This is a genomic window from Bradyrhizobium viridifuturi, assembly GCF_001238275.1.
Lineage (GTDB): Bacteria > Pseudomonadota > Alphaproteobacteria > Rhizobiales > Xanthobacteraceae > Bradyrhizobium > Bradyrhizobium viridifuturi.
The window spans coordinates 1-55660 of sequence record NZ_LGTB01000046.1 but is presented as its reverse complement, the minus strand read 5'-3'; the positions used below and the strand labels follow the sequence as shown (position 1 = coordinate 55660).

General features: G+C 65.0%; 56 protein-coding genes and 3 pseudogenes (1 of these 59 cut by a window edge). 31 read left to right on the top strand and 28 right to left on the bottom strand.

All coding sequences use genetic code 11. From position 1 onward, the window contains the following. The 5 genes from ALC15_RS33650 to ALC15_RS33630 all read left to right on the top strand — a co-directional run. Positions 1-643, top strand: the 3' portion of a protein-coding gene (locus tag ALC15_RS33650) for an MBL fold metallo-hydrolase (protein ID WP_050631027.1). The gene continues 173 nt to the left of window position 1, outside the view; only the last 643 of its 816 coding nucleotides appear in the window; the start codon falls outside the window, past its left edge; the stop codon is at positions 641-643. Between the two features lie 146 nt (positions 644-789). Further along, complete coding sequence (locus ALC15_RS33645) at positions 790-1230, top strand: MerR family transcriptional regulator (RefSeq protein WP_050631026.1); 441 nt, start codon at positions 790-792, stop codon at positions 1228-1230. Between the two features lie 90 nt (positions 1231-1320). Then, positions 1321-2640, top strand: a complete 1320-nt coding sequence (locus ALC15_RS33640) for an MFS transporter (protein ID WP_210168614.1) — start codon at positions 1321-1323, stop codon at positions 2638-2640. Positions 2641-2758: 118 nt separating this feature from the next. Next, positions 2759-3808: an amidohydrolase family protein gene (locus tag ALC15_RS33635; RefSeq protein WP_050631000.1), complete on the top strand. Its 1050-nt coding sequence runs from the start codon at positions 2759-2761 to the stop codon at positions 3806-3808. An 11-nt stretch (positions 3809-3819) separates the two neighbouring features. After that, positions 3820-4752: a GNAT family N-acetyltransferase gene (locus ALC15_RS33630; RefSeq protein ID WP_050630999.1), complete on the top strand. Its 933-nt coding sequence runs from the start codon at positions 3820-3822 to the stop codon at positions 4750-4752. Positions 4753-4759: 7 nt separating this feature from the next. Here the strand turns inward: ALC15_RS33630 and ALC15_RS33625 are convergent, their stop codons facing one another. The 3 genes from ALC15_RS33625 to ALC15_RS46685 form a co-directional block, all read right to left on the bottom strand. Next, a complete protein-coding gene (locus tag ALC15_RS33625) occupies positions 4760-6016 on the bottom strand; it encodes an aminopeptidase (protein ID WP_050630998.1) in 1257 nt (418 codons plus the stop codon). A 119-nt stretch (positions 6017-6135) separates the two neighbouring features. Continuing rightward, positions 6136-7425, bottom strand: a complete 1290-nt coding sequence (locus ALC15_RS33620) for a class-II fumarase/aspartase family protein (protein ID WP_244486368.1) — start codon at positions 7423-7425, stop codon at positions 6136-6138. Next, a complete protein-coding gene (locus ALC15_RS46685; RefSeq protein ID WP_094194273.1) occupies positions 7335-7946 on the bottom strand; it encodes a carboxymuconolactone decarboxylase family protein in 612 nt (203 codons plus the stop codon). Before ALC15_RS46685 ends, ALC15_RS33620 begins: the two co-directional genes overlap by 91 nt. A gap of 138 nt (positions 7947-8084) precedes the next feature. Between ALC15_RS46685 and ALC15_RS33610 the strand changes: the two genes are divergently transcribed. Genes ALC15_RS33610 through ALC15_RS33595 form a run of 4 tightly spaced genes read left to right on the top strand, consistent with a single transcriptional unit; the run spans position 8085 to position 11690 of the window. After that, positions 8085-9044, top strand: coding sequence for a Bug family tripartite tricarboxylate transporter substrate binding protein (locus ALC15_RS33610; RefSeq protein ID WP_050630995.1), 960 nt, complete (start codon positions 8085-8087; stop codon positions 9042-9044). 19 nt (positions 9045-9063) lie between these two features. Further along, on the top strand, positions 9064-9951 hold the full coding sequence (locus ALC15_RS33605; protein WP_094194272.1) for an NAD(P)-dependent oxidoreductase: 888 nt from the start codon (positions 9064-9066) through the stop codon (positions 9949-9951). Next, positions 9948-10928 carry a Gfo/Idh/MocA family protein gene (locus ALC15_RS33600; RefSeq protein WP_050630993.1) on the top strand — a complete coding sequence of 327 codons (981 nt, stop codon included), beginning with the start codon at positions 9948-9950 and terminating at the stop codon, positions 10926-10928. Before ALC15_RS33605 ends, ALC15_RS33600 begins: the two co-directional genes overlap by 4 nt. 6 nt (positions 10929-10934) lie before the next feature. Continuing rightward, positions 10935-11690, top strand: coding sequence for a GntR family transcriptional regulator (locus ALC15_RS33595; protein WP_050630992.1), 756 nt, complete (start codon positions 10935-10937; stop codon positions 11688-11690). Positions 11691-11707: 17 nt separating this feature from the next. Here ALC15_RS33595 and ALC15_RS47350 read toward each other — a convergent pair whose 3' ends face one another. Then, a complete protein-coding gene (locus tag ALC15_RS47350; protein ID WP_283806327.1) occupies positions 11708-11836 on the bottom strand; it encodes a hypothetical protein in 129 nt (42 codons plus the stop codon). 106 nt (positions 11837-11942) lie between these two features. Here ALC15_RS47350 and ALC15_RS45595 point away from each other — a divergent pair, with 106 nt between their 5' ends. Beyond that, positions 11943-12179, top strand: a complete 237-nt coding sequence (locus tag ALC15_RS45595; protein ID WP_128089655.1) for a hypothetical protein — start codon at positions 11943-11945, stop codon at positions 12177-12179. A gap of 24 nt (positions 12180-12203) precedes the next feature. Then, positions 12204-12380, top strand: coding sequence for a hypothetical protein (locus ALC15_RS44975; protein WP_167350188.1), 177 nt, complete (start codon positions 12204-12206; stop codon positions 12378-12380). A 124-nt stretch (positions 12381-12504) separates the two neighbouring features. Here ALC15_RS44975 and ALC15_RS33585 read toward each other — a convergent pair whose 3' ends face one another. The 3 genes from ALC15_RS33585 to ALC15_RS33575 form a co-directional block, all read right to left on the bottom strand. Then, entirely contained in the window at positions 12505-13275 is a 771-nt protein-coding gene (locus ALC15_RS33585; RefSeq protein ID WP_050630990.1) for an SDR family NAD(P)-dependent oxidoreductase, read from the bottom strand. A gap of 20 nt (positions 13276-13295) precedes the next feature. After that, on the bottom strand, positions 13296-14960 hold the full coding sequence (locus tag ALC15_RS33580; protein WP_094194271.1) for a thiamine pyrophosphate-binding protein: 1665 nt from the start codon (positions 14958-14960) through the stop codon (positions 13296-13298). A gap of 203 nt (positions 14961-15163) precedes the next feature. Continuing rightward, on the bottom strand, positions 15164-16183 hold the full coding sequence (locus ALC15_RS33575; protein WP_050631024.1) for a L,D-transpeptidase family protein: 1020 nt from the start codon (positions 16181-16183) through the stop codon (positions 15164-15166). 258 nt (positions 16184-16441) lie between these two features. Between ALC15_RS33575 and ALC15_RS33570 the strand changes: the two genes are divergently transcribed. Then, a complete protein-coding gene (locus ALC15_RS33570; RefSeq protein WP_050631023.1) occupies positions 16442-17059 on the top strand; it encodes a Crp/Fnr family transcriptional regulator in 618 nt (205 codons plus the stop codon). A 435-nt stretch (positions 17060-17494) separates the two neighbouring features. Beyond that, a complete protein-coding gene (locus tag ALC15_RS33565) occupies positions 17495-17716 on the top strand; it encodes a hypothetical protein (protein WP_244486364.1) in 222 nt (73 codons plus the stop codon). A 25-nt stretch (positions 17717-17741) separates the two neighbouring features. Here the strand turns inward: ALC15_RS33565 and ALC15_RS33560 are convergent, their stop codons facing one another. Both ALC15_RS33560 and ALC15_RS33555 read right to left on the bottom strand, forming a co-directional pair. After that, positions 17742-18776, bottom strand: coding sequence for a D-alanine--D-alanine ligase family protein (locus ALC15_RS33560; RefSeq protein WP_050630988.1), 1035 nt, complete (start codon positions 18774-18776; stop codon positions 17742-17744). Beyond that, positions 18773-19801 carry a putative zinc-binding metallopeptidase gene (locus ALC15_RS33555; protein WP_050630987.1) on the bottom strand — a complete coding sequence of 343 codons (1029 nt, stop codon included), beginning with the start codon at positions 19799-19801 and terminating at the stop codon, positions 18773-18775. The genes ALC15_RS33560 and ALC15_RS33555 overlap by 4 nt, the downstream gene beginning before the upstream one ends. Positions 19802-20062: 261 nt before the next feature. Here ALC15_RS33555 and ALC15_RS33550 point away from each other — a divergent pair, with 261 nt between their 5' ends. Further along, positions 20063-20500 carry a styrene oxide isomerase gene (locus tag ALC15_RS33550; RefSeq protein ID WP_050630986.1) on the top strand — a complete coding sequence of 146 codons (438 nt, stop codon included), beginning with the start codon at positions 20063-20065 and terminating at the stop codon, positions 20498-20500. Here the strand turns inward: ALC15_RS33550 and ALC15_RS33545 are convergent. From ALC15_RS33545 to ALC15_RS33510, 8 genes are all read right to left on the bottom strand, one after another. Beyond that, the gene (locus ALC15_RS33545; protein WP_050630985.1) at positions 20490-20867 is read right to left on the bottom strand and encodes a hypothetical protein; all 378 of its coding nucleotides are present in this window, start codon (positions 20865-20867) and stop codon (positions 20490-20492) included. The two genes, ALC15_RS33550 and ALC15_RS33545, sit on opposite strands and share 11 nt — an antisense overlap. 69 nt (positions 20868-20936) lie before the next feature. Continuing rightward, positions 20937-22220, bottom strand: a complete 1284-nt coding sequence (locus ALC15_RS33540; protein WP_050630984.1) for an RNA polymerase sigma factor — start codon at positions 22218-22220, stop codon at positions 20937-20939. Positions 22221-22300: 80 nt separating this feature from the next. Next, positions 22301-22702, bottom strand: coding sequence for a YciI family protein (locus ALC15_RS33535; protein WP_050630983.1), 402 nt, complete (start codon positions 22700-22702; stop codon positions 22301-22303). 364 nt (positions 22703-23066) lie between these two features. Further along, positions 23067-23762 carry an AprI/Inh family metalloprotease inhibitor gene (locus tag ALC15_RS33530; protein ID WP_050630982.1) on the bottom strand — a complete coding sequence of 232 codons (696 nt, stop codon included), beginning with the start codon at positions 23760-23762 and terminating at the stop codon, positions 23067-23069. Continuing rightward, complete coding sequence (locus ALC15_RS33525; protein WP_050630981.1) at positions 23762-24745, bottom strand: 2-hydroxyacid dehydrogenase; 984 nt, start codon at positions 24743-24745, stop codon at positions 23762-23764. The genes ALC15_RS33530 and ALC15_RS33525 overlap by 1 nt, the downstream gene beginning before the upstream one ends. Further along, complete coding sequence (locus ALC15_RS33520; RefSeq protein WP_050630980.1) at positions 24745-25533, bottom strand: ABC transporter permease; 789 nt, start codon at positions 25531-25533, stop codon at positions 24745-24747. The genes ALC15_RS33525 and ALC15_RS33520 overlap by 1 nt, the downstream gene beginning before the upstream one ends. Continuing rightward, complete coding sequence (locus ALC15_RS33515) at positions 25530-26333, bottom strand: ABC transporter ATP-binding protein (RefSeq protein ID WP_050630979.1); 804 nt, start codon at positions 26331-26333, stop codon at positions 25530-25532. Before ALC15_RS33515 ends, ALC15_RS33520 begins: the two co-directional genes overlap by 4 nt. Positions 26334-26348: 15 nt before the next feature. Continuing rightward, positions 26349-27386: an ABC transporter substrate-binding protein gene (locus tag ALC15_RS33510; RefSeq protein WP_050630978.1), complete on the bottom strand. Its 1038-nt coding sequence runs from the start codon at positions 27384-27386 to the stop codon at positions 26349-26351. Between the two features lie 145 nt (positions 27387-27531). On the opposite strand from ALC15_RS33510, the pseudogene ALC15_RS33505 reads away from it, so the two are divergent. Continuing rightward, positions 27532-28337: pseudogene (locus tag ALC15_RS33505) on the top strand (creatininase family protein). 147 nt (positions 28338-28484) lie between these two features. Beyond that, a complete protein-coding gene (locus ALC15_RS33500; protein ID WP_050630977.1) occupies positions 28485-28748 on the top strand; it encodes a hypothetical protein in 264 nt (87 codons plus the stop codon). Positions 28749-28881: 133 nt separating this feature from the next. Here the strand turns inward: ALC15_RS33500 and ALC15_RS33495 are convergent, their stop codons facing one another. After that, positions 28882-29151: a metal-sensing transcriptional repressor gene (locus ALC15_RS33495; protein ID WP_050630976.1), complete on the bottom strand. Its 270-nt coding sequence runs from the start codon at positions 29149-29151 to the stop codon at positions 28882-28884. A 334-nt stretch (positions 29152-29485) separates the two neighbouring features. On the opposite strand from ALC15_RS33495, the gene ALC15_RS43660 reads away from it, so the two are divergent. From ALC15_RS43660 to ALC15_RS33470, 5 genes are all read left to right on the top strand, one after another. Next, on the top strand, positions 29486-29785 hold the full coding sequence (locus ALC15_RS43660; protein WP_128089654.1) for a hypothetical protein: 300 nt from the start codon (positions 29486-29488) through the stop codon (positions 29783-29785). Between the two features lie 88 nt (positions 29786-29873). Beyond that, the gene (locus tag ALC15_RS44315) at positions 29874-30254 is read left to right on the top strand and encodes a hypothetical protein (protein ID WP_050630975.1); all 381 of its coding nucleotides are present in this window, start codon (positions 29874-29876) and stop codon (positions 30252-30254) included. Positions 30255-30291: 37 nt separating this feature from the next. Continuing rightward, positions 30292-31953: an NRAMP family divalent metal transporter gene (locus ALC15_RS33485; RefSeq protein ID WP_050631021.1), complete on the top strand. Its 1662-nt coding sequence runs from the start codon at positions 30292-30294 to the stop codon at positions 31951-31953. Between the two features lie 546 nt (positions 31954-32499). Next, positions 32500-34494, top strand: a complete 1995-nt coding sequence (locus tag ALC15_RS33475) for a carbohydrate porin (RefSeq protein ID WP_050630973.1) — start codon at positions 32500-32502, stop codon at positions 34492-34494. A 259-nt stretch (positions 34495-34753) separates the two neighbouring features. Then, on the top strand, positions 34754-36220 hold the full coding sequence (locus ALC15_RS33470; protein WP_050630972.1) for an FAD-dependent monooxygenase: 1467 nt from the start codon (positions 34754-34756) through the stop codon (positions 36218-36220). A gap of 175 nt (positions 36221-36395) precedes the next feature. Here the strand turns inward: ALC15_RS33470 and ALC15_RS33465 are convergent, their stop codons facing one another. From ALC15_RS33465 to ALC15_RS33455, 3 genes are all read right to left on the bottom strand, one after another. Then, positions 36396-38021 (bottom strand): FMN-binding glutamate synthase family protein, encoded by a 1626-nt coding sequence (locus ALC15_RS33465; protein ID WP_050630971.1) that lies wholly within the window; start codon positions 38019-38021, stop codon positions 36396-36398. Positions 38022-38213: 192 nt separating this feature from the next. Continuing rightward, the gene (locus ALC15_RS33460) at positions 38214-39083 is read right to left on the bottom strand and encodes a patatin-like phospholipase family protein (protein ID WP_094194269.1); all 870 of its coding nucleotides are present in this window, start codon (positions 39081-39083) and stop codon (positions 38214-38216) included. Between the two features lie 228 nt (positions 39084-39311). Next, positions 39312-40085 (bottom strand): ferredoxin--NADP reductase, encoded by a 774-nt coding sequence (locus ALC15_RS33455; protein ID WP_050630970.1) that lies wholly within the window; start codon positions 40083-40085, stop codon positions 39312-39314. A gap of 297 nt (positions 40086-40382) precedes the next feature. On the opposite strand from ALC15_RS33455, the gene ALC15_RS46680 reads away from it, so the two are divergent. Together ALC15_RS46680 and ALC15_RS46675 are read left to right on the top strand one after the other, a co-directional pair. Then, positions 40383-40892, top strand: a complete 510-nt coding sequence (locus tag ALC15_RS46680) for an ATP-grasp domain-containing protein (RefSeq protein WP_244486363.1) — start codon at positions 40383-40385, stop codon at positions 40890-40892. A 164-nt stretch (positions 40893-41056) separates the two neighbouring features. Beyond that, positions 41057-41317: pseudogene (locus tag ALC15_RS46675) on the top strand (ATP-grasp domain-containing protein); the annotation flags it as partial. Between the two features lie 32 nt (positions 41318-41349). Here the strand turns inward: ALC15_RS46675 and ALC15_RS33445 are convergent. The 3 genes from ALC15_RS33445 to ALC15_RS42375 form a co-directional block, all read right to left on the bottom strand. Continuing rightward, a complete protein-coding gene (locus ALC15_RS33445) occupies positions 41350-41550 on the bottom strand; it encodes a hypothetical protein (protein WP_050630969.1) in 201 nt (66 codons plus the stop codon). Positions 41551-41575: 25 nt separating this feature from the next. Further along, complete coding sequence (locus tag ALC15_RS33440) at positions 41576-41932, bottom strand: response regulator (RefSeq protein WP_050631019.1); 357 nt, start codon at positions 41930-41932, stop codon at positions 41576-41578. Between the two features lie 77 nt (positions 41933-42009). Then, on the bottom strand, positions 42010-42375 hold the full coding sequence (locus tag ALC15_RS42375; RefSeq protein ID WP_094194267.1) for a hypothetical protein: 366 nt from the start codon (positions 42373-42375) through the stop codon (positions 42010-42012). A gap of 122 nt (positions 42376-42497) precedes the next feature. Between ALC15_RS42375 and ALC15_RS44310 the strand changes: the two genes are divergently transcribed. After that, entirely contained in the window at positions 42498-42644 is a 147-nt protein-coding gene (locus ALC15_RS44310; RefSeq protein WP_157860960.1) for a hypothetical protein, read from the top strand. Positions 42645-42715: 71 nt separating this feature from the next. Then, on the top strand, positions 42716-42943 hold the full coding sequence (locus ALC15_RS33430) for a hypothetical protein (protein ID WP_050630968.1): 228 nt from the start codon (positions 42716-42718) through the stop codon (positions 42941-42943). 57 nt (positions 42944-43000) lie between these two features. On the opposite strand, the gene ALC15_RS33425 is transcribed toward ALC15_RS33430, so the two are convergent. After that, the gene (locus tag ALC15_RS33425; protein WP_050630967.1) at positions 43001-43942 is read right to left on the bottom strand and encodes an amino acid ABC transporter substrate-binding protein; all 942 of its coding nucleotides are present in this window, start codon (positions 43940-43942) and stop codon (positions 43001-43003) included. 12 nt (positions 43943-43954) lie between these two features. Next, positions 43955-45259, bottom strand: coding sequence for a dicarboxylate/amino acid:cation symporter (locus ALC15_RS33420; RefSeq protein ID WP_050630966.1), 1305 nt, complete (start codon positions 45257-45259; stop codon positions 43955-43957). A gap of 217 nt (positions 45260-45476) precedes the next feature. On the opposite strand from ALC15_RS33420, the gene ALC15_RS33415 reads away from it, so the two are divergent. Beyond that, a complete protein-coding gene (locus ALC15_RS33415) occupies positions 45477-46478 on the top strand; it encodes an NADP-dependent oxidoreductase (protein ID WP_050630965.1) in 1002 nt (333 codons plus the stop codon). A gap of 187 nt (positions 46479-46665) precedes the next feature. Here the strand turns inward: ALC15_RS33415 and ALC15_RS33410 are convergent, their stop codons facing one another. Continuing rightward, positions 46666-49836, bottom strand: coding sequence for an efflux RND transporter permease subunit (locus ALC15_RS33410; RefSeq protein ID WP_050630964.1), 3171 nt, complete (start codon positions 49834-49836; stop codon positions 46666-46668). Positions 49837-49846: 10 nt separating this feature from the next. Beyond that, positions 49847-51004, bottom strand: coding sequence for an efflux RND transporter periplasmic adaptor subunit (locus tag ALC15_RS33405; protein ID WP_050631018.1), 1158 nt, complete (start codon positions 51002-51004; stop codon positions 49847-49849). A gap of 247 nt (positions 51005-51251) precedes the next feature. On the opposite strand from ALC15_RS33405, the gene ALC15_RS33400 reads away from it, so the two are divergent. The 5 genes and pseudogenes from ALC15_RS33400 to ALC15_RS33380 all read left to right on the top strand — a co-directional run bounded on the left by ALC15_RS33400 (position 51252) and on the right by ALC15_RS33380 (position 55475). Beyond that, positions 51252-52040, top strand: coding sequence for a cysteine rich repeat-containing protein (locus tag ALC15_RS33400; RefSeq protein ID WP_050630963.1), 789 nt, complete (start codon positions 51252-51254; stop codon positions 52038-52040). A 39-nt stretch (positions 52041-52079) separates the two neighbouring features. Then, entirely contained in the window at positions 52080-52301 is a 222-nt protein-coding gene (locus ALC15_RS33395) for a cysteine rich repeat-containing protein (RefSeq protein WP_021080229.1), read from the top strand. Positions 52302-52410: 109 nt separating this feature from the next. Next, the gene (locus tag ALC15_RS33390; RefSeq protein WP_050630962.1) at positions 52411-52623 is read left to right on the top strand and encodes a hypothetical protein; all 213 of its coding nucleotides are present in this window, start codon (positions 52411-52413) and stop codon (positions 52621-52623) included. A 115-nt stretch (positions 52624-52738) separates the two neighbouring features. Then, entirely contained in the window at positions 52739-53869 is a 1131-nt protein-coding gene (locus ALC15_RS33385; protein WP_050630961.1) for an FAD-dependent monooxygenase, read from the top strand. Further along, positions 53866-55475: pseudogene (locus ALC15_RS33380) on the top strand (benzoate-CoA ligase family protein). Before ALC15_RS33385 ends, ALC15_RS33380 begins: the two are co-directional and overlap by 4 nt. Positions 55476-55660: the final 185 nt, after the last annotated feature.

The following is a 55660-nucleotide window of genomic DNA, read 5'->3' as shown; positions in this document are numbered from 1 at the left end:
CGGCCACTCGACCTACTACATCGACACGCCCGGCGGCATCCGGATCGCGACCGACTACAATGGCGTCTATCAGACCGGACGGCTACCCGACGTCGCGACCATGAACCGGGCCCATGCGACGCATTACACGCTGTTCCCCGACCCTAAAATTGCCCATGTGCTGCACGGCTGGGGCGAGAACGGCCAGGCCGCGCACTACTCGGAGCGGATCGGCGACGTCTATATCCGCAACGTCACCACCGACATCCGCCGCTATTGGGGCGAAGACGCCGGCGGCGCGATGATCAAGGACGGCAATTCGATCTTCATCTTCGAGGTCGCCGGCCTCTGCATCGGCCATCTCGGCCACCTCCACGTCAAGGTCGACGACAGCCAGTTCGCCGCGATCGGCCGGCTCGACATCGTGATGGTGCCGATCGACGGCACCTATACGATGTCGCTCGACGGCGTCTCCGAGATCACGAAGCGGCTGCGCGCCTCGGTGGTGCTGCCGATGCACCGCTTCGCGACCCCGCTCGACGAGTTCATGCGCCTGATCGGCCAACAGTTCGAGATCGACCGCCGCGGCGGCGAGCGGACTTTGAGGATTTCGCGCGACACACTGCCGGCGACGCCGACGGTGATCATCCTCGACGGGGTGTGAGGCAGCCCGCCCCTGACACGATTTCGTCAACCGGCGATTTTCGCGCTTGACCTAGAGTGTGCTCCAGCTTGTTCACTCGGAAGCGTCTGGCGGATCAGCCGCACGTCGCATGATCCCGCCGGCGCCATGAAGGCGGTCTTACCATGATGGATGCCCGAACAACCCAGGCGCCCAGCGCGCTCCACATCGGTGAGATCGCGCGCCGCTCCGGCCGCAGCGTCCACACGATCCGCTGGTATGAGATGCAGGGCTTGATGCCGGGCGTCGTCAGGGACCGCGGTCGCCGCCGCGTCTACAGCGATTACCATATCGGCTGGCTCGACCTGATGGAACGGTTGCGCCTGACCGGCATGTCGATCCGGCAACTCCGCGAATACACCACGCTGGTGAAGCAGGGCAGCGCCAGCCTGCCCAAGCGCCGCGCCCTGCTCGCCGCCCATCAGCTCCGTGTGCATGCGATGATCGCCAAATGGACCGAGGCACTGACGCTGGTCGACGCCAAGGTCGAATTCTACGACGAATGGATGGCGGGCGCCGCCGGCCAACGATTTCGCCGCAACAGCGGGCGCGCGCCAGGCGCTCGGTGAGCAAAGCCTGAACAAGGCCTGAGCGCCTCTTCCGACCTCCTCAGAACAGGATACGCGATGGACGATATGCTTCGGCGTAAACCCTTTGCCATGCGCGCATCGCAGCGACTGACGCTGCTGACGCTGTGCCTCGCCGTCACGATCGCGCACATCGACACATTCATCGTCAATCTCGGTGCGCGTGCGATCGGTGATCATTTCGGCGCCGGTGTCGACCAGTTGCAGTGGATCGTGGACAGCTACAATCTGGTCTACGCCGTCTCGCTGCTGCCCGGCGGGATGCTTGCGGACAAATACGGCCGGCGCCGGATCCTGATCTGCGGCGCCCTGATCTTCAGCTTCGCATCGCTGCTGTGCGCGGCCGCGCCGTCCGCACAGGTGCTGATCGGCGGACGTGCCCTCACGGGTGCCGGAGGCGCGCTGATGATTCCGGCCTCGCTGGCGATCATCCGCGTAGTTTGGGACCAGCCGGACGAGCGCGCCCGCGCACTCGGCATCTGGGCCGCCTGCAACGGCGTCGCCATGACGCTGGGACCGAGCCTTGGCGGGCTGCTGATCCCATGGCTCGGCTGGCGCAGCATCTTCCTGGTGATCGTGCCGCTCGGCCTGCTGGTCGCTGTGATGGCCGGATCGACGGTCCCGGAATCAGCGAACCCGCAGCGGCGCGCGTTTGACGCTCCGGCCCAGTTCTGCGGCGCGCTGGCGCTTGGAAGCCTGACCTATGCCGCCATCGGCGCACGGTCGACGCCGGGCGCGACGATCGCCATGCTGGCCGTCGCCGTGCTTTCGACATTCCTGCTGATCGCGATCGAGCGGAAAAAGGGTTCCGAGGCGCTGCTGTCGCCCGAGATACTCAGCGCCCGTCAGTTCCGCGCCGCGATGATCACCACCACAGGCATGACCTTCGGCGGCTATGGCATGGTCTTCGTCTTGCCGCTGGCCTGGCAGTCGAGCGGGCGGTTCGATGCCCCGGCAAGCGCCGCCGCGTTACTGCCGATGTCGCTGGTGTTCGTGTTGGTCTCGCCGCTCTCCGGCACGCTCTCTGACAAATTTGGACTGCGCGCGACAACATCGGGCGGCGTGACGCTGATGAGCGCCGGCCTCCTGATGATCGGCCTTGGCGGCCTGCAACCAAACATCGCCCTAGCCGAGTTCGGACTGGCCATCACCGGCCTCGGGCTCGGCCTCGCGGCAGGACCGCTCTCGGCGATGGCCGTCGGCGACGTCGCGGCTGCGCGGGCCGGTACGGCTGCGGCGCTGATCAACGTGGCGCGGATCAGCGGTGCAACGATAGGGGTCGCGGTGCTCGGCGGATTGTATGCGGCGACCCGTGGCGGCCGCCAAGGCCTGCTGGTTGCGATGCTCGCCGGAAGCCTCGTTCAGCTCGCCGCGCCGGCGCCGCATGGATGATGGCGCAGCGGAATGCGCCGGGGCTGCGCATTTGACCAGTTCGCGCGCGGCTCGTTATCCTTCGCACAGCCGACATCGGATCGGCGGCCGACAAGAGCAAGAACAGGGAGCATCATCCATGGCCAGCACTCTGCCCGCCTCTGCGAGCGGGCTCTATGCCAATCCGCGCGAAGACTGGCTCGCCCAATACACCGAGGAGATCATCGATCCCGGCCGGCCGATCGTCGACCCGCATCATCACCTCTGGGATCGCGGCGGACTGCGCTATCTGATCGAGGAGATGCGCGACGACATCGGCTCCGGCCACAACATCGTGGCGACGGTCTATGTCGACTGCCGGTCAATGTATCGCGCCGACGGGCCGGAGGCGTTCCGTCCGGTCGGCGAGGTCGAGTTCGCCAACGGCGTCGCGGCGATGGCGGCAAGCGGCGGCTATGGCAAGACGGCGATCTGCGCCGGCATCGTCAGCCACGTTAACCTTCTGATCGGCGACCAGGCCAAGGCGGTGCTGGAGGCGGAGATTGCCGCCGGCAACGGCCGGTTCCGCGGCATCCGCCACTCCTCGGCCTGGGACGAGGACCCCAACGTCGCCCACATGTATGCGAACCGGCCGAAGGGCATCCTGCTCGACCCCACCTTTCGTAGGGGGTTCGCGTGCCTGGCGCCGCTCGGCCTCAGCTTCGACGCCTGGTTGTTCCACCCGCAGATCGGCGAGCTCACCGACCTCGCCCGCGCCTTTCCCGACACCAAAATCGTGCTCGATCATTGCGGCGGCCCGGTCGGCACCGGCCGCTTCGCCGGCAAGCGCGAGGAGACCTTTCCGGTCTGGAAGGCCTCGATCCAGGAGATCGCCAAATGCCAAAACGTCGTGGTCAAGCTCGGCGGGCTGGCGATGTGCCTGCTCGGCTACGACTTCCACCTGCGTCCGAGGCCACCCTCGTCGGAGGAACTCGCCGCCGCCTGGCGGCCCTATGTGGAGACCTGCATCGAGGCGTTCGGGCCGAACCGTTGCATGTTCGAAAGCAACTTCCCACCTGACAAGGGACAGTGCAGCTATCAGGTGATCTTCAACACCTTTAAACGGCTTGCATCACAATATAGCGAAGTTGAGAAGACGGCGTTGTTCTTGAAGACGGCAAAGGATGTCTATCGGCTCGATATCGGGTAAACTTCCGACTCATGGATGACGGCATCACCATCCGGCCGCTTCGAGAGGCTGATGCAGAAGCGGTGGTCGAGCTTTACGCAAAGGCAGCTGCGGTGGAACCGCGGCTGGGCCCTGTCACGCTGCCGCAATGGGACCAGTTCCTGAAGCTGCCGCAGAACCGTGGCGGACGCGACTTTCGTGTCGCCGAGCGGCACGGCCGGCTGGTCGGCCTAGCCGAATCCTCGTTGCGCGACCAGGGCACGCATCACAGCCGGTTCCTCAAGATCGTCGTGACGCCCGAGATGCGGCGTCGCCGCATCGGCCTCGCGCTGTTCGATGACATCATTGCGCTCGACAGCGACGCGGATCTCACCGTGCAGACGCTGGTGAGCAGCGACTGGCCGGCCGGTATGGCCTTCGTGGCCGCCTTCGGCTTTGTTCATCTCGAGTCCGAAATCGGGATGAAGTGCGTCGAGCCGTTGCAACCGGCGCGTACGCTTGCCGCCGCGCGCGCCACCATCGAGCAGGTCAGCGACGTGACAGCCTGCGCGGCCGAGGTCGCGCGCATTCACAACGCCGCCTATGCCTCGGACGCAGCCTTCCGCCTGTATTCTCCGGAGGAGATGGCGCAGGTCCTGACCGAGACCGAAGTCTGGATCGCGTCGGAAGATGGACAGGTGTCGGGCTTCTGCCTGACCGAGCCCGAGCGGAACTCGATGTGGATCGAGTCGGTTGCGGTCGACCCGGCACGGCAGGGACGTGGACTCGGTCAGCTTCTGGTCTACCGCGTGCTCAGCGCGCACGACGTGTCGGTCGAGCATCCCTGCTGGCTCAACGTCTCGAGCCGCAACGCGCCCGCGCTGAAGATCTATCGCCGACTCGGCTTCAGGCCGCAGCACGAGACCTGCCGCTTCAGCGCCACGCGAGGCGACCTGCTCGCCGCGCGGCAGCGGAGTTTTCGTTAGCGGGCCGCTATGCCCACTCGCCCTTGCGGAACACCGGCACGCTGCGGCCGTCGGCATGGATGCCGTCGATGTCGGTATGCGCGGAGCCGATCATCCAGTCGATGTGGATCAGGCTCTTGTTGCCGCCCTGCTCGGCGATCTGCTGCGGCGTCAGCTTGTCGCCGTTGATGAAGCATTTCGAATAGCACTGGCCGAGCGCGATGTGCGAGGCGGCGTTCTCGTCGAACAGCGTGTTGAAGAACAACAGCCCGCTCTTCGAGATCGGCGAGGAGTGCGGCACCAGCGCCACTTCGCCGAGCCGGCGCGCGCCCTCGTCGGTGTCGAGCACCTTCTTCAGCACTTCCTCGCCGCGCGACGCCTTGGCCTCGACGATGCGGCCTTCCTCGAACCGGACCGAGATATTGTCGATCAGCGTGCCCTGGTAGGATAGCGGCTTGGAGGAGACGACATGGCCGCTGACGCGGCGGCAGTGCGGCGTGGTGAAGACTTCCTCGGTCGGGATATTGGCATTGCAGACAATGCCATTCTTGGCGGTCGAGGCGCCGCCCTCCCACTCGTGGCCGTCGGCGAGGCCGATGGTGAGGTCCATCCCGGGACCGGAATATTTCAACGCGTGGAAGCGCTGGCCGTTCAGCCATTCGGTGCGCTCGCGCAGCTTCGCGTTGTGCCGTTCCCAGTTGGCGACGGCGCCATCCTGATCGACCCGCGACGCGGAGAAGATCGCGTCCGCAAGCTTGGCCACCGCGACGTCCTCGGCATCATCGGGGAATACCTGTTTGGCCCAGGACGTGCTCGGATAGGCGATGATGTTCCAGTTGGTGTCGAAATTGACGATCTTCTCCAGCGCCGGCTGGTAAGCGATCGAATTGGCCTTGCTGGCGCGCGCGACCTTGGCCGGGTCTTCACCCGACAGCAGCATCGGATTGTCGCCAACGATCGCAAGCCGCGCGGTGTTGGCGCCGAACGCCTTGGCCATGCCCTCGTAGAGCCAGCCGGCGGCACGATCGAAGCTCGCGTCATTGGCGTAGCGGTAGCGCGCCAGCGTCAGCTCCTCGTCCGAGAAGAACGGGGTCACGAGACCCGCGCCGGCCTTGTAGGCATGCTCCACCACCCGCCGCACCAGCGGCATCGCTGCGGCAGGCGCCGTCAGCAGCAGGTCCTGTCCCGGCTGCAGCTGCAGGCCGACCTTGATCGCGACTTCGGCGAGCCGATCGAGCTTCACGGGATCGATCGAGGCGGAAAGGTTGCGTTGATGTGCGGTCATGGAGCGTCCGGCCGTGTCGTTCGAGGGATTTTCAGGATTCGTAGTCCAATTCGATCCGCATTCGCAAGGTTCCCGCCCGCCGCAGCCGATCACGCGACAGCGAGCGATTGCCGCGAATTTTACCGCTTCGCCGAGGCCAGGACCCGGTCGACCATCTCGGGCGCCAGGCCGAGGTAGTTTTTCGGCGCGGTGAGACGGTCGATCGTCGCCCGGTCAATCCGGCTGGCGACGCGCTGATCGGCGGCCAGCGCCTCGGCCAGGGTCAGGCCCTTGTCGTTGGCGACACGGCAGGCGTCGTAGACCACGTCATGCGCCTCCTGCCGTCCGATCGCGGGCGCGAGACCCATCATCACGGCCTCAGCCACAATGAGCCCGCGGCTGATGTCGAGATTGTCGGCCATCCGCTTCTCGTCGACGATCAGGCCGCCGAGCGCGAACCTGGCCTGGTTCAGCGCGCCGGCGGTGAGCACAAAACTTTCCGGGATCGCCATCCACTCGGCGTGCCACGGGCCGGTCGCTCGCTCGAAATCCTGCACCATCGCATCGAGCATCAGGCCGGCATGCTGGCGCACCGCCTTGGCGGCGGCGAGCATCAGCTCCGACGAGATCGGATTGCGCTTCTGCGGCATGGTCGAGGACGCGCCGCGTCCCTTCACGAAGGGCTCATAGACCTCGGCGAACTCGGTCGACGCCATGATCATGATGTCGAGCGCGATCTTGCCGAGCGTGCCCGTGACCAGCGCCAGGAAATTCACAGCCTCCGCCAACCCGTCGCGCGCGACGTGCCAGGTCGAGACGGGAACGCCGAGGCCGAGCTCCTCGCACAATGCCTTCTGGACCTCGAACCCCTTGTCGCCCAATGAGGCCAGCGTGCCGGCGGCGCCGGCGAACTGGCCGACCAGCACGCGCGGCCTCAGCTCCGCCAGCCGCGCGGCGTGGCGATCGAAGGCGGCAAGCCAGATCGCGGTCTTGTAGCCGAAGGTCACCGGCAACGCCTGCTGCAGGTGGGTGCGGCCGGCCATCGGCGTGTCTCGGTATTTTTTTGAGAGTTCGGCGAGGATGCCCCGCAGCGCGCTGATATCGTCCTCGATGATCTCAAGGCCGTCGCGGAGTTGCAGCACCACGGCGGTGTCCATGATGTCCTGCGTGGTCGCGCCCCAATGGACGTAGCGGCCGGCCTCGCCGCACTGCTTCGCCATTTGATGCACCAGCGGCAGGATCGGGTAGCCGACCACGTCGGCCTCCTGCCGCAGCAGATCGAAATCGAGCGCGGCGACGTCGGTCCGCTTTGCGATCTGCTCGGCAGCTTCCGGCGGGATCACGCCGCAGCGCGCTTCGGCCTTTGCCAGCGCGACTTCGACCTCGGCGTACCGCGCAACCAGCCGCAGGTCGGAAAACACCTCGCGCATCTCGCGCGTGCCAAAGGCGTCGCGGAACAGCACGGAATCGAGCACGGTGGTGGAAGTCGGGAAGGCGGACATGGGCGCATCCTGTTGCCGGTCGCAGTCGGCAACGTCCCTATCACGCCGCCGGCCGCTGCCCTAACCCTCAGGCGGCGCCTCGCCGAACACCTCGGCTGCGATCTTGCTGGTCTCGATTGCAGCGGGATGCCGCAATACATCGCGACCAGCAGCAGCACGTCCTGTACCTGCGCGGCGGTGCAGCCATTGGCCAGCGCGCCCTTGGCATGAACGCGGAACTCGGCGGGCTTGCTGCTCGCCGCGGTGATGCCGAGCATCACGAGGCTGCGGATCTGGTCGGACAGCCCGCTGCGCTCCCAGACGTCGCCATAGACGTAAGCATTGATGATGTTTTGCAGCGGCGTGCCAAAATCGCCCGCGGCCGCCATCCGCTTGGCGACATCGACCTCGCCGAACATCTTCTGGCGCCGCCGCAGCCCGCGCGCATGGAGATCGCTGATATCCACCATCGTCGTCTGGCTCCCCTGTACGGGCTATTTATACGGATAAATATGTCGTACCTCAATATTCCGATGGGCTGTCGGCTTGCATTTCTGACTTATTTGTCCGTATAAATTTGGCAAAAGCAGATACGGGAGGGGACCAGGATGAAGTTACGGCTGGGGCTGCTCGTCGTCCTCTTCGCTGCGCTTCGGGTCCTGCCGGCCGTGGCCGCAGACGATTTCCCGCAACGTCCCCTCAAGATCATCGTGCCGTTCCCGGCCGGCGCCGGCCCCGACAATGTTGCGCGGCTGATCGGCCAGCATCTGCAGGACGCGTTCGGCCAGACGGTGCTGATCGAGAACCGCGCCGGCGCGCTCGGCAGCATCGGCGCCCAGGAAGTCGCCCGTAGCGCACCCGACGGCTACACGCTGCTGATGGGCACCAACACCACCCATGCCAGCAATGTCGCGACGCTGAAGAGCCTGCCCTATGATCCGGTTAAGGATTTCGCGCCGGTCATCCGCACCACCACGACGGCGATGGTGCTGCTGGTCAACCCGAAGCTTGCAGCCAGGGACCTGTCGCAGTTCCTGAGCTACGCCAAGGCCAACCCCAATCTGACCGCGGGCTACGGCTCCGGCGCATCGCAGATCTCGATCGCGCAGCTGCAATCCCGCGGCGGCCTGTCGCTGGTCGCGGCCTCCTATCGCGGCGTGCCGCAGGCGATGACCGACGTGATGGCCGGGGTGATCGATCTGACCTTCGGCGATTTCTCGGTCGCGATTCCGCAGATGCAGGGCGGCACCCTGCGCGGGATCGGCGTGACGTCGGCGACCCGTAACGAGCTCACGCCCGGCCTGCCCGCGCTGTCGGAAGCGATGCCCGGCTTCGAGGCGACGATCTGGTACGGGCTGTTCGCACCGGCCGGCACGCCGGAGCCGGTGGTCAACAAGATCTATGCCGAGTGCGCGAAGTACCTCGCGATGCCGGAGACCAGGAAGAAGCTCGCCGATGTCGGCGTGATGGTGGCGCCGCTGGCGCCGGCCGAGTTCGGCGCCTTCGTCAAGAGCGAGGTCGTGCGCTGGTCGGCCGAGGTCAAGGCGGCCGGCATCCAGCCGCAGTAGCGCGAAGCGGCGCCGCATCATGGCTCGCGAGACACCTGTCGGCATGATCGGCCTGGGCCTGATGGGCTCGGCACTCTCCGCGCGGCTGATCGACGCCGGCGTCGGGGTGATCGGCTTCGACGTCGATCCGGCGAAGACCGACGGGCTGAGAACCAGCGGCGCCGAGTTCGCGGCCTTCGCCGCTGACGTCGCGGCGCGCTGCCGGGTCATCGTCATCGCGGTATACGACGCCGCCCAGGTCAAGGGCCTGCTGCCGGACCTCGCCAACGCGACGCTGCCACCGCTCGTCATCTGCACCACCACTTGTGCGCCGGGCGAAATCACGGTCATCGCCGAATTCGCGGCGCGCTCACACCTTCCCTTCATCGAAGCGCCGATCTCGGGCACCAGCGCTGAGGTCCGCGCCGGCACCGCCACTGCGCTGGTCGCCGGCGACACCGACGTCACCGCCGCCGCCGCAGCGACGCTCGACATCCTCTGCCCGCGGCGGATCAATGTCGGCGCGATCGGCAACGCCAGCCGCGCCAAGCTCGCCATCAACCTGATCCTGCAGAACAACCGCGCCGCTTTGGCCGAGGGCCTCGCCTTTGCCGAGGCGCTCGGTCTCGACGGCGCGGCGTTCCTTGCGACCGCGCGGCAATCGGCGGCATATTCCGCGGTGATGGACAGCAAGGGACCGAAGATGCTGGCGCGGGATTTCTCGCCGCAATCGCATATCGCGCAGACCTTGAAGGACGCCGAACTGATCCTGCAGGAGGCTGCCCGGCACGGCCTGCCGTTGCCGCTCACTTCGGTGCAGGCCGAACTGCTGCGCAGAGCGATTGCGCTTCTAGGCCCGGACAGCGACAGCGCCGCTGTCATCGAGGCGATCCGCGCCGGACGCGGCCGGGATGGGGAACATTCATGATCAATTGTGCGATCGCGGGCCTCGGCCGCTGGGGCCGCGCCCTGGTCGAGGCTGCGCAAAGCGAGCCGCGGCTCAGGATCACAAGCGCGGTGGAACCCGATGTCGACGGCGCCGCAGGCTTTTGCGCGGCACATGGCCTCTCCCTCGCGGCGAGCCTGGACGATGTGCTCGCCGATCCCGGCATTGATGCCGTGCTGCTGGCCACACCGCATTCGCTGCACAAGCGCCAGGTGATCGCGGCAGCCGGAGCCGGTAAGCAGGTGTTTTGCGAGAAGCCGCTGGCGCTGCGGCGTGGCGATGCGGCCGAGATGTTCGCGGCCTGCCGCAGCGCCGGTGTGCTGCTCGCGGTCGGGCATAACCGAAGGTTTTGGCCGTCGATGCAGGCACTCCGCGCGATCGCAGCCTGTGGCGAGCTCGGCACGATCCTGCATGTCGAGGGCCACAACAGCAACGAGAACTCGCAGGCCGTCACGCAGGGCTGGCGGTTGTCGCCCGAGGAGTCGCCGGGCGGCGGGCTGACCGGCGCCGGCCTGCACGTGCTCGACGGCTTCGTCAGCCTGCTGGGTCCTGCCCGACAGGTTTATGCCCGGTTGAATGAACGCGCGGCGGGACCGCCGCCGCTCGACACTGCAACTTTAGCGATTGAATTTGTGAATGGCGTGAGTGCAACCCTTGCTACGGTCCGCGCAACACCGTTCTATTGGCGCGTGCATGTGTTCGGGACGAAGGGATCCGCAGAGGTGCTCGACGAGAGGACGATGGTGCTACGGAAATCCGGCGAGGCGCCTGCTACGACGCATTATCCGGCGATCAACACGCTCACTGCGGAACTTGCCGCCTTTGCCGACGCGGTCGAACGCAAGCAGCTGTTCCCGGTGCCGGAATCCGATGTGCTGGCGACGCTCGCAGCATTCGAGGCCGCGCTGCAATCGATGCAGTCGGGGCATCCGGTCGCCTGCCATATGGCATACCAGTGACCTGCCATGTCTGAACAACCGGACAGGGCGAGATCGTCCCGCTATCGCGACATCGCCACCGGACTGCAGAAGGACATCCGTCTCGGCACCTACGCGGTCGGCAATCTGCTGCCGACCGAAACCGAGCTGATGGCGAGCTATCAGGCGAGCCGCCAGACCGTGCGCGAGGCGCTGCGCATCCTGATCGACCAGGGCCTGATCGTGCGCCGCGCCGGCCTCGGTTCGGTGGTGATCGCCTCCGAGCCGCCGGTGCTGTTCACCCACAGCGTCAAGTCGCTCGGCGAATGGCTGCGCTATTCCAACGAGACCTACCGCGACGTGGTTGCCAGCAGCGACATCGTCGCTGACCGCAAGCTGGCCGCGCAGTTGAAATGCGAGCCCGGCAAGAGCTGGTTCCTGATCGAGGCGGTGCGCCGATCCGACCAGTTCGCCGCCCCGCTCGGCTGGACCGAGATCTACGTGTTGCGCCGGTTCGCCGACGTCGTGACCCGCAGCGACCACGGCCGCACCCCGGTGCATGAGCAGATCGCCAAGATGTATGGCCAGGTCACCGAGCGCGCGCAGATGGAGATCTTCGTGCGCGGGATGCCGGCACCGATCGCCAAGGCGCTCGGCGTCAAGACCGGCTCGCCGGCGCTCACCGTGGTCCGCCGCTACTACGGGCAGCGAGAGGAACTGTTCGAGGTCACCATCACCACGCACCCCGAAGGGCGCTACACCTACACGATGGATATGCAGCGCTCGCCGCGGCCGAAGCTCTAGCCGGAGCCCTCGAGGCTTTAGCGGGCCCGCGCCAGATGCGTGGGGGCAGAGGTATGTGCCATCTGCGGGGTGCCGCTCACGCCCCAGATCGCAACCGCGATCAACGCGGCCGCCCAGACATATGGCACAGCATTCGGCTTCTTCATTTCCGAGATCATCCCCAACACCACAGGAGGACTGACGAATCTCACGACCTCGATCGCTAGCGTCTCACCAGGCACCCGTTCTTCACAACGCTACTAAGGTTAGACCTTGTCGGTTTCAGGACGTCTTCGTGCGATTCCGGAAATGATTTCGCGGGAACCGGGCTCTCTCATCCGAATTGATGAGGCCGCCGACCTCGCCGGCTTCGGCTCTGTGCGAGACAGGGCAGAGGAGAATTTCCTGCTTAAATTTGAGTCAGATGCACAACAAACATTCCAAAGCACGCCCGCTGAATTCTTTTTGATTGTCCGCTCGACTCCAGCCGTGGCATGCCTGCAGCTGTGACACTGCGATGACAAGGGTTCTCCCGTGACTGCCCAACCGGCCAAACCGCAAGGCGGCTCCCGCCGCCATTCCCAGCAAACCCAGGACGAGGTTGCGCGGTCGCTGGAACGGGAGCTGAGATTCTTGACCGAAGAGCGCCAGGAGCGCGCGGTCCGGCTCGGGCTCGACTTTCCGACCAAGACGCCGAAGACCGACCACTAGAGCCTGCTACCGATTCGACTGCCAGCCGCCCGCTCGGCGACATCACCCGCGCATCTGTTAGTCAAAAATCCGCGGTCACGCCCCACGGCTCCTGTCGTCCCTCGCGTCAGCGTTCTTCAGACGATCAGGCGGCGCTGTAGCCGCCGTCCACCACGTGCGACGCGCCCGTCATGAAGGACGCCTTGTCCGAGCACATCCAGACCACCGCTTCGGCGATTTCCTCCGGCACACCCAGGCGGCGTACCGGCACCTTGGCGATGATCTCGTCGTAGCGTTCGTCCATCGTTTCCTTGGTCATCGGCGTCTTGATGTATCCGGGATTGACGCAATTCACGCGGATCCCGTCCTGGGCATATTCGATCGCGGCAGACTTGGTCAGCCCGACGACACCGTGCTTGGTCGCGACATAGTGGCCCGACGTGGCGAGGCCGACCAGCCCGGCGATCGAGGCGGTGTTGACGATCGCGCCGCCACCGCCCTGCTTGAGCATCTGTGCAATCTCGTATTTCAGGCACAGGAACACGCCCATCAGATTGACCGAGAACATCTTCGCCACCGAGGACTGCGTGAGCTCATGAATGCGCTGGCCGGGCGGGCCGACGGACCGTCCCGCCACGCCTGCATTGTTGAACGCACAATCGATGCGCCCGAACGCCGAAACCGTGCGGGCCACCATGTTCGCGACATCGGCCTCGTCGGTGACATCGCCCTGGATCGCGATCGACTGGCCGCCCGCGGCGTTGATCAAGGCGACCGTCTCCTCGATGCCATCCTTCGAGAGATCGGACACCGCGACGCGCGCCCCTTCGCGCGCTATTGCAATCGCGGTTGCGCGGCCAATGCCGGAGCCGCCACCGGTCACCAACGCAGCCTTGCCGTCCAGAATGCCTGCCATGGGATCCCCCTTCAGCGCGGTCAGCGCTTGCCTTCAATTGCGATCTCGACGAGGTATGGCCGCTGGGCTGCCACGGCCTTTGCAACTGCACCGGCGATGTCGTCGGCCTTCTCAACTCTGACCGCCTCGACGCCCATGCCGGCTGCGAGATGCACAAAGTCGAGCACGGGGCCGGTGATATCCATGTTCTGATAGGGATGCTGGGTGCCGGCTTCGAAATTCTGACGCCAGACGTCCACATTGTGCTTGAGGATGCGGTACTCGCGGTTGGCGAGCACCACGAACACGATCGCAAGCTTGTGGTGCGCGGCAGTCCACAGCGCCTGGATCGCGTACATCGCCGAGCCGTCGCCCGAGACGGCGACAACCGGACGGTCCGGCATTGCGACCTTGACGCCGATCGCACCGGCAAGGCCCTGCCCGATGCCACCGCCACGGCCGCCGAAATAATCGCCGAAGCCGCGATAGTCGAAGGCGCGCGCCAGATCGAGGCTCGCCGTGATGCTTTCATCGACGATCACGACATCGTCGGGCAGGCCACGACGAAGCTCAGCGGTGACGCGCGGCATCGAGCTCGGCTCGCGGTTCCAGCTTTTCTCGACACGGGCGCGATAGGATTCTTTCTCCTTCGCCTGTAGTTCAGCCAGCGCGGCATTGCGGCGTTGCGCGGCCTGCTTGAACTCCGCATCCGCCTTTGCCCGCAGCGCTTCCGTCAGCGCGGAGAGGCTGACGGCGATGTCACCGACGATGCCGGCATCGAGCCGGTTGTTGAGCGCGAGACGCTCGGCCGAAGCCTCGATCTGCAGCAAGGACGCGCCGTCGGGAATGTGGCCGCCGGACGCAAACCAGATGTCCTCGAAGAACGGACCGCCGATCAGCAGCACGAGATCGGCTTCGCCAAGCGCCTTGCGCACCTGCCGGGCGTCGCCCGGGAGCGACTGACGATAACTCGGATGGCTGGTCGGGAACGACGCGTGATGCCGCAATCCCTCGAACCACACGGTGGCGCCGAGCGCTTCCGCCAGCGCCACCAGCGCCTGCTCGCCGCCCGATCGCGCCACATCGTCGCCGGCGATGATGGCCGGACTTTTCGACTTCAGGAGCAGCGCGACCAACGCCTCGATACCTGCCGGATCGGGATGCGTCGATCGCCACAGGTGATCCGGCGTCGACGCGTCGACCGCGGTTTCCTGCTCCAGGACGTCGATCGGCAGCGACACGAACACGGGCCCTTGCGGCGCATCGGTCGCCACCTTGAACGCGCGTCGCATGATCGGAGCGATCTCGTCGGCGCGCTCGATCTGCACGCTCCACTTGGTCACCGGCGCGGCCATTGCGACGAGATCATGGCCGAGCAGCGGGTTGTTGAGCCGCATCCGCGTATCCTGCTGGCCGGCGGTCACGACAACGGGCGAGTTGGCTTTCAACGCGCCGTAGAGCGAACCGATGCCGTTGCCGAGACCGGGAGCGACGTGCAAATTGGCAACGGTGACGCGCCCCGACGCCTGCGCATAGAAACTGGCGACGCTGACCGCGACACCTTCATGCAGCGCCATGATGTATTCGAGTTGCGGAAATGCCGGCAAACTGTCGAGCAGCGGTGTTTCTGTCGTGCCGGGATTGCCGAAGATATGTCGCACGCCGTGCGACACGAACGATTCCATCAGCACACGACGCCCACGCATTCGCTTCCTCTCGATCGGCTTTGATCCGTTTTGCGTATCATCAGCCGGGGAGCGGCCCATGGCAACCGTGCGCGACGGTTAGCGTGCGCGCGGCCGCTTGCGTCTTCCGCATGGCTTCAAGGCACGGCGCGCATCGCAAGGTCGGCTTCATTCCGCGACGCGGCAATGACACAGAGCGACGTTGACAACCGGCAATACCAGCGTCAGGTCCGGCGCGCGTCGCGCTGTCGCGCACCCTCCACGAACGCAACCGGCGTCCCCTTCGCGACACCGGCCGCGACATGCTCGGCGTCCCAGTTCGTGAGCCGGACACAGCCATGGGATTGGGCCTTGGAGATCCTGCCGGGATCGGGAGTGCCGTGGATGCCGTAGCCTTCCGCCGAGAGGTTGATCCAGACCGAGCCGACCGGGTTGTTAGGGCCGGGCCTGATCGTGAACGGATGCTTCGACCTGACGCCCTTGAACCTGTATTTGGGATTGTAGCGATAGGTCGGATTCTTGTTGATCGCCGTCACCTTCAGTGTGCCGCTCGGCGTCGGTTTCTCCGTGCTGCCGACCGTTGCGGGATAGAAGCCGAGCAGCTTGCCCGCGGCATCGAAGGTCCGCAGCGTCTGCCGCGTCTTGTCGACCTCGACACGCGCAACCGGCGCCGGCTTTCCGGTGTCGAGCACGTTCGCAACCGCGATGGTCGCACCGGCCCTGTCGAACTTCTGCCCGGGGTTGAGCGCCTGAAGCAACGCCTCGCTCATGTGGAATTTCTCGGCGAGCGCTTCGCGCGGGCTGGTGAAGTTCAGCGCCGGCAAGCTCTTCGTGCTCTCCATCTTCGCGGGGACCTTGTTCAGGAACGGGCCTTTTACGTCGGCATCGACGATCGTGTAGCTGACGACCGCGGCGCCTTCGCTGGCACCGGCAAGCTTGGTCCAGAGATCCGCCGTCACCGTCTTGTCGAAGGACAATCCATTGGCTTCTGCGAACGCCGCGAGCGCCTTCTGCGCGTTCTCGCCGAGCTTGCCGTCGATCTCTCCGGGGGAGAAATGCGCGCGATCGAGCAGGATCTCGAGCCTGGCAATGGAAGGGCTGAGCTGCTGACGGTCCGGCAATCTTGCCGGCGGCGCCGCGGCGTCATTGATCGAGGCGGCATCGAGACCTGCTGCGACCACGGGCGTGGTCGACAAAAACGAGAGAGCAGCGGCAAAACATCCTAAGGCTAAACGTCGGAACATCGCGCATCCCAACATGGCCACCTTCCGTCAAGCTGCGGAAGGCCGCGAAGTTCCAACATGTCTTTCGCTGCACTGCGTCGTGTAGCAGCAGGCGCTGGAGGCGGCCGATATCTCCCGCCATCGCGCCGCGGCGCGTCACGTTCCGCGTGATACGCCGATCAGACGCATTTCCGCCCACGAGAATGAGCGCTCTGCTATAGGTTACCGATCGTTTTCAGATCGCTTTGCTTGCAATTCTTTTTTTGAGTGGACGCAATCATGACATTGATCGATGGCTTGGGTTACCTGGCGTCGGCGCTCGTGTTGTTGACGTTCTGCATGAGCACCATGTTGAGCCTGCGCTCTGTCGCCATATGCAGTAATCTGGCATTCATCAGCTACGGCTTGGGCGCCCGGATATACCCGGTGCTCGCCCTGCACGTCATTCTGCTGCCGTTGAACGTATTGTTGCTGTTCCAGATGGTCAGGCTGCTTCGCAAGGCGAAGCTCGCTGCGGCGACGGACCTTTCCCCGAGCTGGCTGCAACCGTTCATGCGGCCGAAGCACGTCAAGGCGGGAGAAACGATCTTCAGGAAGGGCGACGATGCCGACCTGCTGTATATGGTCGTGTCGGGCGATGTCAGGTTTCCCGAAATCGACCGAGGTGTATCGGCAGGCGAATTGTTCGGAGAGATCGGACTGTTCTCGCTCGAACGGCGCCGCACGCAGACCGCTGTGGCGGCGACCGACGTGGATTTGCTGTGGATCAGCGATGGCGCACTGAAGAAGCTGTGCGAACGCAATCCGGGACTGTCGCTGTACTTCCTGCGACTGACGGCGACCCGGATGACGGAGAATGCAGCCCGCGCAATCGGAGTTGCCGCCGCCGCGCGCTGACGCCGCCCGCCGGGCGTCAGAACAGTGCGAAGCAAGCGTCGTCCGTCAGTCCTACGGCGCAGACGAAGCCGAGAGGTCCGGCAGCGGCGCGAACTGCATCTCTGCGACGGCCGAGCCCGCATAGGCGCTGGCGATCAGGATCATGACTCGAATGGCGACGAACATGGTGGCCTCCTCAGTCTTTTTCTTGATCCCTTGATGCCAGAGACTCCTTGCGGGCTGGTGAGGAAAGCTGGTTGCCGCAACCTTGCGGGCGTTGGTAAGCGAACGGTTTATGCATCACGTTCACCAGGCGGGAACCGTATTGGCCGATCGATCCGACGGTTAAACGCGCGGTTCACCGTCGCCGGGCATTGTTCGCCTCAATCAAGAAGGCGCAAGCACAATGCCGATTTCAGGACGATCCTTGTTGTCGTATCGATTTTTCTTGCCGTTTTGTACGGCTACGACACCTGCCGCAGCGACAGCATCCTGCTGGCGGTCCCGGTGAACGACATCATCGCGCGGCGCTGGCCCGAACCGGATGCGTTTCGCGCCACCTCGGTGCCCGTTTCCACGGCGACCGGCGAGGCGACACCGGCGGCGCGCGTTAGGGAAACGTTTGCGATGTTCAACCCCAGGGACGCACGACGCCACACCATGCAACGCAGCCTCTGAAGCCGCGTAGCTCTTCCGGCCTCGCTCAGCCCAGCGATACGCCGGCCTTGGCGCGGCTGATTCCGAGCGTTACGATCCGGTTCAACAGGCCCGGGTAATCGAGCCCGTCATGCCCGGCCGCCATCGCGAACTCCTGGCTCTTGGCGATCTCGGGATTGGGATTGGCTTCGATGAAATACGGCACGCCGTTGGTCGACAGGCGGAAGTCGATGCGCGCGTAGCCGTCGAGCCCCAGCGTCCGGTAGATGCGTTTCGCCAGCCGCTGAATATGCGCGGATAGCTCGGGCGTGAGGTCGTCGGCCGGGCCATCCGCGATCCCGATGCGCTCCTGATAATTGGTGTCGTGCTTGGCCTTTTCGGTCGCGATATGCCGCGCGCCGGGGCCGCCCATGCTGCCGAATTTCAATTCCCACACCGGCAGCACCCGTAGCCGGTTGTTTCCGAGCACGCCGACATAGAGCTCGCGGCCCTCGATGAACTGCTCGGCGATCGCCGCGGTCCCGATCCGCTCATGGATAAAGGCGACGCGCTCCACCAGCTTCTCGTCGGTGTCGACGATCGACGCCTGCGAGATGCCGAGCGATCCGTCGCTGCTCAGGCTCTTGACGATCAGCGGCAGCTCGAGACGCGGCGGCCGCTTGACCTTGCGGCGCATCGGAAACACGGCGAAGGCCGGCACCGGGACCCGGCGATGATGCACCAGCGTCTTGGACAGATCCTTGCCGCGCGCCAGGATCAGGCCGCGTGGGTTGCACCCGGTGTAGGGGATCTTCATCAGCTCGAGATAGCTCGCGATGTGCTGGTCGTACACCACGTCGTAGTGAAACTCCTCCAGCAGCGTGAACACGATGTGCGGCTTGAAGCCTTCGATCGCGTCGCGCACCGGCTTGATTTCCTCCTGGACGCCGAGCGGACGAACCTCATGGCCGGCCGCGCGCAGGGTACTGACGACGTCGTACTCGGTCTTCCACTCGTTGATTTCCCGCGCGGAATATCCATCGCTGGAATCCGGCGGCACACAATCCGGGTGCATCAGCACCAGAATGCGAAAATGCTTCATAGCGCGATCCATTTGCGGCGCGACGGGCCGAACAGCGCGTGCATGGTCTTGGCGGTCAGCAGGATGATGAAATTGGTCACGAGCTTCTGCTCGGGGCCAACGGCACGCAGATTGAGCTCGCGGCAGCGCGAGATCATGTCGTCGAGCACCGCATCGAGCGTCAGCTGGTTCTCGCCGGTCCAGCGCGCGACCAGCTGCCTGATATGAGCACGATGCCGCCGGATGAACACCGCAGCCGGCTGGTACCGCTGATGCCGCGGATCGGCGGAGAACAGCTTGGACAGGTCGCGGTCATAGGTCTTCGGCGGCGTGAATGCGTAGAACGCCTGCTTCTTCTTGTAGTGCTCGCCGAGCGTCTGCTTGAGCTCACGCAGCGGATCGACGCGCTCGCGTGTCGTAAGCACCGGCCGCTTGCCGGCGATCTCGCCCATCAGCTCGTCGACATATTCGAGCTTCTTCAGCGCCGGCCAGCCGGCATAGCGCGTCCGCCAGTTCGAGCGCGGCCGCAGCCACACCGCGAAGGTCTCGGCGAAATCCTCATCCGGATGGCTCTGCGCGTACCAGAGCCGCAGATGCTGGACATAGTTGCGGCTGGCCGGATTGGGCCGGTAGTAGCGCGGGTAGTGCTGCGACGACGGACCGAACAGCTGCTGCCAGCGCCGGCGGCGTTGCAGCTGATAGCCGTGCTGGACGGCGTGGCCCGCCTCGTGGCGGAGAATGGCCATGCACTCGGACCATGAGGCGCCCTCGACGTCGAGCATCATCTTCTTCTCGAGCTTCATCAGGCGGGGGTGGGCGAGATAGAACGGAATCGCGATGCCGGGCACATCCGCCGGGCTGAACCATTCGCTGGATATCCAGGTGTGCGGCCGCAACCTTATGCCGCGCTCTTCGAGCTCCTCGTAGAGCGTGCCGACGCAATCCGCGAGCCAGGTGCCTTCGACCGCAACCCTCAGACTGCTGAGGCGTTGCTTGAGCAATTGCTCATCCGTGAGCTTCTCCCAGGCATATTTGTGGCGCGGCATGGGCTTCCAAAGTCAAAATCAAACCGGAATCGGGATGGTGTCATAGGTTGCCGCCGGCAACAACCGCCCGGCCCTTGCGTCAGGGCCGGACCGGTGTGACCGGCCCGATCGGCGCTACCGCCATCAGTCGGCAGCCGGCGCGGCAAGACCACGCGGCCGGCCTTCCACCAGCCGGATCGCTGGTCCCGTCCCTGGCGGGTGCCTGCGCACTTTCTGATATGGTCGGCCGTTATTCCGGCGGGGCGATTTCAGGGGGCGACAATGGATTATCGGCGGCGGCTGCTTTTTCACGGCATGGCCTTGTTCTTGATCGGGCTGCTCACCGGCCTAGCCGAGCAGCACTTCACCAATGTGCGGATGGCGCTCGCGGCGCATCTCGAAGGCGTGATGAACGGCACCTTCCTGCTCGCGGTCGGGGCAATCTGGAGCGAGGTCAGGCTGGCGTCCGGCCCGCGCGCCTTCGCCTACTGGGCGCTGCTCTGCGGGACCTATGGCAACTGGGCCATGACGTCGCTCGCCGCCATTCTCGGGACCGGCGCGCTCTCACCGATCACCGCGGCCGGGAGTAGCGCCGCGGCGTGGCAGGAGACGCTCGTCACCGCCGGGTTCGTCTCGATCGGCCTTGCGATCATCGCGGCATCGGTGTTGCTGCTGTGGGGGCTGCGCGGCAAGGCCGCGCTCATCGCACCTAAGGCCTGACCCAGCGCTGCACGGCCGCGGCGGTGTCGGCCGGGTTGGTGTTGAAGCAGATGGCGGCGTCGGGCGCGAGCCGGTGCACCAGGTTGAGGATCTGCTCGAACAGCACGAGCCGCTCCGGCGGCTCGCGCAGCCCGGCGCCGATCACGACGCAATCGTAGCAGCGCGCGTTGAGGGCCGCTGCCGTCACCGCTTCGGCGGTCTCGCCGAGGTCGATGAGACAGCTTTCGACGTCGTAACCAAGCGTGCGCAGACCCTCGATCTGCGCATCGATATAGCTGCGCACGAGTTCCGGCGTGAACTGCGGCATGACGGAGAGATCGACGAAGGTTGGATCAAGGCCGATCGCCAGCACGGAGGGCTTCGTCATGGTCGCAGTTCCCGATCACGTTGCGGTGCCTCGAACATGCCGCCGCTTTACGTCGAAATCGCGAAGCCTTCAGTGCTGGCCATGATCCTGCGCGGCGCGCGCGGCGAGCGCGGCGCGGCGCTTGAGTAACTCACGCTCGCGCGCGTTGCCGGCCAATGCGGCGGCGGCCTCGAACGCTGTGTGCGCCTCCGCGAAGCGGCTCAGCCGGTGCAGCAGATCGCCACGCACACTCGGCAGCAGATGATAGGATTTCAGCGCCGGCTCGTCGGCGAGATCGTCGACGATCGCCAGCGCGGCCTGCGGCCCTTCCGCCATGCCGATCGCAACCGCGCGGTTGAGCTCGATCACGGGCGAGTCGAGCAGCGCGGCGAGATCGCCATAGAGCGCGGCGATACGGCGCCAGTCGGTCGCGGCAGGCGTATCGGCCTCGGCGTGACAGGCGGCGATCGCAGCCTGCAGCGCGTAGAAGCCACCGGCACCGCCGAGCTCACGGGCGCGCGCCAACGCGAGCCGGCCGCGGCGAATCTGCAGGCGATCCCACAGCGCACGGTTCTGGTCCATCAACAGGATCGGCTCGCCGGCCGCGTCGGTGCGCGCCGCCATCCGCGAGGCGTTGAACTCCATCAGCGCGAGCAGGCCGTGCGCCTCCGGCTCCGATGGCGCGATCGAGGTCAGCACGCGGCCGATGCGCAGCGCCTCGTTGCAGAGCTGCGGCCGCAGCCATTCGTCGCCGCGCGCCGCGGTATAGCCCTCGTTGAAGATCAGATAGGCGACCTCGAGCACCGAGGCGAGCCGCTCGGACAGCTCCGCGCCGCGCGGCGTCTCATAGGCAAGACCTGAGTCCGACAGCGTGCGCTTGGCGCGCACGATGCGCTGGGCGATGGTCGCCTCCGCCTGCAGGAAGGCGCGCGCGATCTCCTCGGTGGTGAGGCCGCAGATCATGCGCAGCGCCAGCGCGGCGCGGGCCTCGCGCGACAGCAGCGGATGGCAGGCGGTGAAGATAAGCCGCAGCAATTCGTCGCCGATATCGTCGTCGAGCGCGGAATCGAAATCGGGCATGGTCTCCTGCTCCCGCGCCAGATCATGCGCCAGCATGCCGTGCTTGGCGGTCAGCATGCTGTTGCGCCTGATGTGATCGAGCGCACGCCGCTTGGCGGTCGCCATCAGCCAGGCGCCCGGCTTCTCCGGCACGCCGTCGGCCGGCCAGTGCTCGAGCGCGGCGACCAGCGCTTCCTGGGTCAGATCCTCGGCGAGCGGCACGTCGCGCAGCATCCGCGACAGGCTGGTGATCAGCCGCGGCTGCTCGATGCGCCACACCGCGAGGATCGTGGCCTGGATGTCGGCGGCCGTCATCGCCGCCGACCTGGATGGTCGCTTGCACGCGTTGTCTTCACGCGAACCGGAAGCCGCTTCGCCTGAAAACGCCCTGTCCGCTACGCATCAAGCGACGGCGGACACATCGACCTGGCAGGCGCCGTCGCGCCCGGGGTGGCAAAGGGGCGCACCTCGCAGGTGCCGTCCCAACCGGGCATGTGCTCCTTGTGCAGTTGCATGAACTCCACCGCGGCCGCCACCGCCTCTTCCTTGTTGCGCAGCTCGAAGATCGCGTAGCCGCCGATCATCTCCTTGGTCTCGATGAACGGCCCATCGATCACATTGAGCTTGCCGTCGGTGATGCGGACCTGGGCACCCATCGCGACCGGCAGCAGGCCGCCGGTGTCTATCATGCGGCCGGCCTTGATTTCCCGCTCGGCGAGCTTGCCCATCGCCTCCATCAGGGCCGGCGTCGGCGGCCGCGGGGGCTGGGACGAGGTGACGATGTACATGAACCGCATCGGAAAACTCCTGTTTTGGGCGAGAAGCGACGATGACCGCCGCAAAACCGGCTCGCTATAGGGGACGACGATCCGGGCCGGACCGGATCGACATGGGGACGGGAATTATTTTCGGGGCGGACCGCGGAACAGGGCAAACTGCCGCCGGATCGGTGGCGCCCTCTCCGGCCGCGACCGCCGCGGATGCGCGGGGCCAAAAATATCGAAAACAACCTCATGCAAAGGAGGCTGCCAGCTACTGACGTTCGCCCCGGCAACTTGACACGTTGGGCAAATCAGGGATAAATTTCCAATATTCCGAAATCGTGCAAGCCCGTTCGCCCGCAAGTGCCGCATGCGGGGGAAGTGACATTCGTCAGCCCCCTCACTGCTCCCGCAGCATGATCAGCGGGTCGGCGCTGTCGGGGACGCGGCGCCACTGGGCGTTGTCGTCAGCCTCGAACTGCCAGCTCTCGCCCTTGGGCGACATCAGGATCATCTGGCCGTGGTCGAGCCGCCACAGCGTCGGATTGAAGGCCGCGACCGCGGGATCGCATTTGCCCTTCATGAACACCTGGAAATTGTCGTTGCCGGCGTCGGTGTTGGTCAGCACCAGCGCGCAGATCGCCTGGCCGTTGCCGCGGACCATCGACCAGTCGCCGATCATCTGGTCCATCGACTTGGCGAGCGAGCGGGCGGCGGCGAGATTCTGCAGGATGTAGACGCCCTCGTTGGTACGCATGCCCTCGAAGATGCCGGTCTCGACCTCGGTGAAATCGATCACCGCCTCGCCCGCCGCGTTGTGCAGCCGCACGATGTCGCCGAGGCCCTTGATGCTCCAGCCGGTGATGTCCTTTGTGAAGGGCAGCGCGGCGGCGCAGGCCGGCTCGAGCTCGAGCTTGAAGCCTTGCGGCGTCGCGTCGCTCTTCAGCGTCACGACGCAGGTCTTGCTGCGCTCGGTGGTGGCGAGCTCCCACTGCCCGATCATGTCCTTCTTCAACGTCGTGACGTCCTGCGCTGCGGCCGGACCGCACACGGCCAGCAGCAGACACAGCACGACGCTGAAGCGGGACAATGCCATCAGCGATCCTTCACCGGCGTTTCGGCGACCGGCGTCAGCGGCGGCTTGCCGGCGAACCAGTTCTTGATGTTGTCGACCACGAGCTGGTCCATCGCGTTGCGCGTCACCACCGAGGCCGAGCCGATATGCGGCAGCAGCACGACGTTCTGCATCGCCTTCAATTCGTCCGGCACGTTCGGCTCGGCCGCGAACACGTCGAGGCCGGCGGCGAGAATGGTGCCGGATTTCAGCGCCGCGACCAGCGCCGGCTCGTCGACCACGGAGCCGCGCGCGACATTGATCAGTACGCCGCGCGGGCCGAGCGCCTTCAAGACGTCGGCATTGATCATCTTCGCGGTCGAGGCACCACCCGGCACGATGATGATCAGGGTGTCGACCGCCTTCGCCATCTCGATCAGATCGGGATAGTGCTTATAGGAAACGTCCTTGGACGGATTGCGCGAGTGATAGGACACCGGCACCCGCGAAGCCTCGAGTCGCCGCCCGATCGCCTGGCCGATGCGGCCCATGCCGACGATGCCGATCTTGCGGTCGCGCAGCGAGCCTACGCTGAGCGGATAATTCTGGGTCTGCCACAGGCCGGAGCGCACGTAGCGGTCGGCCTTGACGAATTCGCGCAAGGTCGCGATCAAGAGCCCCATCGCGACGTCGGCGACCTCCTCGGTCAGCACGTCGGGCGTGTTGGTGACCACGATATTGTGATCGCGCGCATAGGCGGAATCGACGTGGTCGTAGCCGACGCCGAAGCTGCCGACGATCTCCAGCTTGGGAAACAGCGCCATCGCGGTCTTGTCGGTCGCCATCGTGTGATAGGTGACGGCGATGCCGCGGATCTTGGCCATCGTGTCCGGCGTCAGGCGCTCGAGGTCGCCGCGGCTCTCGGCCTTGTGCAGCACGTATTGGTCGGAAAAGCCGTTTTCGAGGATTGGCCTGACAGGTCCATAGATCAAGAGATCGATCTTTTCGGAAGAAATCGGGGCCATCAACTGTCCTTTCCTAACGCGCTTTCATGCCAACGCCGCAACAAGAGGTGCGAAACTAGCGCCAGCACCCCATAGATGACAATCCCGGCCAGCGATAGCAGCAGAAGTGCTGCAAACATGCGGGGAATATTCAGCCGGTAGCCTGATTCAGCGATCCGGAATGCGAGCCCCGAGCCGGCACCGGCACTGCCCGCCGCGATCTCCGCGACCACGGCGCCGATCAGCGACAGCCCGCCGGCGATGCGCAGGCCGCCGAGAATATAGGGCAGCGCGGCCGGCAACTTCAGGAACAGCAACGTCTTCAGCCTGGATGCGCCATAAAGTTGAAACAATCCGGCGAGGTTGCGATCGACCGAGTTGAGCCCGAGCGTGGTGTTCGACAGCACCGGAAAGAACGCCACGATCCAGGCGCAGACGATCACCGCGGTCTGCTGCTGCAGATAGATCAGCAGCAGCGGCGCGATCGCGATCACGGGCGTGACCTGAAGCACCACCGCATAGGGAAACAGCGAATATTCCAGCCATTTCGACTGGTTGAACAACAGCGCCAGCACCACGCCGCCGATCGCGGCGGCGACGAAGCCTTCGAGCGTGGTCAGGAGCGTGACGCCGAGCGATTGCGACAGGATCGACCAATCCGCAACCAGCGTCTTCAGCACCAGGAACGGGCTCGGCAGCACGTAGGGCTGGATGCCATAGGCGCGGACGATCGCTTCCCAGAGCACGAGCCCCGCGGCAAACACCGCGACGGGAAGCAGAAAGCGGATGAGGTCGTGCGGAGACTTCATGCGCCCGCCTGCCCCGCATAGGATGGCGCCAGCGCATGGGAGACCTCGCGACAGAACGCGGCATATTCGGCCGAGGTGCGGAACTCCTCGCCGCGCGGCTCCGGCGAGGTAATGCGAAACTCGGCACCGATCCGGCCCGGGCGCGCCGTCATCACGATCACGCGCTGGGAGAGATAGACCGATTCGAACACCGAGTGCGTCACGAAGATGACGGTCTTGTGCAAGTCGCGCCACAGCGACAGCAGATCGTTGTTGAGACGAAAGCGCGTGATCTCGTCGAGCGCCGCGAACGGCTCGTCCATCAAGAGGATGTCGGGATCGGTCACCAGCGCGCGCGCCAGCGACACCCGCATCTTCATGCCGCCGGACAATTCGCGCGGATAGGCGCCGGCGAACTCCGCCAGCCCGACCTGATCGAGCGCAGCATCGATGCGCATTTCGGCGTCGGTCGCCGGCGCACGGGCGAGCTTCAACGGCAGGCGGACATTGTCGCGCACGGTGGCCCACGGCATCAGGGTCGGCTCCTGGAACACAAAGCCGATCCTGTGGCTGCCGCGCCGCTCGCTGCCGTGATGCGCGAGCTCGACCGTGCCGGCGCTCGGTGCGGCGAGGCCTGCGATAATTCGCAGCGCGGTGGATTTGCCGCAACCGGACGGCCCGAGCAGCGAGATGAACTCGCCTTGCAGGACGTCGAGGTCGAGCGGCCCGAGCGCCATAACACCGCTGTCATAGGTCTTGGTGACGGCGCGCAGGCGCACCGCTGACCCGGCGCCAGATCCAGACAACGCAGGCTCGGCCATCGCGACTTCCGGCCGTCAGTTCTTCGGCCGGAGCTCGACGCCGACCGCCTTGTTGACGAAGCGCAGCGTATAGCCCTGGCGATAGTCGATGGTGCTCTTGACCACGCCGGCGCGCACCATCTTGTCGAAGAAGCTCGCCATCCGCTCATCGGTCATGGCGCCGATGCCGTTCTTGATGGAGTCGCCGGAATCGACGATGCCGTACTCGCGCATCTTGGCGACGCAATAGGCCAGCAGTTCGTCGTTCATGTCGGGATTGAGCTTCTTGATCATCGCATTGCCGGCCGAATTGTCGCCGTAGACGTAATTGTACCAGCCGACAATCGAGGCATCGACGAAGCGCTGCACCAGGTCCGGCTTCTTGTCGACCAGATCGCGGCGGGTCTCGATCAACGTCGAATAGGAGTTGAAGCCATAATCGGCGAGCAGCAGCACGTTCGGCTTGAAGCCGGCGGCCTTCTCGACCGCAAAGGGCTCTGACGTGACATAGCCCTGCATGGCCGTCTGCTTGTTCACGATGAAGGGCTGCGGGTTGAAGGTGTAGGGCTTCACCTTGTTCTCGTCGAAGCCGTATTCGGATTTCAGCCACTGGAAGTAGCTGGTGATGCCTTCCTTCGAGATCAGCAGCGTGAGCGGCTTCAGGTCCTCGATCTTGCCGACCTTGACCTCCGGGTGGGTCAGGAAGACCTGCGGGTCCTTCTGGAACATGGTCGCGACAGCGACCAGCGGTACGTTGTTGGTGACCGCGTCGAAGGTCTGCAGCGAGTTCGCGCTCATGAAGAAGTCGAGCTTGCCCGCGATCAGGAGCATGCGGTTGTTCTCGTTGGGGCCGCCGGGCACGATGGTGACGTCGAGGCCGTATTTCTTGTAGGTGCCGTCGGCGAGCGCCTGGAAGAACCCGCCATGCTCGCCCTCGGCGACCCAATTGGTGCCGAACGAGACCTTGTCCAAAGTCTTGTCCTGCGCCCGCGCCGGGCAAAGACAGGCGGAAACGCTGAGGGCGACGGCCAGCAGGCTCGTGGTTAACGCTCGCGGCAAAAAGGCCCGGATCATGGTTGGACTCCGTCTGACATTATGGCCCATGATGGAAGGTGGGAAGACGTGGACCGCGCCCGGAGACGCGGACGCCCCACTGATGTTAAACAAACTAGCCTGCAAATCCATCCAATGAAACGCTTGTATTGAAACGACCGGCTTGATGACCTCGACGCTTCCGCCCCGTGACTGGACCGCCATCCATTGGCCCGATATCGCCAAGGGCGCGGCCGCGCGCTGGATCGCGGTGCTGCCGCTGGCCGCAACCGAGCAGCACGGGCCGCATCTGCCGCTTGGAACCGACGTCATGATCGGCGAGGCGTATCTGGCGCGGGTACAGGCGCTGCTGCCGGCTACCACCCCGGCGACGTTCCTGCCCCTGCAGCCGGTCGGCATCTCCACCGAGCACATCGATTTTCCGGGCACGCTGACGCTGCCGACCGAGGTGGCGCTGAAGAGCTGGATGGCGCTCGGCGAGAGCGTTGCACGCGCCGGGATCAGGAAGCTCGTGATCGTGACCAGCCATGGCGGCAACTCCGCCGCCATGCAACTGGTGGCGCAGGATCTGCGCGCGCAGCACAAGATGCTCGTGGTCACCACGAGCTGGTCGCGCTTCGGCACGCCCGACGGGTTGTTCGATGCCGACGAACTGCGCCACGGCATCCACGGCGGCGCGGTCGAGACCTCGATCATGCTGGCGAAATATCCGCAACATGTGCGCAAGGATGCGATCGCGGACTTCAAGCCCGCGAGCGTGCAGATCGAGAAGGATCATCGCATTCTGTCGACCCAGCGGCCGGCGCCGTTCGCCTGGCAGGCGCAGGACCTCAATCCAAGCGGCGCGATCGGCGACGCCACCAAGCTTCGGCCGACAAGGGCGAGAAGCTGATCGAGCACGGTGCGCGCGCATTCTGCGAGCTGCTTGCCGACGTCGACAGGTTCGATCCGGGCGTATTCGCGGACAACTGACCGGGAATTCCTTCGTCCTGGTCGAGGCGACGAAACAATCGACGAAACCATATTTCCCGGCCGGCCTTCGAACCGGAACCGGACAGCCTCCGTCCAACGGGCATGCGGACCACACCGGCGCCGCGCTCAAACAGGATGGAGTTTTCCATGTCGATCAAGACCAAGTTCGCCGCCCTCGCCCTCACCGCGCTCGCCGTGACCGGCACCATCGCATCCACCACGTCGCAGGCCGAAGCCAAGCCCTATGGCTGGGGCTGGGGCGTTGGCGCGGGCCTCGTCGGCGCCGCCGTTGTCGGCAGCGCGATCGCGGCCAGCGACGGCTACTACTACAACGGCTATCGCCGCTGCGGCTGGGTGCGCCAGTTCGACGCCTACGGCAACTACATCGGCCGCGTGCGCACCTGCTACTGATCGACGGTTTTTTCTAAAGGCTGCGGATCCTGCGTTCGGCACGGGTCCTCATCCACCCCGTGTCGCAACCGACCCGTCCGGCGATCCCCCCGGGCGGGTCAACCTTCGTCGGCTCGCGACATCCCGACGCGGCTCACAGATACTTCGCGATCAGCCGGAAATCGCGCAGCACGTTACGGCCCTTGGGGCCGGATGCCTTCAGCGTGTCCTCCAGGCTGTGACCGATGTGATCGTGGATCAGCGCCTTCTTGGCGCTCTCGATCGCACTCTCCACCGCCTGCAATTGCTGGGCGATCTGGGCGCATGGCTTACCCTGCTCGATCATCTCGACGATGGTCTCGAGATGGCCGTTGGCGCGCTTCAGGCGTCGGGCAATCGCGGCATGCGGGTGGTCGTCGGACATATGGTTCTCCCTATCCTCCCGGGAGGATACCTATGATCCTCCCCGGGGGATAGCGAATTCGGCTTGACACGCCTTTGTGTCAGGCGTAGTGCCCGATTGTCGGAACATTCGTTCCGCGCCGGGTCTTACCCCGGACACCAACCCGACCACGAGCCAGCAGAAGGCACATGGGCAGTAGCAACTCAGGCGACAGTAGACCCACGACGGGACTGTTGACGTCGCAACACAGCAAGACTGATCGCGCAGATATCGCCTGCGTGGATGGGTGGCCGCGCCTTAGCTGACCGCCGCTCCTCACCGGCCTGCCGCGCGACAGCGGAAGTGGAGGTGAGCGATGTTCGAAAAGCTCGCAAGATTCCGGCCGTTCGAGCCACCGCGCATGGCGCCGTGGACGATTCCGGCCACCCATTCCAATGACAACCTCCCGGGTTTTCGCCATCCGGAGAGCCGAGGCCGGCGTCCAACCCCGGCACCGGTATGTCATTGGGTCTTGATCGACGGCCACCTGGAATGCCGGTGGACCGTCGAAACCAGCACCGAACCCACCAACGGTGAGCGATGCGCGGACCGGCCTTCCGGCCCGCGCATAACAATCGCGCGCGCCACCAAATCCAAGATGGCAGCGAGCGCCTAGAGGACGGACATGGACGAAGGACCTAGACGTCCCGTTGCCCGCCGTTCCGGCGCCGCAACGGGACTCCCTCCGGGGAACGACATCACGTTTGGAATTGCCGCTGCTCACGGCAGCGGAGGTTGCGCGCGCACCTAGCTGCTCCGCGTTCCTCGTGCCGTGCCCAACGGGCAGCGAGGAGACGATCGGAGCAAGCATGGCAGAGACCGCAAGACATATCGCAACAGAATCGTCACGCCGGCAGCGGCGCATCGTTCCGAGTCCGTTCGACCCGGTGATGCAAAGCCTTGCCGGCATCATCGGCGAAAGCGCGGGCCTCGTCGGCCACCTCGCAGCACTCGGCATCGCGCTCGCTTTCGATACCGACACCACCGCAACGAAGCACCGGCCCACGGCAACGCCACGGCCGACACCCGATGCGGCCAACATCATCCGTTTCCCGGCCCGCCAAAACACCAAGCCACGCAACTGAGAAGGAATGAGTCATGACCGTCGTCAATGACTTGAAGATGCACGCCTCCGATCGTGAGGCCACCGCCAACCCGGCCGGCACCGCCGTGCTGGACAATGCCCATCTCGGCGATATCCGCGGCGCGTTCGGCAGCATCGCTCGGGATGACACCGCGCCGCGCGCGACCCTGTTTGCCCGCCTGAAGACCCTGCTCGCCGTCGTCGGTCCCGGCCTGATCGTCATGGTCGGCGACAACGATGCCGGCGCCTTCGGCACCTATACCCAGGCCGGCCAGAACTACGGCACCACGCTGTTGTGGACGCTGCTGCTGCTGATCCCGGTGCTCTATGTCAACCAGGAGATGGTGGTACGGCTCGGCGCGGTCACCGGCGTCGGCCATGCCCGGCTGATCTTCGAGCGCTTCGGCAAGTTCTGGGGCGCCTTCAGCGTGATCGACCTCCTGGTGCTGAACGCGCTGACCATCGTCACCGAATTCATCGGCATCACCTTCGCGCTCAGCTTTCTCGGCGTCTCGCAGTTCTGGGGCGTATTGGCTTCGGCGGCCATCGTGATGCTGGCGGTTTCCACCGGCGACTTCCGGCGGTTCGAACGCTTCGGCATCGTGCTGGTCGCCGGCAGCCTGCTGCTGGTACCCGTGATCCTGATGGTGCACCCGCCGATCGGGCAGATCGCCTCCGACTTCTTCGTCCCGAAGATGCCCGCGGGCGCCAAGCTCAGCGAGGTGATGCTGCTGATCGTTGCCATCGTCGGCACCACCGTGGCGCCGTGGCAATTGTTCTTCCAGCAGAGCTACATCGTCGACAAGCGGATCACGCCCCGCTTCATCCGCTATGAGCGGATGGATCTGTGCATCGGCATCGTGCTGGTCGTGGTCGGCGCCGTCGCGATGATCTCGTTCTGCGCGGCGGTGTTTTCCGGGACACCGGAATTCGGCAACTACACCGACGCCCTGGGGACCGCGGTCGGGCTTGAAAAATATGCCGGCCGGCTGCCGGCGGTGCTGTTTGCGCTGGCACTGCTGGATGCCTGCATCATCGGCGCCGCCGCGGTCTCCCTTTCAACGGCCTATGCGATCGGCGACGTGTTCGCAGTCAAGCATTCGCTGCACCGCAAGCCGTGGGATGCGAAAGGCTTCTACAGCGTCTATTGCGGGCTGATCGTGCTCGCCGCGGTGCTGGTGCTGACGCCGGGCACGCCGCTCGGGCTGCTCACCAACGCGGTGCAGACGCTCGCCGGCGTGCTGTTGCCGAGCGCGACCGTGTTCCTGCTGCTGCTCTGCAACGACCGCCACATCCTCGGGCCCTGGATCAATTCGACGAGGCTGAACCTGTTCACCGGCGCTGTCGTGGCGGGGCTGGTGATGCTGTCGGTGATCCTGACCGCCGCGGTGCTGTTCCCCGACCTCAGCGAAGCCTGGATCATCGGCATCCTCGTCGGCGGCAGCGTGCTCGCGCTCGCTGTCACGGCACTGGTCAAGCTGTACGAGATGTCGTCGCGCCGCCACGCGTCGTTCCGCTTCAGGCGCCGGCCGCCGCTGTTCGACCGCGAGAGCTGGCGGATGCCGCCGCTCGACCGGCTGCCGCCGGCGCGGCTCAGCCCGCTGAGCCGGATCTGGATGATCGTGCTGCGCGGCTATCTGGTCGTCGCCGCCGGATTGGTGCTGCTGCGGATCGTTCAGCTCGCGACGGTCGGGGCGTGACGACGCTTGGCCGCGGCCAACGATGGGGCGCGCTCGCGTTGTTCAGGCTGGCGAGCGCCATCCTGCGCGGCGCAACCGCGCTCCATCAGCGACGCATGATGACAGGCGCCGGCTTGAGGACGGCGTTGTCGATGGCGCGATGCATGGAAAGGGCCGGCGCGAGGGTCGTGCTCGGCAGGGCATCGCAGCCGGCATTCATCAAGACAAGGGAAGAGGACAATGGTGGCGTCGATTGAACGGCCGGGGCTCGGCCGATTTGCCACAGGCGGCTGCTCGATCGCAGCCGGCGAGGGCTCGGGTCGCGTGCTGTTACGTGACTGTCATAGTGGCATGCAAATCGAACAGGTATCCGGCGGACCTCAGTTGCTATTGCGAATGATTTGCAATAAGTGCCAAGGGATGCTAGGTGCTGGTCCGGCTTTGGATGGGACAACACGGATCGGACCGGGGACGGCGGGCAATGACTTCAAATCTCGGGTGGCAAGCGGCCGCCAAATCTGCAGTGATGCTTGGCAAAATCGCCAACCGTTCGCGGAAAGCCGCGTCATGACCTGCGTCCGCCTCTTCAGGGTCCAGATCGCCGCCGGCGCAGCGCTCGGTGCGGCCGCCTTCGGCACGCCGGCCGCCGCGGCCGATCTGCCGCTCAAGTCTCCCGCCGCCAAGGCGGTCTATAGCTGGACGGGCTTCTACGTCGGCGCCCATGTCGGATATGGCGACGGCACGCTCGGTCCCGGCACCAATCCGATCCTGGAGCAAGGTGTGGTCTTTCCGCCGACGATCACCGGCGGGATCGGCGGCTTCCAGGCCGGCTACAACAAGGAATTCGCCAACCGCTTCGTGCTCGGCATCGAGGCGGACGCGACCTTCACCGGCCCGACCGATACGGTGCGCCGCCCGCCGGGCCCCTTCAACGCGTCGGTCGACTATGTCGGCACGGTGCGCGGCCGCGCCGGCTACAGCTTCGGCACCTGGATGCCCTATGTGACCGGTGGCTTCGCCTGGGGCCACACCGAAGTCCGGGTCAACGATGCCGCGGACAGCGTGATTTCGCAGCCGGGCCAGTATCAGACCGGCTGGACGGTCGGCGCCGGTGCCGAATTTGCCCTGAGCGGCAATTGGACCGCCAAGCTCGAATACGAGTACATCGACCTGTCGCGCCGCACGCTCGGCCTCAATGATTTCGGCATGCCCGGCGTCAGCATCGACCCGCGCATCCACCTGCTGAAATTCGGCCTGAACTACCAGCTCGGCGACTCGCCATGGTCGGCGACCCCGACGCGCACCGCGCTGCCGGAATCCAGCGACTGGAGCGTGCATGCGCAGACGACGCTGCTTGGTCAGGGTTATCCGTCATTCCGCGCGCCCTATGGCGGCACCAACAGCCTTCCAGGCGTCGGACAAGCGCAGCAGACCTGGACCACGACCGCGTTCCTCGGCGTCAAGCTGTGGGAGGGCGGCGAGCTCTACTTCAATCCGGAGACCGCGCAGGGCTTTGGCCTCAACGGCACGCTCGGCCTTGCCGGCTTCTCGAACGGCGAAGCGCAGAAGGCCGGCGCGGAGTATCCGAAGATCCGGCCGCAGCGCTACTTCATCAAGCAGACCTTCGGCTTCGGCGGCGAGCAGGAGGACGTCCCCGACGGTCCCAACCAGATCGCCGGCAAGCGCGACATCGACCGCCTCACCATCGTGGTCGGCCGCTTCGCGGTGGGGGATTTCTTCGACGGCAACTCCTACGCCAAGGATCCTCGCGCCGACTTCATGAACTGGGCGATGTGGGCGTCGGCCGCCTACGACTTCCCGGCCGACCTGCCCGGCTACACCCGCGGCGCCGTGGTCGAGCTCAATCGCAAGGATTGGGCGGTGCGCGCCGGCGTATTCCAGGTGCCCAATGCACCGAACAGCGACGTGTTGGTCTCCAACCCCAACAACGGCGGCGCGGTGGTCGAGTTCGAGGGCCGCTATTCGATCTTCGATCAGCCAGGAAAGCTGCGCGTCGGCTTGTTCGGCAATCGCGGCAACACCGGCAATTATCGCCAGGCACTGGCGATCGAGGACGCCAACCCGGCGCTCGACATCAACGACGTGATGGCCGGCATCCGCAAGGACAACACCAAATACGGCTTCTACCTCAACGGCGAGCAGCAGATCGCAACCGATGTCGGCCTGTTCGGCCGGCTGAGCTGGAACGACGGCCGCAACGAGATCCTGTCGTTCACCGACGTCGATCGCAGCGTCTCCGGCGGCCTGTCGATCAAGGGCAGCTCCTGGGGCCGGGCCAATGATACGATCGGCATCGGCGGCGCGGTCAACGGACTGTCATCGGCGCATCGCGACTTCCTTGCCGCCGGCGGCCTCGGTCTTCTGATCGGCGACGGCGCGCTGAACTACAGCCCGGAGCGGATCTTCGAGACCTACTACGCCTACCAGGTGAACAAGAACCTGACGCTGACGGCGGACTATCAGTTCATCACCAACCCCGCCTACAACGCCGACCGCGGCCCGGTGCACATCTTCTCCGGCCGCATCCACGGCGAGTTCTAGCCTCGCCATCTCGCACCGTCGTCCCGGCGAAAGCAGGGACCCATAACTACCGTTGTTCGTGGCTATGGCAGGCTGGGGCCGCAGCGAGACAAACACAACGACAGCGAATTTGTCGCGCTGCTCTTCGCAATGATGTCCTGGAATTGGTTCGAGCGGCAAACGCCCTCTCCCCACTTAGATATATGTAGACCCCCCGGGCTTGCCGCAAGCCCGGGGTCATCCCGTAGAACGCGCGCCCAATCGAACAAGGGAGTGCGGGATGCGGGAACATGATGTGGTGATTGCCGGTGGAGGTCCGACCGGGCTGATGCTGGCGGGCGAGCTGGCGCTGGGCGGAATCGATGTCGCGGTCGTCGAGCGGCGCGCGGGAGCGGACCTGATCGGCTCGCGGGCGGGCGGCCTGCATGCGCGGACCATGGAGGTGCTCGATCAGCGCGGCATCGGCGATCGATTCGTCGCGGAGGGGACGCGGCATCCTGCGGTGCTGTTCCACTCGCATCTGGTTCCGCTCGATATCACCGACTTTCCGACCCGGCGCAATTTCACGCTCGGGCTGTTCCAGAGCCATATCGAGCGCATTCTCTGCGAATGGGTCGACGAGCTCGCCGTGCCGGTCTATCGCGCGCGCGACGTGACCGGCTTTGCGCAGGACGACGCCAGCGTCGATGTCGAACTGTCGGACGGCCGAATCCGCGCGCAATATCTCGTCGGCTGCGATGGCGGCCGGAGCATCGTCCGCAAGGCGGCCGGCATCGAATTCGCCGGATGGGATCCGACCAGGAGCTGGCTGATCGCCGAGGCCGAAATGTCCGGCGAACCGCAATGGGGCTTTCGCCAGGACGACACCGGCACCTATGCGATCGGCAAGGTGGACGATACTAAGCGCGTGCGCGTGGTGCTGACCGAGCGGCAGCTCGGCACCGAGAGAGAGCCGACCTTGCGCGACGTCAGCGAGACGCTGGCCGCCGCGTACGGCTCCGATTTCGGCATCCACGATCCGGTCTGGATCTCGCGCTTCACCGACATGACCCGGCAGGCGGTGAGCTATCGCAAGCAGCGCGTGCTGCTGGCCGGCGACGCCGCCCATGTGCATCCGCCGATGGGCGGACAAGGCCTCAATATCGGCGTGCAGGACGCGGTGAATCTGGGCTGGAAGCTCGCCCAGGTGGTCAAGCTGACATCGCCGGACAGCCTGCTCGACAGCTATCTGGCCGAGCGGCATCCGGTCGCGGCCCGCGTGCTGCGCAACACCATGGCGCATGTCGCACTCAACCGCACCGATGCGCGCAGCAAGGCGCTGAGCGAGGTCGTCTCCGAATTGCTGCGCATGGACGAGCCGCGCCGCCGCTTTGTCGCGATGATGTCGGGCCTCGACCTGCACTACGATCTCGGCGATGGCCATCCATTGCTCGGACGCCGCATGCCCGATCTCGACCTCGTCACCGCCGACGGCCCGCTGCAGGTGTTCGCGCTGCTGTACCAGGCGCGGCCGGTGCTGCTGAATTTCGGCGAGCCCAGCAGCATCGACATTGCGGGATGGACCGACCGGGTCGAGCTGCTCGACGCCGAGTATTCCGGCACCTGGGAGCTTCCCGCGCTCGGCCCGGTTCCGGCACCCGCCGCGGTGCTGATCAGGCCCGACGGCTACGTGGCGTGGGTCGGAGACCGGACCCGCACCGGCCTCACGGAAGCGCTGACCAAATGGTTCGGCGCGCCGAGCGCTTGATGAGATGGTGCCGTAGCGGCATCGACATTGCGTCCCCTCTCCCGCTTGCGGGGGGGGAGGGTCAGGGTGGGGGCTCTCTCCGCAAGTCGTTCCGTGGAGAGAGCTACCCGGATCGCATCTATCGATGCGATCCGACCTCCCCCGCAAGCGGGGGAGGTGAATCGAAACCGTAGCCCTACCCCGCCGGCTGGAACGAGTCCGCGCGCGCCATCGCCCAGGCGTCGCGGAAGCGGGGATCCTGGGTGCCTTCGAGCAGTTCGCCCGGCCGCAGCGCAGGATAGAGCTGTGCGAAGGTGCGGACGTCGGTGGTCGAGCTGCGCTGCGAGAAGTGGATCGGGCGCAGCTCCTTGGTGTGCTCGAGGCCGGCGGCGGCGAGCAGCTCGGTCAGCGCGTGCAAGGTCGAGTGGTGGTAGTTGTACACGCGCTCGATCTTGTCCGGCACATAGAGCGCGCGGTTGCGGATCGGGTCCTGCGAGGTGACGCCGGTCGGGCAGCGATCAGTGTGGCAGCTCAGCGACTGGATGCAGCCGAGCGCGAACATGAAGCCGCGCGCCGAATTGCACCAGTCGGCCCCGATCGCCATCGCGCGCGCCATATCGAAGGCGGTGGCGATCTTGCCGGACGCGCCGATCTTGATGCGGTCGCGCGCGCCGATGCCGATCAGCGCGTTGTGGACGAAATTGACGCCCTCGCGCATCGGCATGCCCAAATGGTCCATGAATTCGAGCGGCGCGGCGCCGGTGCCGCCCTCATTGCCGTCGACCACGATGAAGTCGGGATACAGCCCGCTCTCCTTCATCGCCTTGCAGATCGCGAGGAATTCCCAGGGATGGCCGATGCACATCTTGAAGCCGGCCGGCTTGCCGCCGGACAGCTTGCGCATGTTGGCGACGAATTCCATCATCTGGATCGGCGTCGAGAACGCCTTGTGATAGGCGGGCGAGATGCAGTCCTCGCCCATGGGCACGCCGCGGATCTTGGAGATCTCCTCGGAGACCTTGGCGGCCGGCAGCACGCCGCCATGGCCGGGCTTGGCGCCCTGGCTGATCTTGAGCTCGACCATCTTGATCTGGTCGTCGCCCGCGACGCTGGCAAACATCTCCGGATTGAAGGTACCGTCACGGTTGCGACAGCCGAAATAGCCGGAGCCGACCTCCCAGATGATGTCGCCGCCCATCTCGCGGTGATAGGGGCTGACGCCGCCCTCGCCGGTGTCGTGGGCGAAGCCGCCCTTCCTGGCGCCGGCATTCAGCGCCCGCACCGCGTTCGGGCTCAGCGCGCCAAAGCTCATCGCCGAGATGTTGAAGACCGACGCCGAATACGGCTTGGTGCAGTCGGGCCCGCCGATCGTGATGCGGAATTTCTCGTCGGCGCGCGGCTTCGGCGCCACCGAATGATGCATCCACTCATAGCCTTCGCGATAGACGTCCTCCTGGGTGCCGAACGGGCGCTTGTCGAGCACCATCTTGGCGCGCTGATAGACCACCGCGCGGGTGTCGCGCGAGAACGGCATGCCGTCCTTCTCGCTCTCGAAGAAATACTGCCGCATCTCCGGGCGGATTTCCTCGAGCAGGAAGCGGACATGCGCCGAGATCGGGTAGTTGCGCAGCACCGCGTGGTTCTTCTGGGTGAAGTCGCGGATGCCGAGCAGGGTCAGCGCGCCGAAGATCACCAGCGGGATCAGGATGATCTTGAAGACCTTGTGGTCGAAAATCCCAACCAGCAGCAGGAGCACGGTGACGACTGCGCAGATCGTCAGCACGATGAAACGCGGCGAGAACGGAAGCAGCAGCGTGTCCATGGAATCCTCCGGTCTGCCTGGAATGCCCTGTCGGCGTTGAGCCTAATCCAACTCGCGGAACAAGTGCACTACGGTTATACGGCCGAGCAGTCACAGATGTGACAACCGCCCGGATGGGCGGGTGCGGTTACCGCAATCAGCCGGATTGGCTTGCTTTTGCAGTGCACCAAGAAGCGGTATCGAGCCCGCCCCTCAATGGCCATGCGGCTGCAATTCGTGCGGGATGTGGCCCGGCTTCAGGCCATCGCTGGCAAGCCATGCATTGGTGGTGTCGAGGGCGCGTGCGATGTGTTCTGAGGTCCGGGAGAAATCGTAGGGCGAGCCGACCAGCGGGCAGAGCGGCGGCACAACGAAATACTCGACATCGGGCCCGATATTCTCGAGCTCGTTGACGAGCTGCCGTGCGATCAGCAGCGTCAGCGCATGCAGCGCATTGGCGAGCGCGCCGGTCGGCGGCGCCTGGTTGGCGCAGGCATGTCCGGTCGGCAGCACGATCAGGCGCTTTGCGCCATGCTTCACGGCGACGCGGACCGGCGTGTTGCTGGAGATCGCGCCGTCGGCGAGGAAATGATCGCGGTAATGCACCGGCGTGAACGCGCCGGGGATCGCGGTCGACGCCACGATCGCCTCCGCAGCCGAGCCTTCCGACAGCACCACGCTGTCACCGCTGATGATGTCGGTGGTGACGATGTGGATCGGCATTCGCGCGTCCTCGAGGTTGCGGAACGGGATGTAGTCGTCGATCAGCCTGCGGACGCCGTCATGCGGGATCAGGAAGTCGCGCCGCCACAGGAAGCTCATCAGCGTCCGCCAGGTCACCGGGAACACATCCTGCCGGTTCAGGCCGCGCCAGATCTCGGCCAGCCGCGCCACGCCCGAGACCGAGGGGTCGCCGGCATAGAACGCGCCATTCAATGCGCCGACGCTGGAGCCGACCACCATGTCGGCGACCACGCCATGCGCCGCCAGTGCCTGCAGCATGCCGACCTGGATTGCGCCAAAGCTGCCGCCGCCGGCAAACACAAAGGCGGTCTTCGGTGCATCCGGATCGGTGATGGACAAGCTGCTGCTCCTCGGGTCGCCGCGTTCGGGCAGGGCTGCGCGGCGTTGCGACCGTTATAGCAAGTGACAAATGGTGCACGCCACCTGCGCGGCCGTCGTCCTGGCGAAGGCCAGGACCCATAACCCCAAATGCAAAAGGCTGGAGCCCGGTGGGGCCCCAGCCTTCGCAAAGCAGAGGACGGTGGTAACGGGTCCTGGCTTTTGCCAGGACGACAGTCTTAAGCGATCTCAGCGCTCGACGAACGCCTTCTCGATCACGAAGTGACCGGGGGTGTTGCCGCTGCCTTCCTTGAAGCCGCGGGTCTCGAACAGCTGCTTCAGCTCTTCCAGCATCGCCGGGCTGCCGCACATCATGATGCGATCGGTCTCGATGTCGAGCGGGCCCTGATGCAGGTCGGTGAACAGCTGGTTCGACGTGATCAGGTCGGTGATGCGGCCGCGGTTGCGGAACGGCTCGCGCGTCACGGTCGGATAGTAGGACAGCTTCTCGGACAGCATCGGCCCGAACAGCTCGTCGTCGCGCAGCTTGGCGACCAACTCCTCGCCATAGGCGAGCTCGGAGACCTGGCGGCAACCATGCACCAGCAGGATCTGGTCGTAGCGATCATAGACCTCGGGGTCCTTGATCAGGCTCGCGAACGGCGCAAGGCCGGTGCCGGTCGACAGCAGCATCAGCCGCTTGCCGGGAATCAGATTGTCGGTGATCAGCGTGCCGGTCGCCTTGCGGCCGACCAGGATGGTGTCGCCCTCGCGGATCTTTTGCAGCTTGGAGGTGAGCGGACCGTCCTGCACCTTGATCGAGAAGAACTCGAGCTCTTCCTCGTGATTGGCGCTCGCCATCGAATAGGCGCGCAGCAGCGGCCGGCCGTCGACCTCGAGGCCGATCATGGCAAACTGCCCATTCTGGAAGCGGAAACCGGAATCGCGGGTCGCCCGGAAGCTGAAAAGCGTATCGGTCCAGTGCTGAACGGAAAGAACTTTCTCTCGATAGAACGCGCTCATGTGTTTTCGTTTTCTCGACTGACCGGATTTAGAATGGTTTGATTTCTAGACTGCTCGCGACGGCGCAGAAGTGGCCGAAATCACTGAAGATCTCGCGTGTCCATTGCGCCAATGCATGAGATAGTCAAGATCAACTGGCGTGCAATTGCGATCTCAGAATGGCAGTCGTTCGATTTCGCGCAGAGGTTCAGCCACGACATCGTTAACACGTCCTGCTGGACGTAATTTACTTGCTGAGATCGATGCCGATCTGGCAATTAATTGCTACGAAAACCGCGGCGAAGGGAAAATGATCTCGTGGTCCTGATCAGCCAGCGAATCTTCCTGGAAACCATCAAAAAATATTGTCTGGCGCGCTCGATTGCGGTCGAGGTGCGGTCAGGCGGCTGGCTGGTCATCATGACCAAGGGCAATCAGCGGCGGCTCGCGATCGGCTACGATATCGGGCTGAACAGCGCGGTCGCGCATCAGGTCGCCAACGACAAATCGGCCTGTGCGGAGGTGCTGGCATCGGCCGGCGTCCCCGCCGTCGCGCACACGCTGTTTCTCGGCAACAAGCTCAGCAAGCACATCCCGGGATCGGATTCGTTCGACGCGATGCGGCTGTTGCTCGACCGGCATCCGCATGGCCTCGTCGTCAAACCCAATGAGGGCACATCCGGCGAGTTGGTCTTCCATGTCACGACGCCACGCAACTCGAGACCGCGGTCACGCGCATCCTTGCCGCGCATCCGAGCCTTGCGATCTCGCCCTATGTTGCCCTCGATGACGAGGTGCGCGTGGTGCTGCTCGATGCACTCGCGCTGATCGTCTACGGCAAGACGCGCCCAATGGTGGTCGGTGACGGCATCCATTCACTCCGCGCGCTGGCGCAGGCGACCGCGACGACGGAGCAGCTCAAGACCCTCACCGAGGATTTCGACGCCGCCGCGCTCGACGCCATTCCGCCGGCCGGCGAGCGGCGGCTGCTCAACTGGCGGCACAACCTCGATGCCGGCGCCGAGCCTGTGCTGCTCACCGATGCTGCGACCCGCGACGCCTGTATCGCGCTCGCGACCAAGGCCGCGCAAGCCGTCGGCATCCGCTTTGCCTCCATCGATGTCGTGCGCGCCGATGGCGCGTGGAAGGTCCTCGAGGTGAATTCGGGCGTGAAGATGGAGGCGCTGGGCCGCCGCCATCCGGCGCTGGTCGAGGCCGCATATTCGGCAGCGCTGGACGCGGTGTTCGCCTGAACCGCGTGCCGTGTGCTGCCTTCAGCGCCCGGTCAGTCCTGCGGGCGCTGCTTTTCATAGGCGGCGACGATCAATTCCGATTGCTCGATCTGTGCGGTGAGACGATCGATCTCGGCCTGCGTTTCTGGAAACACCTCAGCACCCGCCGTGTTTCCTGATTGCAACTCCGCGATCAGCTCGCGATTCTTCGTGATCTGCTCGCGGTGCCAATCGATTTCCGGATCCTCTTGCATGAGCCGACATCCCGATCCGCGAAAACTACGACGCCAGCTCCCGCAGCAGGACGGGTGGGTAAACCGGCTTCTCGAAGAACTTGACGCCGTCAGGCAGCGCGCCGGCCAGCGGCAGGCCCGAGATCACCAGCACGCGCACTGCCGGGTCGCAATCGAGGGCCAGACGGGCAAGCTCGATCCCATCCATTTTTCCGGTAAGCTTGATGTCGGTGACGACCAGCGACGGGTGACGCCTCTTGATGGCCAGCGCTGCTGTTTCTGCGTCTTCGCATTGGATGACGTCGAAACGACCTTGTTCCAACAACAGCGCGATCATGTCGCGCTGGATTGTATCGTCTTCGACCACGACTGCGATTTGGCGAATTGGCCTTGTGTAACCCATGGCGTCCTCCAAACTGGCATCCTCCAGCGATCAACCACAATCAATGATTGAGAACGCCTAAAGTTCTGGTTCCAAGATCAACAGCTGCCGAATTCCGACAGGGCTTTGCAGGTTCCAACCGGAACAACTTTCGAGGTGTCGGAGTCATTGATGGGCGGCGAGCCGAATGGCTCGGGACTGAGGAAAGGAAGTCGCGCCAGGAGGCAAAGCTCATGAAGAACGGTGTACATTCGGATCAGGATTTTTGTGAGCCCTACGGGGCTGACGTGGCGGCCGGCGCGCCAGGCCGTCCATCCTCTCGACGACTGATCAAAGATCAGTTCGTTGATGCCAACGTGCAAGATACGATTGATCCCCCCGGCGTTGGCCTGCCGCGCGACATCATTTCCGAAATGGAAGCAGCGCTCCAGCAGCAGGTCGATCGGCTTGTCGCGAAGCGACATTAGCCGGCGAAGCGACGCGCTTGCAGACTTCAACAGCGCAATCTCGCCTGCCGATGATGCTCCAGAAGATCGCGGCGCGTGGAAACTCGAAGCAAGATCCCCGCCGGATCGATGGAGTCTTGATGGGAGCGATCCTTGGACGCGCGATCTTCCAGGTCATGGTCGTTCTGGCGGCGGTCGGCATCGTTGCCCTCGCTTGCACTGCGGTCCGCGGCGGCTACGCGCATGCGGCGACGCAGCTTGCGGCAAAATTCACTCCGCCATTTTGATCCATTCAGCGGCTTGCTCCTGCCGCTCAAGGGAGTACGCTGATGCGCATTAATCGACCCGGATCCAGATTATGCGCAAACTCCTTTTGAGCTTCCTGGCAGCCGCGGCGTTCGCCGCCGCCTTCAATCCTCCGGCCGCCCACGCCGTGTTCTGGCGCGGCGTCACCGCCCCGACGAACATCGACATCCACGGATATCCGATCATCAAGGAACCGCCGCCGAGCACGTGCCAGTTGATCCATGTGAACGGATACTGGGTGCGGCAGTGCCTGGATCTGCGGTATCGCTATTGGCGATGAGCGAAGCGGCGTCGTGCTTTCGACCTCTCCCACCAGGGGAGAGGTCGCGGTTCGGTGCTAGTTCGCACCACCTGGCGAATCGTCGAGCGCCTTGAAGGCGTCCTCGAGCTGCGGCGACAGCGCGACGTTGAGCTTCTCGCCGGTCGGCAGGCGGGCGACGAACCATTTGTTGTAGAGCGGGACGATGTCGCGGTTCGAGGCGAGCTTGCGGAACGCGCGCTCGACCACGTCCTTCATCTGCGGTTCGCCCTTGCGGTACATGATGCCGTAAGGATCGTAGGACAGATAATCGCCGGTGACGCGGAATTTGTCCTGCGACTTGTGCCGCGCGATCAGGCCGTAGAGCAGGATGTCGTCGGTCGCGAACGCATCCGCCTTGCCGTCCACCAGCATCTGGTAGGACTGCTCGTGGTCGCCTGCGGTGACGATGTTGAGGCCGAGCTGTTGCTTGGCGTCGACATTGTGCATCGCCTGCTCGTTGGTGGTGCCCTTGGTGACCACCACCGTCTTGCCCTTGAGGTCGACGACCTGGTTGACCCCCGAGGCCTTCGGCACCATCAGCTTGGTGCCGGCCACGAACATCAGCGGCGAGAACGCGACCTGCTTGCCGCGCTCCGCGTTCGCCGTGGTCGACCCGCATTCGAGGTCGATCTTCTTGTCGACCACCGCCGGGATGCGGTCGTCGGAGGTGACCTTGACGTAGTCGATCTTGAGGTTGGCGTCGTCGACCTCGGCCCCGATCTCGTCGACGATCGCATCACACAGCTCGAGGCTGTAGCCGATCGGCCGGTTGGAGTGGTCGAGGAACGAGAACGGCGGCGAACTCTCGCGATAGCCGATCCGCACGGAATGCGTGGCCTTGATGTTGGCGAGCGTGGGGCTGAGCCCTTCGCCCGCCGACTGTGCGGACGCCGGACCAGCGAGCAGGGCTGCCGCCAGCAGACATGCCGACAGCAACCGGCCCTCAGCCCGTACCGGCCTCCAGCGGGCGCGATGCATGCATCCCTCCCGTCAATGGCCGGCCATCACCGCGCCGGGCACGGCATCGCCCGGCACCGCGTCATCGGGCACGGCGTCGTCGGGCCCGAGCTCGTGCTCGGCCTTCAGCTCGCCCTCCCACTTCGCGACCACCGACGTCGCCAGCGAGTTGCCGATCACGTTGGTGGCGCTACGGCCCATGTCGAGGAAGGTGTCGATGCCCATGATCATCAAAAGGCCGGCCTCGGGGATGCCGAACTGCGACAGCGTCGAGGCGATCACCACCAGCGAGGCGCGCGGCACGCCGGCAACGCCTTTGGAGGTGATCATCAAGGTCGCCAGCATCGCGAGCTGCGTGCCGAGCGACATTTCGATGTGGTAGGTCTGCGCGATGAAGATGCTCGCGAAGGTGCAATACATCATCGTGCCATCGAGGTTGAAGGAATAGCCGAGCGGCAACACGAAGGCCGAGATCCGCGAGGAGGCGCCGAACTTGTTCAGCCCCTCCAGCGTCTTCGGATAGGCCGCCTCCGAGGAGGCGGTCGAGAACGCGATCATCAGCGGTTCGCGGATCAGCCGCAGCAGATGGCTGTAACGCGGCCCGATCACAATGAAGCCGACTGTGACCAGGATGCCCCACAGGATCAGCAGCGACAGATAGAAGCCGCCCATGAACACGATCAGCTTCCAGAGCACACCGAGGCCGTTCTTCGAAACGGTCGCCATGATCGCGGCCCACACCGCGATCGGCGCGAACAGCATCACGTAGCCGGTGACCTTGAGCATGATGTGCGCGAGGTCGTCGATCAGGCTCATGATCGGCTTCGACCGCTCGGGCATGGCGCCGAGCGCGACCGCGAAGAACACCGCGAACACCACGATCTGCAGGATCTCGTTCTGCGCCATCGCGTCCGCGATCGAGGTCGGGATCAGATGGGTCAGGAATTTCTCGATCGAGAAGGCCGACACCGGCAGGCCGGTGGACTGGGTCTTGTCGGGCAGCGTGCCGGGGAAATTGGCGCCGGGCTGCAGCAGGTTGACCATCACGAGGCCGAGCAGCAGCGAGACGAAGGAGGCGGAGATGAACCAGCCCATGGTCTTGGCGAAGATGCGCCCGAGCTTGGCGCCGCTGCCCATATGGGCGATGCCACCGACCAGGGTTGCAAACACGAGGGGCGCGATGATCATCTTGATCAGGCGCAGGAACAGCATCGCGATCAGGTTGACGTCGGCTGCGATCTCGGCACGGCTGTCAGGAAAGTAGTTGAAGACAATGGTCCCCATTGCGATGCCAAGGACCATCGCAATCAGGATGTACTGCGTAAACCTGTTCGACATTCTCTTACCCCCGTAAGTTCCCGGCGAAGGGCAAGTGTGGCAGATTTACGCAGCTACGCAACACGCTTCGCGTCCAGCGGGACTTTGCCGATCTGTTCCCGTTGTGGAATGCCAGCGCGGGGACTAGCGTTCATGCAGCGCACAATCTGTGCACTAAGCTGCGCGCGTCGCAGTCAAACTGCATGCGAAACGACCAACGCGAGGGGGAGAGATCACAATGAACGACACCGTCAATCGCCAGATCCTGCTTGTTGAAAAGCCGACCGGCAAGCTTGGCCCCGAGCATTTTCGGCTGACCAAGGGCACGGTCCCCGCGCCGAAGGAGGGCGAGGCGCTGGTGCGGACGCGCTACATCTCGCTCGACGCCGCCAACCGTGCCTGGATGCACGGCGCCACCTACCGCGCTGCGGTCGAAGCCAACACCGTGATGGCCGGCGGCAGCATCGCCGAGGTGGTGTCGTCGAATGACCCCGGCCTGAAGCCGGGAGATATCGTGTTCGGCGACACCGGCTGGCAGGATTACGCCGCCGTGCCGGCCAAGCACCTGTCGAAGATGCCGAAGCTCGAGCCGATGACCCACCTGCTCAGCGTCTACGGGGTGGCCGGCCTGACCGCCTATTTCGGCCTGCTCCATGTCGGCAAGCCCAAGGAGGGTGAGACCGTGGTGGTCTCGGCCGCCGCCGGTTCGGTCGGCTCGATCGTCGGCCAGATCGCCAAGATCAAGGGATGCCGGGTGGTCGGCATCGCCGGCGGCAAGGACAAGTGCCACTGGCTGACGTCGGAGCTCGGCTTCGACGCCGCGGTCGACTACAAGGACGGCGCCACCTACAAGGCGCTGCGCGCGGCGGCGCCGAAGGGCATCGACGTCTATTTCGACAATGTCGGCGGCGACATCCTGGAGGCCTGCCTGGCGCAGATGAACAACCGCGGCCGCATCGCCTGCTGCGGCGCGATCTCGCAATATGACGGCGTCCCCTCCGCACACGGCCCGCGCGGCGTGCCCGGCCTGATCGTGGTGAAACGGCTGATCATGCAGGGCTTCATCGTGATGGACTACATGGACCAGCGCGACACTGCGCTCGCCGACCTGCAATCCTGGGTGTCCTCGAGCAAGCTCAAGGTCCAGGAGGACGTCATCGACGGCATCGAGAACACGCCGCAGGCGCTGATCGGCCTGCTCGCCGGCGAAAACCGCGGCAAGCGCATGGTGAAGGTGTAGAGGCAAAAGCTCCGGTTCCGTCATGCTGAGGTGCGCGCTCTTGCGCGCCTCGAAGCATGCACGGCCCCGACGCGGCGCCGCGGAGCGAGCTGGACCGTCGCCCTTCGAGGCTCGCTTCGCTCGCGCCTCCAGCGACAACGGCAAAGCCGTTGCGCGGGGGTGACGGCGTACAGATGAAAGTGCAGTCTTAGTGCACCGTGCCCTGTGCCTGAGGTGCAGCTTGCGGCCCGGCCGCCTTGCCCTTCTTCGCCTTGCGCCAGTTCTCGAAATTCTGCACCACGACGAAGAACGCGGGCACGAACAGCACCGCGAGGCAGGTCGAGGCGATCATGCCGGAGAACACGGTGATGCCGATCGACTTTCGGGCGTTGGCGCCGGCGCCGGTCGCGAGCACCAACGGCAGCACGCCGAGGATGAAGGCAAACGACGTCATCAGGATCGGGCGGAATCGGGCGCGCGCCGCGTCGATCGCCGACTCCAGCACCGGCTTGCCGTCGCGGATGTGATGTTCGAGCGCGACCTCGACGATCAGGATTGCGTTCTTGGCCGACAGCGCGATCAGCAGGATGGTGCCGATCTGGGTGTAGAGGTTGTTCTCGATGCGCAGGCTGAGCAGCACCAGCGTCGGGCCGAGCAGCGACAGCGGCACGGCCAGGATCACCGAGATCGGCGCGTACCAGCTCTCATATTGCCCGGCGAGCACGAGATAGACCAAGAGCAGCGCCAGCGCGAACACATAGTAGATCTGGCTGCCGACCTCCTTCTCCTGGTACGACATCGCCGTCCACTCATAGCCGGTGCCCGGCGGTAGCGTCTTCGCGGCGATCTCCTCCATCAGCGTCATCGACTGGCCGGACGAATAGCCCTGCGCCGGCAGGCCGATGATGGTCGCCGACGGATAGAGGTTGTAGAGGCTGATCAGCGAGGGCCCGACCGAGGGCGTGATCTTGGCCACCGTGCCGAGCGGGATCATGTCGCCGTTGCCGTTGCGCACCATCATGTTCTCGATGTCGCGCAGGCTCAGCCGGTACTGCGCCTCGGCCTGGGTGTAGACCTGGAAGGTGCGGCCGAACTTGGTGAACTGGTTGACATAGCTGGCGCCGAGATAGGTCGACAGCGCCGCGAAGATCTGGTCGGGGGTGACGTGCAGGGTCTGGGTCTTGATGCGATCGACCTCCACGTCGAACTGCGGCACCATCGAGCGGAACGAGGATTGCACCCGCTGCAGCGCGCTCTGGGTCTGCGCATTGGCCACGATTGCCCCGGTGACCGCCTGCAGCTTGCCGTAATCGGCATTGCCGTCGCGCAGTTCGACCTGCATGGCAAAGCCGGCGGCATTGCCGATGCCCTGGATCGGCGGCGGCGGGATCACCAGGATACGCGCCTCCGGGATCACCGCGAGCTTGTCATTGAGCCCATAGACCAGCGAACGGAGGTCCTCGCCCGGGCCGCGCGCGCTCCAGTCCTTCAGGATCAGGTAGGCGACGCCTGCATTGGCGAGGCTCGACGAGTTGTCGAGCGCCGAGATGCCGGCGATGCTGACCACCTGATCGACGCCGGGCGTCTTGCCGGCAATCTCGGTGACCTTGTCGAGCACGTGCTGGGTGCGGTCGATGGCGGCGCCGTCGGGCAATTGCACCGCGGCGAGCAGATAGCCCTGGTCCTCGATCGGAATGAAGCCGGTCGGCACCCGCGACAGGCCGTAGCCGGCGAGGCCGATGATGACGAGCGCGATGGCGACCGACGTCTTGGCGTGCCCGGCGATGCCGCCGACCACGCGGGTGTAGCCGCGCTCCAGCCGATCATAGGCCGCGTTGAAGCCGCGATAGAAGAAGTTGCGCTGTTCGGGCGGCGCCGGAGGACGCAGCCATAGCGCGCATTGAGTCGGCTTCAGCGTCGCGGCATTGACCGCGCTGAGCAGCGCGGTGGCCGCGATCACCAGCGCGAATTGCGCGTACATCCGCCCGGTCAGCCCCGGCAGGAAGGCTGCTGGCAGGAACACCGAGATCAGGACCAGCGTGATGCCGACGATCGGCGCGAACAATTCGTCCATCGCCTTGATCGCGGCGTCGTGGCCGGACATGCCGCGCTCGATATTGTGCGCCGCGCCCTCGACCACGACGATAGCGTCGTCGACCACGATGCCGATCGCCAGCACGATCGCAAACAGCGTCGAGAGATTGATGGTGAAGCCGAGCGCCGCCATGCCGGCGAACGCGCCGATGATGGTGACCGGCACGGTCGTCGCGGGCACCAGCATCGCCCGCCAGTCCTGCAGGAAGATCAGGATCACGATCAGCACCAGCAGGCCGGCCTCGATCAGCGTCTTGTAGACCTCCTCGATCGAGGCGTTGACGAATTTAGTGGTGTCGAACGGCGTGTCGTATTTGATGTCCTGCGGGAACTGCCTGGCGAGCTCCGCCATCTTCTTCTCGACCGCCTTCTCGACCTGCAACGCATTGGCGCCGGGTGACTGGAATACGCCGATGCCGGTGGCCGGCTTCTGGTTCAACGAGAAGATCTGGCTGTAGGTCTGGGCGCCGAGCTCGACCCAGCCGACATCGCGGACGCGGGTGACGTCGCCGACATTGCCTGACTTGACGATGATGTCCTCGAACTGACTCTTGTCGTCGAGCCGGCCGTTGACGTTCAGCGTGTACTGGAACGCCTGTCCTGCCGGCGTCGGCGGCGCGCCGACCTGACCGGCGGTGACCTGCTGGCTCTGCTGCTGGATCGCCTGGATCACGTCCTGCGGCACCAGCCCGCGCACCTGCAGCTTGTTCGGATCGAGCCAGACCCGCATCGAATATTGCCCGGCGCCGAACACCGTGACGTTGCCCACGCCCGGCAGACGCGACAGCTCGTCGCGAATGTTGATGGTGGCGTAGTTCGACAGGAACAGGCTGTCATAGGTCTTGTTCGGCGAGGTCAGCGTCACGAAGAGCAGGATCGAGGTCGACTTCTTCTGAACCGTGACGCCCTGGTTCTGCACCGAGGTCGGCAGTTGCGACAGCGCCGCGGAGACGCGGTTCTGCACCAGCACCTGCGCGAAATTGAGATCGGTACCGATCTTGAAGGTCACCGTCAGCGTGTAGGTGCCGTCGGCGCCGCTGTAGGACTGCATGTACAGCATGTCCTCGACGCCGTTGACCTGCTGCTCGATCGGCAGCGCCACGGTGTCGACCACCGTCTTGGCCGAGGCGCCGGGATAGCGCGTCGTCACCTGCACCGTCGGTGGCACCACGTCGGGATATTGTGCAACCGCTAGATTATACAGCGCCACGCCGCCAAGCAGGATCATCAGGATCGCGATGACGTTGGAGAGGACCGGCCGCTCGATGAAGAATTTCGAGATCATGGCGCGCCCCTCACTTGGCCGGTGCCGACGTCGCTTCGCCCTTCTGCATCTCCGGATCGACCTTCTGGCCGGGGATCGCGCGCAGCAGCCCGGCGGTCACGACGCGGTCATCCGCCTTCAGCCCGCTATCGATGACGCGCAGCCCCTCGTCGAGCGGGCCGGTCGTCACCTTGCGCTGCTCGACCACATTGTCGGCATTGACGACCAGCACGTAGCGGCCGGCCTGGTCGCTGCCGATCGCGACATCAGGCACCAGCAGCGCATTCTCCTGCTTGGTGAAGGGCACGCGGACGCGGACGTAGAAGCCGGGCAGAAGGGTCCGGTCCGGGTTTGGGAACACGCCGCGGACCGCGAGCGTGCCGGTCGACTGGTTGAGGGTCGGCGAGATGTAGTCAATCTGGCCCTTGTGCGGGTAACCGGTCTCGGTCTGCAGCCCGACTTCGACGGGCAATTGCCGCAGCTCGTTCACCGACATGCCGCGACGCCGCGCTTCCTCGCGCACGCGCAGCACGTCCTGTTCATTGACGTTGAAATTCACGTAGATCGGATCGAGCTGCACGATGGTGGCGAGCTGGGTGGGCGACGTCACGCCGACCAGTTCGCCGACCGAGACCAGATGGTTGCTGACGATGCCGTCGAACGGCGCGGCCACGTTGGTGTAGCCGTAATTGACCGCGGCGATCTTGGTGTTGACCTGGGCCTGTTGCAGACCAGCCTGCGCGTTGTCCCGCGTCGCGGTCGAGGTTTCCAGCGTCGCCTGCGAGACGGCCTGGCGCTGCACCAGATCTTGCTGCCGCTTGAAGTCGGACTCCGCCTGCTTCACGGTCGCCTGCGCGCCGACCTCGGCAGCCTGCGACTGCTCCAGTTTCAGCTTGTAGGTCTCCGGCTCGATCGTGAACAGGGTGGTCCCCTGTTTCACGAAGGAGCCGTCCTGATAATTGATCGACTGCAGGAAGCCCTGCACGCGCGCGACCAGATCGACGGTCTTGATCGGCGCGGTGTTGCCGGTGGCATCCAGATAACGTGTGATGGCGCGCTGCACCGGCGTGGCAACATCGACCTTCGGTGGTGGCGGCGCAACAAAACTGTTTTGCTCGCAGGCACTTAAACTGACGAAGGCCGATACGACGCAGAGGATGCGTGTCAGCGGCGCATTTCGCAGCCGCAAAAAATCGCTCCGAGTGAAATGTGCCAACGCGCGCGCATGCCTCATTTCCGAGCCTCAGTTCAAATGACTTAACTCAAACGTGGTAGGCGGCAAAACAATCAACCTGCTTCTTCCATAGCAACAATCCGCTTGCAGCGGAACTCGAAAGCGAAAATGATGTCGCTCGCGAAGGTTGTTACAGCAAGAATTTTCAGAGCGCAGTTCAGTTGAGCCGACGGCTTCCGGCGCAACGAGAGGATTTAATCAAATGATCAATGCGTTGACACGTGCAACGAAGCTTTCCGCATGGCTCGCGCTTGCGGCATTCATGAACACTGCGCCAGCCTTGTCGCAGGCGCCGACCCAGGCGCAGCGCGACGCCATCAAATCGCAATGCCGCAACGACTACATCGCGCATTGCTCCAGCGTCCCGCCCGGCGGCGAAGCCTCACTGCAATGTCTGCAGAAGAACATGGCAAGCCTCGGCTCCGGCTGCGCCAGCGCCGTGAAGGCCGTGGAAGCACCGGCAGCTGCGCCCGCGGCAGCCAAGACCGACGCGGCGAAGACTGATGCGCCGCCTGCGGCGGCAACCAAGCCCGCCAGTGAGGCCGCAGCACCGAAGGCGGCCGGAGCGCCATCCAGCGCGCAGATCTCCGCAATCCGCAGCGCGTGCCGCTCCGATTATCCCAAGGTTTGCGCAGGTGTGCCGACCGGTGGCGCGCCGGCGCTGCAATGCCTCGAGAAGAACAAGGCGAAGCTGTCGCCGGCCTGCGGCAAAGCCGTTGCCGCTGCCGGCGGTGGCGCGGCACCGGCCGAAGGCGCGGCGACGGCGGCAGCACCGGCCGCACCGGCCGCTGCACCGGCGGTGATCGTGTTGCGGCCGCTGCGGCCGCGTGAAGAGCTGTTCGTGCTGCGCTCGGCCTGTGGCGGCGACGTCCGCTCGATCTGCGGCGGCGTTCAGCCGGGCGGCGGGCGGATCGTGCAATGCCTGGCAACCAATGCCGGCTCGCTGTCGCCGGCATGCCGCGACGTGCTGGCGCCGTTCGCGGCGCGCTGATCCTGTTGTCACGCGACTGACCGAAAAGGGGAGCGATCGATGCTGCGTATTGTCCTGACCGCCGCGCTGCTTTGCGGCTCAACTGCCGTCTTTGCCCAGGAGTTGACCACGGCGCAACGCGACGCCTGCATGGGCGACTACCAGAAGTTCTGCAAGAGCGTGACGCCCGGCGGCGGGCGGATCATCGCCTGTCTCGCCAAGGAAAGCGACAAGTTGACACCCGCCTGCAAGAAGGTGCTGGCGGAAGCGGAAAAGAAATAGCCGCACAAGCGGTAAGACGACAGGTGTCCGGCGAGCGTCGGACACGAAGCCGCAGCACCTTGTTGTCACCTGAAGGCCAACCATACCTCACTCCGGGAGAGGGAATATCATGCGCTCACTATTGCTGATCGCTGCGGCCCTGCTGTCCTTTGCCGCGACCATGACCTTCGAAGCCTCCGATGCCAACGCCGTCGTGTGCGGGCGCGGCCCCTATCGCGCCGGATGCGCCGGCTATCGCGGCGCGGTCGTCGTCCGCAAGCCCGTCGTCGCCGGCTGCCGCTGGGTATGGGTCGGCGGGGTCAAGGTCCGCCGCTGCTACTGAACTTTTCGGCTCCACGCTTGTAGCCACCCCGCGCATTTTCCCTCTGGCGTTCCCGCCAGAGGGCGATTAGTCTGGACCCAAATTGTAAGTACACTGTCAATCTGGGAGGCAGACGTTGCGGATCGCCGTGATCGGCGGAGGGCCCGGCGGGCTCTATTTCGCCTATCTGTGGAAGAAGCGTCACCCCGACGCCGAGATCGATCTGTTCGAGCAGAACGCGGCCGGCGCCACCTGGGGCTTCGGCGTCGTGTTCTCCGAGCAGGCGCTGGACTTCCTGCGCGCCGACGACCCCGAGACGGTCGACGCCATCACGCCGAAGATGGAGAGCTGGAAGAACATCACCCTCAATCTGCGCGGCGAGAGCGTCGAGATCGACGGCGTCGGCTTCTCCTCGATCGGGCGGCTCAAGCTGCTGACGATCCTGCAGGAGCGCGTGCGCAGCACAGGCGTCACGCCGCGCTTCGATACCGTGGTGCAATCGGTCGACGAACTCAGCGGTTATGACCTGATCGTTGCCGCCGACGGGCTGAACTCGCTGGTCCGGCGCGGCAATGAGGCCGCGTTCGGCGCCTCGGTCTCACATTCCTCCAACAAATTCGCCTGGTACGGCACCACCAAGACCTTCGCGACGCTGTCGCAGACCTTCGTGGCGACGGAGCGCGGCAGCTTCAACGCCCATCACTACCGCTACGCCAAGGACATGAGCACCTTCCTGGTCGAGTGCGACGCGGCGACCTGGGCGGCCTACGGCTTCGCCGACAAGACGATCGAGGAATCGCAGGCGATCTGCGAAGGGGTGTTCGCCGCGACGCTCGATGGCCACAGGCTGATCTCGAACAAATCGGTTTGGCGCAATTTCCCGTGGATCTGGAACGAGCGCTGGTCGCACGGCAACATGGTGCTGATCGGCGATGCGCTGCATTCCGCGCATTTCTCGATCGGCTCGGGCACGCGGCTGGCGATCGAGGATGCGATCGCGTTGACCAAGGCGCTGGAGACCGAGAGCGGCATTGCCGCCGCACTGGCCCGCTATGAGGCCGAGCGCAAGCCGATCGTGAAGAAGCTCGTCACCGCGGCGCGGACCAGTGCCGACTGGTACGAGCATTTCCCCGCGCACATGAAGTGCGACCTGATGGATTTCGCCTACAGCTACATCACCCGCTCTGGCCGGATCGACGACGCGCGGCTGCGCGCGATGTCGCCGGCCTTCATGGCCCGTTACGAAGCGGCAAAGGGACGCTCATGACCGCGATCGCCGACCAGGTTCCGCAGGCAACCCCGGTGCGCGCGAGATCGGCTTTGCGATTCCCGAGCACTACAATGCGAGCCGTATCCTGTTCGACAATCTCGGCAACGGGAATGCCGAGCGACTGGCGCTGACCGGTCCCGCCGGCACACGGACGTATCGCGAGCTCTGCGCCGACGCTGCACGCTGGGGCCACGCTTTCCTGTCGCTTGGACTGAAGCGGGGCGACCGCGTGCTGTTGTTCCTCGACGACACGCCGGCCTATCCGGCGGCGTTCTTCGGCGCGGTGCGCGCCGGCTTCGTGCCGCTGCTCATCAACACGCTGACGACGCCGGAACTGCTGCAATTCTATCTGTCCGACGCCGGCGCGCAGGTCGCCGTCACCGATGCCGAATTCTGCTCGCGCTTCAATTCCGAAGCTTGCAAGGATACGCCGCTGCGCACGCTGGTCGTGGTCAACGGTACCGCAGGCGACCAAGCCATTGCCGAGACGCGCAATGCCGGCGAATGGCTGCAGGGATTTCCGAGCGAGCTCGACGCGGCCGATACCCATCGCAACGAGATGGCGTTCTGGATGTATTCGTCGGGCTCGACCGGACGCCCCAAGGGCATCGTGCATTTGCAGCACGACATGGCCTATAGCGAGTTCGCCTTTGCCCGCAACGTGCTCAAGCTTTCGCCGGGCGACATCTGCTTCTCGGTGCCGAAGATCTTCTTCGCCTATGGCTTCGGTAATTCGATCACCTTCCCGTTCTCGGTCGGCGCCGCGACGCTGCTGCTGCCGGGCCAGCCGAAACCGGCCGCGATCTTCGCGGCGATCGGGCAATATCGGCCGACCGTGTTCTTCGGGCTGCCGACGCTCTACATCACCCTGACCAAGGCCGAAGGCGCCGACGCTGCCGACTTCTCCTCGCTGCGGATGGCGGTGTCGGCCGCCGAGGTGCTGTCGGCCGAGGTCTTCAACGGATGGAAGCAGCTCACCGGGCTCGAGATCATCGAAGGGCTCGGCTCGACCGAAGTGCTGCACGTCTATCTAAGCAACCGCGCGGAGCAGAAGAAGCTCGGTGCCGCGGGCCTGCGCGTGCCCGGCTACGAGATCATGCTGCGCGACAGCGACGGCCGCGAGGTCGGCGACAATGAGGAAGGCATTTTGTGGGTGCGCGGCGATTCCGCCACGCCGCTGTACTGGAACCGGCCGGACAAGACCGCCGAGACCGTGCGCGAGGACGGCTGGATCTACACCGGCGATCGCTTCATGCGCGACAGCGACGGCTTCCACTTCTTCCGCGGCCGTGCCGACGACCTGATCAAGATCTCCGGCCAGTGGGTCTATCCACTGGAGGTCGAGCTCTGCCTCGCCGATCACCCCGACGTTCGCGAATGCGCCGTCTACGCCGCCGAACTGCCCGACCGCCGCATGACGCTGCGCGCCGTGGTGGTGATGAACAAGGCCGGCTTCGACACCGATGAGGCGACGCGGCGGTTGCAGGATTACGTGAAGACAAAACTGCTGCCGTACAAATATCCGCGCGAGGTGAAGTTCATCGACGAGCTGCCCAAGACCGGTACGGGGAAGATCGACCGGCAGGCGGTGATGCGGATGTAGCTACCACATACTCGCTGTCGTCCCTGCGAAAGCAGGGACCCATAACCACCAATATCTGCTGCTACATCGCGCTGGGGCTCCAGCGTCGCGCCACAGAGCATTCGTGGCTATGGGTCCCGGATCGCGCTCGCTCCGCTCGCTTGTCCGGGACGACGATTGAGTTTGCGGCAGCCACATACTCCGAC

Bases quoted from the DNA above. Each gene is read 5' to 3' on its own strand.
- ALC15_RS33645 (WP_050631026.1), top strand. From the start codon at position 790: ATGGATGCCCGAACAACCCAGGCGCCCAGCGCGCTCCACATCGGTGAG.
- ALC15_RS33640 (WP_210168614.1), top strand. From the start codon at position 1,321: ATGCGCGCATCGCAGCGACTGACGCTGCTGACGCTGTGCCTCGCCGTC.
- ALC15_RS33635 (WP_050631000.1), top strand. From the start codon at position 2,759: ATGGCCAGCACTCTGCCCGCCTCTGCGAGCGGGCTCTATGCCAATCCG.
- ALC15_RS33630 (WP_050630999.1), top strand. From the start codon at position 3,820: ATGGATGACGGCATCACCATCCGGCCGCTTCGAGAGGCTGATGCAGAA.
- ALC15_RS33625 (WP_050630998.1), bottom strand. From the start codon at position 6,016: ATGACCGCACATCAACGCAACCTTTCCGCCTCGATCGATCCCGTGAAG.
- ALC15_RS33620 (WP_244486368.1), bottom strand. From the start codon at position 7,425: ATGCGCGAGGTGTTTTCCGACCTGCGGCTGGTTGCGCGGTACGCCGAG.
- ALC15_RS46685 (WP_094194273.1), bottom strand. From the start codon at position 7,946: ATGGTGGATATCAGCGATCTCCATGCGCGCGGGCTGCGGCGGCGCCAG.
- ALC15_RS33610 (WP_050630995.1), top strand. From the start codon at position 8,085: ATGAAGTTACGGCTGGGGCTGCTCGTCGTCCTCTTCGCTGCGCTTCGG.
- ALC15_RS33605 (WP_094194272.1), top strand. From the start codon at position 9,064: ATGGCTCGCGAGACACCTGTCGGCATGATCGGCCTGGGCCTGATGGGC.
- ALC15_RS33600 (WP_050630993.1), top strand. From the start codon at position 9,948: ATGATCAATTGTGCGATCGCGGGCCTCGGCCGCTGGGGCCGCGCCCTG.
- ALC15_RS33595 (WP_050630992.1), top strand. From the start codon at position 10,935: ATGTCTGAACAACCGGACAGGGCGAGATCGTCCCGCTATCGCGACATC.
- ALC15_RS47350 (WP_283806327.1), bottom strand. From the start codon at position 11,836: ATGAAGAAGCCGAATGCTGTGCCATATGTCTGGGCGGCCGCGTTGATC.
- ALC15_RS33585 (WP_050630990.1), bottom strand. From the start codon at position 13,275: ATGGCAGGCATTCTGGACGGCAAGGCTGCGTTGGTGACCGGTGGCGGC.
- ALC15_RS33580 (WP_094194271.1), bottom strand. From the start codon at position 14,960: ATGCGTGGGCGTCGTGTGCTGATGGAATCGTTCGTGTCGCACGGCGTG.
- ALC15_RS33575 (WP_050631024.1), bottom strand. From the start codon at position 16,183: ATGTTCCGACGTTTAGCCTTAGGATGTTTTGCCGCTGCTCTCTCGTTT.
- ALC15_RS33570 (WP_050631023.1), top strand. From the start codon at position 16,442: ATGACATTGATCGATGGCTTGGGTTACCTGGCGTCGGCGCTCGTGTTG.
- ALC15_RS33560 (WP_050630988.1), bottom strand. From the start codon at position 18,776: ATGAAGCATTTTCGCATTCTGGTGCTGATGCACCCGGATTGTGTGCCG.
- ALC15_RS33555 (WP_050630987.1), bottom strand. From the start codon at position 19,801: ATGCCGCGCCACAAATATGCCTGGGAGAAGCTCACGGATGAGCAATTG.
- ALC15_RS33550 (WP_050630986.1), top strand. From the start codon at position 20,063: ATGGATTATCGGCGGCGGCTGCTTTTTCACGGCATGGCCTTGTTCTTG.
- ALC15_RS33545 (WP_050630985.1), bottom strand. From the start codon at position 20,867: ATGACGAAGCCCTCCGTGCTGGCGATCGGCCTTGATCCAACCTTCGTC.
- ALC15_RS33540 (WP_050630984.1), bottom strand. From the start codon at position 22,220: ATGACGGCCGCCGACATCCAGGCCACGATCCTCGCGGTGTGGCGCATC.
- ALC15_RS33535 (WP_050630983.1), bottom strand. From the start codon at position 22,702: ATGCGGTTCATGTACATCGTCACCTCGTCCCAGCCCCCGCGGCCGCCG.
- ALC15_RS33530 (WP_050630982.1), bottom strand. From the start codon at position 23,762: ATGGCATTGTCCCGCTTCAGCGTCGTGCTGTGTCTGCTGCTGGCCGTG.
- ALC15_RS33525 (WP_050630981.1), bottom strand. From the start codon at position 24,745: ATGGCCCCGATTTCTTCCGAAAAGATCGATCTCTTGATCTATGGACCT.
- ALC15_RS33520 (WP_050630980.1), bottom strand. From the start codon at position 25,533: ATGAAGTCTCCGCACGACCTCATCCGCTTTCTGCTTCCCGTCGCGGTG.
- ALC15_RS33515 (WP_050630979.1), bottom strand. From the start codon at position 26,333: ATGGCCGAGCCTGCGTTGTCTGGATCTGGCGCCGGGTCAGCGGTGCGC.
- ALC15_RS33510 (WP_050630978.1), bottom strand. From the start codon at position 27,386: ATGATCCGGGCCTTTTTGCCGCGAGCGTTAACCACGAGCCTGCTGGCC.
- ALC15_RS33500 (WP_050630977.1), top strand. From the start codon at position 28,485: ATGTCGATCAAGACCAAGTTCGCCGCCCTCGCCCTCACCGCGCTCGCC.
- ALC15_RS33495 (WP_050630976.1), bottom strand. From the start codon at position 29,151: ATGTCCGACGACCACCCGCATGCCGCGATTGCCCGACGCCTGAAGCGC.
- ALC15_RS43660 (WP_128089654.1), top strand. From the start codon at position 29,486: ATGTTCGAAAAGCTCGCAAGATTCCGGCCGTTCGAGCCACCGCGCATG.
- ALC15_RS33485 (WP_050631021.1), top strand. From the start codon at position 30,292: ATGCACGCCTCCGATCGTGAGGCCACCGCCAACCCGGCCGGCACCGCC.
- ALC15_RS33475 (WP_050630973.1), top strand. From the start codon at position 32,500: ATGACCTGCGTCCGCCTCTTCAGGGTCCAGATCGCCGCCGGCGCAGCG.
- ALC15_RS33470 (WP_050630972.1), top strand. From the start codon at position 34,754: ATGCGGGAACATGATGTGGTGATTGCCGGTGGAGGTCCGACCGGGCTG.
- ALC15_RS33465 (WP_050630971.1), bottom strand. From the start codon at position 38,021: ATGGACACGCTGCTGCTTCCGTTCTCGCCGCGTTTCATCGTGCTGACG.
- ALC15_RS33455 (WP_050630970.1), bottom strand. From the start codon at position 40,085: ATGAGCGCGTTCTATCGAGAGAAAGTTCTTTCCGTTCAGCACTGGACC.
- ALC15_RS33445 (WP_050630969.1), bottom strand. From the start codon at position 41,550: ATGCAAGAGGATCCGGAAATCGATTGGCACCGCGAGCAGATCACGAAG.
- ALC15_RS33440 (WP_050631019.1), bottom strand. From the start codon at position 41,932: ATGGGTTACACAAGGCCAATTCGCCAAATCGCAGTCGTGGTCGAAGAC.
- ALC15_RS42375 (WP_094194267.1), bottom strand. From the start codon at position 42,375: ATGTCGCTTCGCGACAAGCCGATCGACCTGCTGCTGGAGCGCTGCTTC.
- ALC15_RS44310 (WP_157860960.1), top strand. From the start codon at position 42,498: ATGGGAGCGATCCTTGGACGCGCGATCTTCCAGGTCATGGTCGTTCTG.
- ALC15_RS33430 (WP_050630968.1), top strand. From the start codon at position 42,716: ATGCGCAAACTCCTTTTGAGCTTCCTGGCAGCCGCGGCGTTCGCCGCC.
- ALC15_RS33425 (WP_050630967.1), bottom strand. From the start codon at position 43,942: ATGCATCGCGCCCGCTGGAGGCCGGTACGGGCTGAGGGCCGGTTGCTG.
- ALC15_RS33420 (WP_050630966.1), bottom strand. From the start codon at position 45,259: ATGTCGAACAGGTTTACGCAGTACATCCTGATTGCGATGGTCCTTGGC.
- ALC15_RS33415 (WP_050630965.1), top strand. From the start codon at position 45,477: ATGAACGACACCGTCAATCGCCAGATCCTGCTTGTTGAAAAGCCGACC.
- ALC15_RS33410 (WP_050630964.1), bottom strand. From the start codon at position 49,836: ATGATCTCGAAATTCTTCATCGAGCGGCCGGTCCTCTCCAACGTCATC.
- ALC15_RS33400 (WP_050630963.1), top strand. From the start codon at position 51,252: ATGATCAATGCGTTGACACGTGCAACGAAGCTTTCCGCATGGCTCGCG.
- ALC15_RS33395 (WP_021080229.1), top strand. From the start codon at position 52,080: ATGCTGCGTATTGTCCTGACCGCCGCGCTGCTTTGCGGCTCAACTGCC.
- ALC15_RS33390 (WP_050630962.1), top strand. From the start codon at position 52,411: ATGCGCTCACTATTGCTGATCGCTGCGGCCCTGCTGTCCTTTGCCGCG.